This is a genomic window from Cronobacter universalis NCTC 9529 (assembly GCF_001277175.1).
Classification (GTDB): domain Bacteria; phylum Pseudomonadota; class Gammaproteobacteria; order Enterobacterales; family Enterobacteriaceae; genus Cronobacter; species Cronobacter universalis.
On record NZ_CP012257.1, the window covers coordinates 1,608,099 to 1,664,095 of the forward strand.

Annotated in this window: 55 protein-coding genes, 2 tRNA genes, 2 other RNA genes and 1 pseudogene (2 of these 60 cut by a window edge); 29 read left to right on the forward strand and 31 right to left on the reverse strand. The window is 58.0% G+C overall.

The window, feature by feature from the left end; all coding sequences use genetic code 11:
* Positions 1–24, forward strand: the end of a protein-coding gene (blaCSR, locus tag AFK65_RS07295; protein ID WP_236612734.1) for a CSR family subclass B3 metallo-beta-lactamase-like protein. It extends 864 nt beyond the left edge of the window; 24 of the gene's 888 nt are visible here — the last part of the coding sequence; the start codon falls outside the window, past its left edge; it ends in the stop codon at positions 22–24.
* 35 nt (positions 25–59) lie between these two features.
* Here the strand turns inward: blaCSR and AFK65_RS07300 are convergent, their stop codons facing one another.
* Both AFK65_RS07300 and wrbA read right to left on the reverse strand, forming a co-directional pair.
* Positions 60–287: a YccJ family protein gene (locus AFK65_RS07300; protein WP_038857510.1), complete on the reverse strand. Its 228-nt coding sequence runs from the start codon at positions 285–287 to the stop codon at positions 60–62.
* A 25-nt stretch (positions 288–312) separates the two neighbouring features.
* Positions 313–909 carry an NAD(P)H:quinone oxidoreductase gene (gene wrbA / locus AFK65_RS07305; RefSeq protein WP_007707658.1) on the reverse strand — a complete coding sequence of 199 codons (597 nt, stop codon included), beginning with the start codon at positions 907–909 and terminating at the stop codon, positions 313–315.
* A 399-nt stretch (positions 910–1,308) separates the two neighbouring features.
* Between wrbA and AFK65_RS07310 the strand changes: the two genes are divergently transcribed.
* Positions 1,309–1,482 carry a con-10 family general stress protein gene (locus tag AFK65_RS07310; RefSeq protein ID WP_032981312.1) on the forward strand — a complete coding sequence of 58 codons (174 nt, stop codon included), beginning with the start codon at positions 1,309–1,311 and terminating at the stop codon, positions 1,480–1,482.
* Positions 1,483–1,570: 88 nt separating this feature from the next.
* On the opposite strand, the gene rutG is transcribed toward AFK65_RS07310, so the two are convergent.
* The 7 genes from rutG to rutA are packed head-to-tail and all read right to left on the reverse strand — an operon-like array spanning position 1,571 to position 7,020.
* Positions 1,571–2,908, reverse strand: a complete 1,338-nt coding sequence (rutG, locus tag AFK65_RS07315; protein WP_007707661.1) for a pyrimidine utilization transport protein G — start codon at positions 2,906–2,908, stop codon at positions 1,571–1,573.
* 17 nt (positions 2,909–2,925) lie between these two features.
* Positions 2,926–3,426 carry an NADH-dependent FMN reductase RutF gene (rutF, locus tag AFK65_RS07320; RefSeq protein WP_038857509.1) on the reverse strand — a complete coding sequence of 167 codons (501 nt, stop codon included), beginning with the start codon at positions 3,424–3,426 and terminating at the stop codon, positions 2,926–2,928.
* Between the two features lie 9 nt (positions 3,427–3,435).
* Positions 3,436–4,026, reverse strand: coding sequence for a malonic semialdehyde reductase (locus AFK65_RS07325; RefSeq protein WP_038857508.1), 591 nt, complete (start codon positions 4,024–4,026; stop codon positions 3,436–3,438).
* A complete protein-coding gene (gene rutD / locus AFK65_RS07330; protein WP_007707664.1) occupies positions 4,023–4,826 on the reverse strand; it encodes a pyrimidine utilization protein D in 804 nt (267 codons plus the stop codon). The genes AFK65_RS07325 and rutD overlap by 4 nt, the downstream gene beginning before the upstream one ends.
* The gene (rutC, locus tag AFK65_RS07335) at positions 4,826–5,224 is read right to left on the reverse strand and encodes a pyrimidine utilization protein C (RefSeq protein WP_004385399.1); all 399 of its coding nucleotides are present in this window, start codon (positions 5,222–5,224) and stop codon (positions 4,826–4,828) included. Before rutC ends, rutD begins: the two co-directional genes overlap by 1 nt.
* Positions 5,225–5,233: 9 nt before the next feature.
* Positions 5,234–5,932 carry a pyrimidine utilization protein B gene (gene rutB, locus AFK65_RS07340; protein ID WP_038857505.1) on the reverse strand — a complete coding sequence of 233 codons (699 nt, stop codon included), beginning with the start codon at positions 5,930–5,932 and terminating at the stop codon, positions 5,234–5,236.
* A complete protein-coding gene (gene rutA / locus AFK65_RS07345) occupies positions 5,932–7,020 on the reverse strand; it encodes a pyrimidine utilization protein A (RefSeq protein WP_032804475.1) in 1,089 nt (362 codons plus the stop codon). Before rutA ends, rutB begins: the two co-directional genes overlap by 1 nt.
* 281 nt (positions 7,021–7,301) lie before the next feature.
* On the opposite strand from rutA, the gene rutR reads away from it, so the two are divergent.
* Entirely contained in the window at positions 7,302–7,943 is a 642-nt protein-coding gene (gene rutR, locus AFK65_RS07350; protein WP_038857504.1) for an HTH-type transcriptional regulator RutR, read from the forward strand.
* Between the two features lie 60 nt (positions 7,944–8,003).
* Here rutR and putA read toward each other — a convergent pair whose 3' ends face one another.
* On the reverse strand, positions 8,004–11,966 hold the full coding sequence (gene putA, locus AFK65_RS07355; protein ID WP_038857502.1) for a trifunctional transcriptional regulator/proline dehydrogenase/L-glutamate gamma-semialdehyde dehydrogenase: 3,963 nt from the start codon (positions 11,964–11,966) through the stop codon (positions 8,004–8,006).
* A 413-nt stretch (positions 11,967–12,379) separates the two neighbouring features.
* On the opposite strand from putA, the gene putP reads away from it, so the two are divergent.
* A complete protein-coding gene (putP, locus tag AFK65_RS07360) occupies positions 12,380–13,888 on the forward strand; it encodes a sodium/proline symporter PutP (protein ID WP_038857499.1) in 1,509 nt (502 codons plus the stop codon).
* Between the two features lie 117 nt (positions 13,889–14,005).
* Complete coding sequence (locus AFK65_RS07365; protein ID WP_007707696.1) at positions 14,006–14,431, forward strand: DUF3574 domain-containing protein; 426 nt, start codon at positions 14,006–14,008, stop codon at positions 14,429–14,431.
* A 29-nt stretch (positions 14,432–14,460) separates the two neighbouring features.
* On the opposite strand, the gene AFK65_RS07370 is transcribed toward AFK65_RS07365, so the two are convergent.
* On the reverse strand, positions 14,461–15,645 hold the full coding sequence (locus AFK65_RS07370; RefSeq protein WP_007707698.1) for a NupC/NupG family nucleoside CNT transporter: 1,185 nt from the start codon (positions 15,643–15,645) through the stop codon (positions 14,461–14,463).
* A gap of 357 nt (positions 15,646–16,002) precedes the next feature.
* Between AFK65_RS07370 and efeU the strand changes: the two genes are divergently transcribed.
* From efeU to phoH, 4 genes are all read left to right on the forward strand, one after another.
* Positions 16,003–16,833, forward strand: a complete 831-nt coding sequence (gene efeU / locus AFK65_RS07375; protein WP_038857498.1) for an iron uptake transporter permease EfeU — start codon at positions 16,003–16,005, stop codon at positions 16,831–16,833.
* A gap of 55 nt (positions 16,834–16,888) precedes the next feature.
* Complete coding sequence (gene efeO / locus AFK65_RS07380) at positions 16,889–18,016, forward strand: iron uptake system protein EfeO (RefSeq protein WP_007707702.1); 1,128 nt, start codon at positions 16,889–16,891, stop codon at positions 18,014–18,016.
* A gap of 5 nt (positions 18,017–18,021) precedes the next feature.
* A complete protein-coding gene (gene efeB, locus AFK65_RS07385; protein WP_038857496.1) occupies positions 18,022–19,305 on the forward strand; it encodes an iron uptake transporter deferrochelatase/peroxidase subunit in 1,284 nt (427 codons plus the stop codon).
* 540 nt (positions 19,306–19,845) lie between these two features.
* Complete coding sequence (gene phoH, locus AFK65_RS07390; RefSeq protein ID WP_004387572.1) at positions 19,846–20,634, forward strand: phosphate starvation-inducible protein PhoH; 789 nt, start codon at positions 19,846–19,848, stop codon at positions 20,632–20,634.
* 213 nt (positions 20,635–20,847) lie between these two features.
* Here phoH and AFK65_RS20840 read toward each other — a convergent pair.
* A non-coding RNA gene (locus AFK65_RS20840) (RtT sRNA) lies at positions 20,848–20,990 on the reverse strand.
* Between the two features lie 47 nt (positions 20,991–21,037).
* Positions 21,038–21,125 (reverse strand) — tRNA-Ser (locus tag AFK65_RS07395).
* A 246-nt stretch (positions 21,126–21,371) separates the two neighbouring features.
* On the opposite strand from AFK65_RS07395, the gene AFK65_RS07400 reads away from it, so the two are divergent.
* Positions 21,372–23,696, forward strand: a complete 2,325-nt coding sequence (locus AFK65_RS07400; protein ID WP_007707719.1) for an FdhF/YdeP family oxidoreductase — start codon at positions 21,372–21,374, stop codon at positions 23,694–23,696.
* Positions 23,697–23,840: 144 nt separating this feature from the next.
* Here AFK65_RS07400 and AFK65_RS20845 read toward each other — a convergent pair.
* Positions 23,841–23,983, reverse strand: a non-coding RNA gene (locus AFK65_RS20845) — RtT sRNA.
* Positions 23,984–24,030: 47 nt separating this feature from the next.
* Positions 24,031–24,118: transfer RNA gene (locus tag AFK65_RS07405), tRNA-Ser, on the reverse strand.
* Between the two features lie 562 nt (positions 24,119–24,680).
* On the opposite strand from AFK65_RS07405, the gene AFK65_RS07410 reads away from it, so the two are divergent.
* The 8 genes and pseudogenes from AFK65_RS07410 to AFK65_RS07445 all read left to right on the forward strand — a co-directional run bounded on the left by AFK65_RS07410 (position 24,681) and on the right by AFK65_RS07445 (position 32,620).
* Complete coding sequence (locus AFK65_RS07410) at positions 24,681–25,214, forward strand: fimbrial protein (RefSeq protein WP_007707723.1); 534 nt, start codon at positions 24,681–24,683, stop codon at positions 25,212–25,214.
* Between the two features lie 79 nt (positions 25,215–25,293).
* Positions 25,294–25,983: a fimbrial biogenesis chaperone gene (locus AFK65_RS07415; protein ID WP_007707726.1), complete on the forward strand. Its 690-nt coding sequence runs from the start codon at positions 25,294–25,296 to the stop codon at positions 25,981–25,983.
* A 68-nt stretch (positions 25,984–26,051) separates the two neighbouring features.
* Positions 26,052–28,549: pseudogene (locus AFK65_RS07420) on the forward strand (fimbria/pilus outer membrane usher protein).
* 15 nt (positions 28,550–28,564) lie between these two features.
* Positions 28,565–29,593, forward strand: a complete 1,029-nt coding sequence (locus tag AFK65_RS07425; protein WP_007707752.1) for a fimbrial protein — start codon at positions 28,565–28,567, stop codon at positions 29,591–29,593.
* An 85-nt stretch (positions 29,594–29,678) separates the two neighbouring features.
* Entirely contained in the window at positions 29,679–30,620 is a 942-nt protein-coding gene (gene ghrA, locus AFK65_RS07430; protein WP_038857493.1) for a glyoxylate/hydroxypyruvate reductase GhrA, read from the forward strand.
* A 76-nt stretch (positions 30,621–30,696) separates the two neighbouring features.
* A complete protein-coding gene (locus AFK65_RS07435) occupies positions 30,697–31,434 on the forward strand; it encodes a phosphatase (RefSeq protein WP_007707754.1) in 738 nt (245 codons plus the stop codon).
* 24 nt (positions 31,435–31,458) lie between these two features.
* On the forward strand, positions 31,459–32,043 hold the full coding sequence (locus AFK65_RS07440; protein WP_038857491.1) for a TorD/DmsD family molecular chaperone: 585 nt from the start codon (positions 31,459–31,461) through the stop codon (positions 32,041–32,043).
* Positions 32,044–32,140: 97 nt separating this feature from the next.
* Positions 32,141–32,620, forward strand: coding sequence for a DUF1097 domain-containing protein (locus AFK65_RS07445; protein WP_038857490.1), 480 nt, complete (start codon positions 32,141–32,143; stop codon positions 32,618–32,620).
* A 37-nt stretch (positions 32,621–32,657) separates the two neighbouring features.
* Here AFK65_RS07445 and csgG read toward each other — a convergent pair whose 3' ends face one another.
* From csgG to csgD, 4 genes are read right to left on the reverse strand one after another with little or no spacing between them, the layout of a single operon-like run.
* Positions 32,658–33,488 carry a curli production assembly/transport protein CsgG gene (gene csgG / locus AFK65_RS07450; protein ID WP_007707757.1) on the reverse strand — a complete coding sequence of 277 codons (831 nt, stop codon included), beginning with the start codon at positions 33,486–33,488 and terminating at the stop codon, positions 32,658–32,660.
* Positions 33,489–33,516: 28 nt separating this feature from the next.
* The gene (gene csgF, locus AFK65_RS07455; RefSeq protein ID WP_007707759.1) at positions 33,517–33,930 is read right to left on the reverse strand and encodes a curli production assembly/transport protein CsgF; all 414 of its coding nucleotides are present in this window, start codon (positions 33,928–33,930) and stop codon (positions 33,517–33,519) included.
* Positions 33,931–33,953: 23 nt separating this feature from the next.
* A complete protein-coding gene (csgE, locus tag AFK65_RS07460) occupies positions 33,954–34,343 on the reverse strand; it encodes a curli production assembly/transport protein CsgE (RefSeq protein ID WP_007707762.1) in 390 nt (129 codons plus the stop codon).
* A gap of 3 nt (positions 34,344–34,346) precedes the next feature.
* Positions 34,347–34,997, reverse strand: a complete 651-nt coding sequence (gene csgD, locus AFK65_RS07465; RefSeq protein ID WP_007707765.1) for a biofilm master transcriptional regulator CsgD — start codon at positions 34,995–34,997, stop codon at positions 34,347–34,349.
* Between the two features lie 703 nt (positions 34,998–35,700).
* On the opposite strand from csgD, the gene csgB reads away from it, so the two are divergent.
* From csgB to AFK65_RS07495, 6 genes are all read left to right on the forward strand, one after another.
* Entirely contained in the window at positions 35,701–36,156 is a 456-nt protein-coding gene (gene csgB, locus AFK65_RS07470) for a curli minor subunit CsgB (protein WP_007707766.1), read from the forward strand.
* Between the two features lie 43 nt (positions 36,157–36,199).
* Complete coding sequence (gene csgA, locus AFK65_RS07475; RefSeq protein WP_007782804.1) at positions 36,200–36,616, forward strand: curli major subunit CsgA; 417 nt, start codon at positions 36,200–36,202, stop codon at positions 36,614–36,616.
* A gap of 48 nt (positions 36,617–36,664) precedes the next feature.
* On the forward strand, positions 36,665–36,994 hold the full coding sequence (gene csgC, locus AFK65_RS07480) for a curli assembly chaperone CsgC (protein ID WP_007707770.1): 330 nt from the start codon (positions 36,665–36,667) through the stop codon (positions 36,992–36,994).
* A 140-nt stretch (positions 36,995–37,134) separates the two neighbouring features.
* Positions 37,135–37,437 (forward strand): type 1 fimbrial protein, encoded by a 303-nt coding sequence (locus AFK65_RS07485; RefSeq protein ID WP_007707773.1) that lies wholly within the window; start codon positions 37,135–37,137, stop codon positions 37,435–37,437.
* Between the two features lie 72 nt (positions 37,438–37,509).
* Positions 37,510–38,052, forward strand: a complete 543-nt coding sequence (gene ymdB, locus AFK65_RS07490; protein WP_038857487.1) for an O-acetyl-ADP-ribose deacetylase — start codon at positions 37,510–37,512, stop codon at positions 38,050–38,052.
* The gene (locus AFK65_RS07495; RefSeq protein WP_038857485.1) at positions 37,985–39,472 is read left to right on the forward strand and encodes a phospholipase D family protein; all 1,488 of its coding nucleotides are present in this window, start codon (positions 37,985–37,987) and stop codon (positions 39,470–39,472) included. Before ymdB ends, AFK65_RS07495 begins: the two co-directional genes overlap by 68 nt.
* Positions 39,473–39,501: 29 nt before the next feature.
* On the opposite strand, the gene mdoC is transcribed toward AFK65_RS07495, so the two are convergent.
* The gene (mdoC, locus tag AFK65_RS07500; protein ID WP_038857484.1) at positions 39,502–40,659 is read right to left on the reverse strand and encodes a glucans biosynthesis protein MdoC; all 1,158 of its coding nucleotides are present in this window, start codon (positions 40,657–40,659) and stop codon (positions 39,502–39,504) included.
* A 273-nt stretch (positions 40,660–40,932) separates the two neighbouring features.
* Here mdoC and mdoG point away from each other — a divergent pair, with 273 nt between their 5' ends.
* The 3 genes from mdoG (at position 40,933) to AFK65_RS07515 (ending at position 45,324) form a co-directional block, all read left to right on the forward strand.
* Entirely contained in the window at positions 40,933–42,468 is a 1,536-nt protein-coding gene (gene mdoG, locus AFK65_RS07505; protein WP_085959948.1) for a glucans biosynthesis protein MdoG, read from the forward strand.
* Positions 42,461–44,989, forward strand: coding sequence for a glucans biosynthesis glucosyltransferase MdoH (mdoH, locus tag AFK65_RS07510; RefSeq protein WP_038857482.1), 2,529 nt, complete (start codon positions 42,461–42,463; stop codon positions 44,987–44,989). The genes mdoG and mdoH overlap by 8 nt, the downstream gene beginning before the upstream one ends.
* Positions 44,990–45,129: 140 nt before the next feature.
* Positions 45,130–45,324 (forward strand): YceK/YidQ family lipoprotein, encoded by a 195-nt coding sequence (locus tag AFK65_RS07515; protein ID WP_369832612.1) that lies wholly within the window; start codon positions 45,130–45,132, stop codon positions 45,322–45,324.
* A 3-nt stretch (positions 45,325–45,327) separates the two neighbouring features.
* Here AFK65_RS07515 and AFK65_RS07520 read toward each other — a convergent pair whose 3' ends face one another.
* Both AFK65_RS07520 and AFK65_RS07525 read right to left on the reverse strand, forming a co-directional pair.
* Positions 45,328–45,705: a MysB family protein gene (locus AFK65_RS07520; RefSeq protein ID WP_032804487.1), complete on the reverse strand. Its 378-nt coding sequence runs from the start codon at positions 45,703–45,705 to the stop codon at positions 45,328–45,330.
* A 128-nt stretch (positions 45,706–45,833) separates the two neighbouring features.
* Positions 45,834–46,754: a Kdo(2)-lipid IV(A) acyltransferase gene (locus AFK65_RS07525; RefSeq protein WP_007707804.1), complete on the reverse strand. Its 921-nt coding sequence runs from the start codon at positions 46,752–46,754 to the stop codon at positions 45,834–45,836.
* Positions 46,755–46,979: 225 nt separating this feature from the next.
* On the opposite strand from AFK65_RS07525, the gene trhO reads away from it, so the two are divergent.
* Entirely contained in the window at positions 46,980–48,029 is a 1,050-nt protein-coding gene (gene trhO, locus AFK65_RS07530; RefSeq protein ID WP_038857480.1) for an oxygen-dependent tRNA uridine(34) hydroxylase TrhO, read from the forward strand.
* A 58-nt stretch (positions 48,030–48,087) separates the two neighbouring features.
* Here the strand turns inward: trhO and AFK65_RS07535 are convergent, their stop codons facing one another.
* From AFK65_RS07535 to mdtH, 9 genes are all read right to left on the reverse strand, one after another.
* Positions 48,088–48,663, reverse strand: coding sequence for a YceI family protein (locus AFK65_RS07535; RefSeq protein WP_007707809.1), 576 nt, complete (start codon positions 48,661–48,663; stop codon positions 48,088–48,090).
* Between the two features lie 14 nt (positions 48,664–48,677).
* Positions 48,678–49,232, reverse strand: coding sequence for a cytochrome b (locus AFK65_RS07540; protein ID WP_007707811.1), 555 nt, complete (start codon positions 49,230–49,232; stop codon positions 48,678–48,680).
* 324 nt (positions 49,233–49,556) lie between these two features.
* Positions 49,557–50,681 (reverse strand): N-methyl-L-tryptophan oxidase, encoded by a 1,125-nt coding sequence (gene solA / locus AFK65_RS07545; protein WP_007707812.1) that lies wholly within the window; start codon positions 50,679–50,681, stop codon positions 49,557–49,559.
* A 117-nt stretch (positions 50,682–50,798) separates the two neighbouring features.
* Positions 50,799–51,053, reverse strand: a complete 255-nt coding sequence (gene bssS / locus AFK65_RS07550) for a biofilm formation regulator BssS (protein ID WP_007707814.1) — start codon at positions 51,051–51,053, stop codon at positions 50,799–50,801.
* Between the two features lie 325 nt (positions 51,054–51,378).
* Positions 51,379–51,624, reverse strand: coding sequence for a DNA damage-inducible protein I (dinI, locus tag AFK65_RS07555; protein ID WP_007664331.1), 246 nt, complete (start codon positions 51,622–51,624; stop codon positions 51,379–51,381).
* A gap of 86 nt (positions 51,625–51,710) precedes the next feature.
* Positions 51,711–52,757: a dihydroorotase gene (gene pyrC, locus AFK65_RS07560; protein ID WP_007707817.1), complete on the reverse strand. Its 1,047-nt coding sequence runs from the start codon at positions 52,755–52,757 to the stop codon at positions 51,711–51,713.
* A 128-nt stretch (positions 52,758–52,885) separates the two neighbouring features.
* Positions 52,886–53,446: a lipoprotein gene (locus tag AFK65_RS07565; RefSeq protein ID WP_038857478.1), complete on the reverse strand. Its 561-nt coding sequence runs from the start codon at positions 53,444–53,446 to the stop codon at positions 52,886–52,888.
* 118 nt (positions 53,447–53,564) lie between these two features.
* A complete protein-coding gene (grxB, locus tag AFK65_RS07570) occupies positions 53,565–54,212 on the reverse strand; it encodes a glutaredoxin 2 (RefSeq protein ID WP_007707822.1) in 648 nt (215 codons plus the stop codon).
* A gap of 76 nt (positions 54,213–54,288) precedes the next feature.
* On the reverse strand, positions 54,289–55,497 hold the full coding sequence (mdtH, locus tag AFK65_RS07575) for a multidrug efflux MFS transporter MdtH (RefSeq protein ID WP_038857476.1): 1,209 nt from the start codon (positions 55,495–55,497) through the stop codon (positions 54,289–54,291).
* 265 nt (positions 55,498–55,762) lie between these two features.
* Here mdtH and rimJ point away from each other — a divergent pair, with 265 nt between their 5' ends.
* Positions 55,763–55,997, forward strand: partial view of a ribosomal protein S5-alanine N-acetyltransferase gene (gene rimJ, locus AFK65_RS07580; RefSeq protein ID WP_032804492.1) — the 5' portion only. It continues 350 nt past the right edge of the window; only the first 235 of its 585 coding nucleotides appear in the window; it begins with the start codon at positions 55,763–55,765; its stop codon lies off the right edge, out of view.

Sequence of the window (55,997 nt, forward strand, 5' to 3'; positions counted from 1 at the left end):
GCCGCGCAGCGCGCGCAGCCCTGAAACGAAGCCCTCTGCGTAAGCAGAGGGCCGAAGGGTCAGACGTTTTTACGTTCGATCGTCTGTTCGCCCCAGAAGAGCGAATCTTTGTCGGTTTTCTTGAAGGCGCGGATCAGCACTTCATCGCTGCCTTCTTCCCAGATTTTCTCAGCCATTACCTCATCGTAATCGGCCACTTCGAAAATCGCTTCGGCGATTTCAGGGGACGTATTACGCAGGCTGGCCCATTCCCCCACGCGATGGGTTTTCGATTCTTGTGTTGGCATGCTTTCCTCCAGTGAAGTGAGTGAGTTAGCCTTTCATTTTGACGGCGAGGCCCGCCACGTATTCGCCCTGATAGCGGGCGATCGCCAGTTCTTCCTGGCTTGGCTGGCGTGAACCGTCGCCGCCTGCGATGGTCGTCGCGCCGTAAGGCGTTCCGCCGCGAACCGTGGAAATATCAAACAGCTCCTGCGCCCCGTAACCGATAGGCACAATGATCATTCCATGATGAGCAAGGGTAGTCCATGTGGAGGAGATCGTGTGTTCCTGACCGCCGCCGGTGCCGGTAGAGCTAAAGACGCTCCCCAGTTTGCCGTACAGCGCGCCGGAGGCCCACAGGCCGCCCGTCTGGTCAAAGAAGGTGCGCATCTGGCCGGACATATTGCCAAAACGGGTCGGGGTGCCGACGATGATCGCGTCGTAATCCGCGAGCTCTTGCGGCGTGGCCACCGGGGCATTCTGCGTTTTGCCGCCCGCTTTCGCGAAGGCTTCCGCCTGCATGGTTTCCGGCACGCGCTTAACCGTGACTTCCGCGCCCTGAACCTTTTCAACGCCTTCCGCCACCGCGTGCGCCAGCGTTTCGACATGCCCGTACATGGAATAATAAAGCACCAGAACTTTCGCCATCAGCCTTGCTCCTGTATCAGTGGTTGCCACAGCCGTTATCGCTGCGCTCATCCATAAAGCATATGCCTCCACGGGCAGAGTGCAACTTCAGGCCGGAAAAAGCTTTAGAAATAAGGATTTATCTGTAGGCTGCCGGTTTGTAGCATCAGGTCACATTTTCAGGACATCAAAATTTATTAATCATAAGAATGGCTTATTAATCGTTTCGTCAGATTCTTCACCGAAACGCCAGATTGATGTTGCTAAATGTTTCCTGAAAGTGGCAAAGCCATGCGCCCTGGCTAAGCTTTTAATCACGCGGCAACGATAACGGCTCAGGCCAGTGCCGTGAGGTGAAAGAATCCTCTTTTACTGAATGCAGTATGATGTCTAATGATTCGCACAATCTGGAGGTCAGAAATGGCAAACCATCGTGGTGGTTCAGGTAATTTCGCAGAAGATCGTGACAGAGCATCAGAAGCAGGTCGTAAAGGTGGCCAGCAGAGCGGCGGGAACTTCAAAAATGACCCGCAACGCGCTTCCGAAGCTGGGAAAAAAGGGGGTAAAAACAGTCATGGCGGCGGCCGCAGCTAGCGTCTCGCATGACCGTTATTAACCGCCTTATGTGAAGTGTAAAGGTTAATAGCCACCCCCTGACCGCCGGGCATTCCCGGCGGTTTTTTTATGCCTGCGAGGGTGGGTCCTGGGGCGTAAGCACTGGCTCAGGCGTCTGCGCCTGTTTGCGGCTCAACAGCGCGTTAAGCGCAATCGCCCCGAAGGTCGCGGTGCCGATGCCGCCAAGCGTAAAGCCGCCTACCGTGAGCGCGAAATCGCCCGCGCCCAGCACCAGCGTCACCGCCACCATAATCAAGTTGCCATTCTGGCTGAGATCGACATGGTTCTGCACCCAGATGCGGGCGCCTGCGACCGCAATCAGCCCGAAGACCACAATCGACGCGCCGCCGATAACCGGCGCCGGAATGGTGTGGATCAGCGCGCCGAATTTCGGCGAGAAGCCCAGCAGCAGGGCAATGACCGCCGCCGCCACAAACACCAGCGTCGAGTAGACTTTGGTTACCGCCATCACGCCGATATTCTCCGCATAGGTCGTCACGCCGCTGCCGCCCACCGCGCCGGAGATCATCGTCGCCAGCCCGTCGCCGACAAACGCGCGCCCCATATACGGGTCCATATTGCGCCCGGTCATGCCTGCGACCGCTTTCAGATGTCCGAGGTTTTCCGCCACCAGAATCACCGCCACCGGCGCGATCAGCATGATGGCCTGCACGTTAAACGCTGGCGCGGCGAAGTGCGGCAGGCCGAACCACGCGGCCTGCGCCACTGGCGTGAAATCCACCGGCTTGCCGAAGCCCAGCACATTGGTGAACAGCGCATACAGCGCCCAGGCGGCGATAAGCCCCATCAGAATCAGCAGCCGCTGCACCATGCCGCGTGTAAATACCGACACGAGGCCAATACAGAGCACGGTCATCACCGCCATCCAGCCGTCAAAGCCGCTGGCGGAGACGCTTTTAACGGCAATCGGCGCGAGGTTAAGCCCGATCGCCATCACCACGGCGCCGGTAACGACCGGCGGCATCAGCCGCTCTATCCAGCGCGTGCCCGATTTCATCACCACCACGCCGATAAGCGTATACAACAAGCCGCAGGCGATAATACCGCCCAGCGCCACGCTCATATTCGGGTTCAGCCCCTGGCCGTTAAAGCCGGTCGCGGCGATCACCACGCCCACAAAAGCGGCGCTGGAGCCGAGATAGCTCGGCACCCGCCCGCCGGTAATTACAAAAAACAGCAGCGTGCCGATGCCGGACATCAGGATCGACAAATTCGGATCGAGGCCCATCAAGAGCGGCATCAGCACCGTCGCGCCGAACATCGCCACCGCGTGCTGCACGCCCATGATCAGCGTCTGACCGGCGGAGAGCGTTTCGTCCGGGGCCACCACGCCGCCCGCGGGGCCGGCAGGTTTACGCCAGCGAGGAAACCAGGAATTGGCCATAGTTATCTCCTGTGGAGCTAAGAGGCGAGCCCGCAGGCGGGGCGCGCGAGGGCGTGATAGCGCCGGTCAAACCAGACCAGCCCGTGCGTATCGTCGTTACGTGAGATCTCAAGCACCCGGCACAGCAGCACGTCGTGGGTGGAGACCGGCACCACCTGTTCCACCCGGCAGTCGAAAGAGACCACCGCGCCGTCGAGCCGCGGAGAGCCGGTGACGCCGCGATGCCAGCGGGCGGCGGCGAAGCGCTCTTCCATCGGGGTTTTGCCGCCGAAGAGGCCAGAGAGCGCCTCGTGCCCGGCGGCGAGCGTGTTGACGCACAGCTGCCCGTTGGCCTGAAACACCGGCCAGACGGAGGCGTTGCGGTTCAGACACACCAGCAGCGTCGGCGGGCTGTCCGTCACGCTGCACACCGCCGAGGCGGTAAAGCCCGCCATGCCCGCCGGGCCATCGGTCGTTACAATATTCACCGCCGCGCCGAGGCGGGACATCGCATCGCGAAAAGCCTGTTGTTCACTCATAACCCCTCCTTAAACGATCGCGCAGGCGTCTTCAAAGGAAAGACGCGGCAGGCGCGGATGCAGTTTATCCGCATCGCCATAGCCGATATTGATAAGCAGATTGCTCTTCCAGGTGGTGCCGCTGAAGAATTCGGCGTCCACCGCCGCGCGGTCAAAGCCGGACATCGGGCCGGTATCGAGCCCCAGCGCCCGGCAGGCCATGATGAGATAGCCGGCCTGTAGCGAGCTGTTGCGAAACGCGGTCTCCTCAGCCACCGCCGGGCTGGAGGTGAACCAGGCGCGGGCGTCGGCATAGGGAAACAGCGTCGGCAGCGCCTCGTAGAACTCGCTGTCCCAGGCGACGATGGCGGTCACCGGGGCCTGCATGGTTTTCTCAACGTTGCCGCTGGAGAGCGCGGGCTTCAGACGTGCTTTGGCCTCAGGCGTTGTAACAAACAGCAGCCGCCCCGGCGAGCAGTTGGCGGAGGTCGGGCCGAGGCGCACCATTTCATAGAGATCGCGCAGCTGCGCGTCGCTGACGGGCGTCTCCCGCCAGGCGCTGTGGGTGCGGGCGTCGGTAAATAAGGTGGCGAGCGCGCTGGCGCTCAGGGCTTCGCTCATACGGTCTCCTTGTGGGGCGCGGGCGCAAGTGATGCCAGCCCGGCATAAAGCAGGGAATGAAACAGCTGCGGCGCGGTGACGTTGCAGGCGTGGCCGCCGGCGTCCATCACATCAAGACGGCTGTGGGGCAGCGCCTCGTGCAACGCCTGCGAACAGGTCCACGGCACCAGCACGTCATCACGGGCGCAGATCAGCTGTACCGGCGTGGTGACGCGCGCGGCGCGTTCGCGATAATCGGCGTTTTTCAGCGCCCACAGCCTGCGCAGCAGGTTTTCGGTCCCCTGAAAATGGGCGTTATGCAGCGCTTCTTCGGCTTCGAGGCGCGGCTGGTTCTCCTGCGCCCACTGCGGCGGGTAGAGAAACAGCGGTTGCGCGGCGATATAGGCCGCTGGCCCGCTGTCGAGCAGCAGCCGCTCGCGGGCTTCAAAGCAGCGGCGCGTCCAGGCGCTCAGCGACAGCCAGCCGTTAATAATCACCAGCGCGCTTATCGCCTCCGGGAACGCCAGCGCCAGTTCAAGACCGACCAGTCCGCCAAGCGCATGGCCAACCACCGCATAACGGCGCACACCGTGGATTAACAGCGCGCGGTGCAGCTCCTGCGCCATGTCGGCGAGCGTATAGCCCTCCGGCAGCGTATCGGCGTTATCGCCGGTGCCGCGCTGGTCATACACCACTATCTGATAATCGCGACTCAGCGCGCTCTGCTGCGCCAGCCAGTAGCCGCCAAGCCCGCCGAGGCCCGCAATCATCACCATCGCCGGCGCGCCGGGGAAGGGCGCCTCGCTTACACGCAGTTTCATCATGCGCCTCCCGGCTGTCCGATATGGGCGACCGTCGCTATCTCCACCAGCGCCTCCGGCTTTACCAGCCCGCACTGAATACAAAAGCGCGCTGGTTTATCGCCGGGGAAAAACTCCGCGTAAATCTCGTTAATCGCGGCGTAATTTTTCCAGTCGGTAATAAAGATCGAGTTGAACGTCACGTCCTCCATCGTCCCGCCCGCCGTTTCGATAACGCGCCGAATCGTCTCCAGCACATGGCGGGTTTGCGCCTTTGGGTCGCCGGGGTACACCACATTATTGGCGCTATCAAAAGGCAGCGTGCCGGAGACATAGACCACGCCATCGGCGAGCGTGCCCGGCACAAAGGGCGCGATGGGCGTGCTGGTGCCGGGCGGAATAATGACCTGTTTTGGCATAACGACTCCTTAGGCGATGCGGGCGAGGGCTTCCGGGGAGAGCGCGTCGCAGAAACTCTGCACGTCGCTCACCCAGCCGAAAAAGGTTTCGATATTAAAAAGCGCCGCCTGCTGGGCGAACGGCGGCCCGGCCTGGTGCGTGGCGTCTTCCAGCACCACGCCGAAATACTCCAGGAAAAAGCCGTCGCGCAGCGTCGATTCCACGCAGACGTTAGTGGCGATGCCGGTCAAGACCAGATGGCGGATATTGCGCGCGCGCAGCATGCTGTCGAGCGGCGTGTTGAAAAAGCCGCTGTAGCGCGGTTTCGGCAGCACGATATCGCCGGGAAGCGGCGTCAGTTCATCCACCAGCTGATAGTCCCAGCCGCCTTTCGCCAGCAGTTTGCCGTGCAGCTCCGGGCGGCGGCGCATGGTTTTCAGCGCGTTCGATTTATGGAAGTTTGGCGAGCCGGGGCCGCCCGCTTCGAGATAGTCGCTGTCCCAGCCGTTCTGGAACCAGACGATGGTCATGCCCGCCTCGCGCGCGGCCGCCACGGCGGTTTTGATGTTCTCAATCACCGGCGCGGTGGCCGAGACGTCAAACCCCGCCAGATCCAGATAGCCGCCCTGGCTTGCGTAGGCGTTTTGCATATCCACCACAATCAGCGCGCTCTGTTCCGGCGCGAAGGTGAGCGCCTCGGGGCGCGCCGTCAGCGTTATCGTATTCATCAGGCCACCTCCTGCGTTACGCGCAGATGATCGCGGCAGCGCATCAGCGGCTGAATGTGTTCGCCAAAGGCGTCGATGCCGGTCAGGAAATCGTCGAACGTCAGCAGCACGCCTTCGGTGCCCGGCACGGCGGCGACTTCATCCAGCATCCGGGCGACGCTCGCGTAAGAGCCGACCAGCGTGCCCATATTGATATTGACCGCCGAAGTCGGGTCCGCCATCTGACGCACGTTGGTATCCGCGCCGGAGCGGGTATCTTTCTGACTCTGCTCGGTGAGCCATGACAGCGCTTCTTCATCGGCACCCGCTTTGTAGTGCTCCCATTTGGCGCGCGCCGCTTCGTCGGTTTCGTCGGCGATCACCATAAAGAGCACGTAGGAGCCCACGTCGCGCCCGGCTTTTTCGGCGGCGGCTTTCATGCGCGCGGCGGTCGGGGCGAACGCGGCGGGCGTGTTCACGCCTTTACCGAAGCAGAAGTTGTAGTCGGCATGCTGTGCGGAAAACGCCATGCCCGCGTCGCTCTGGCCGGCGCAGATCACTTTCATCGGCTGCTGCGGGCGCGGGCTGACACGGCAGTCGTTCATCGTAAAGTAGTCGCCTTTGAAATCGCTCTGGCCGGTGTCCCAGAGGTCGCGCAGCACATGGACATATTCGGTGAGGTAGTCGTAGCGGCGCGAGAAGTAGTCATCGCCCGGCCACAGGCCCATCTGTTCATACTCTGGCTTCTGCCAGCCGGTCACGAGATTCACGCCAAACCGTCCGCCGGAGATGGAGTCGATGGTTGACGCCATGCGCGCCACAATCGCGGGCGGCAGGGTGAGCGTGGCGGCGGTAGCGTAAATCTGTATACGCGAGGTCACGGCGGCGAGGCCCGCCATTAAGGTGAACGACTCCAGATTGTGATCCCAGAATTCGGTCTTCCCGCCGAAGCCGCGCAGTTTGATCATCGAGAGCGCAAAATCAAACTGCTGCTGCTCGGCTTTCTGCACGATGGCTTTATTCAGCTCGAACGTCGGCATGTATTGCGGGGCATGGGTGGAGATCAGCCAGCCATTATTTCCGATAGGCACAAAGACACCAATTTTCATCACGAACCTCTCTTTTTCGGGTGAAAGAACCGTCGCGTGGCGTTGCATCCTGCACGTCCTGTGCCGCGCTCAGAGAGGGTTTTGCAAAGCGAATGCCAGTTTTGAAAAGGTCTTTGTTATCATTATGTTGATGAAGTGTGGCTTTTTTGCGCTCAAAAAACGGACTGAATGGTCAAAAACGTTGCACAGAAAACAGGCAGCGTTGCGCAATCAAAGTGCAGCGAGGTCGAGCCTGGAGCGCGCTTTTGCTATGCTTGGACAAAACAAAAAGGAGAGGGCGCATGGCACAAGGCGCGCAAAAAGAAGAGACGGGCAAACGTTCCAGGGCGGTGGCGGCGAAGAAACAGGCCATTCTGGACGCTGGTCTGACGCTGTTTTCCCAGTTCGGCCTGCACGGCACCAGTCTGGAACAGGTCGCGGAGCGCTCCGGCGTGTCCAAAACCAATCTGCTCTACTATTTTCCGTCCAAAGAGGCGCTGTATGTCGCGGTGCTGAAGCACATTCTGGATATCTGGCTGGCGCCGCTGCGGGCCTTTCGCGCGGATCTGCAGCCGCTCGCGGCCATCAGCGAATATATTCGCTTAAAGCTTGAGGTTTCGCGCGATTTCCCCGAAGCCTCTCGGCTGTTCTGCCTGGAGATGCTGCAGGGCGCGCCGCTCCTGATGGCTGAATTGCAGGGAGATTTAAAAGCGCTGGTGGAGACCAAATCGGCCATCATCAGCGGCTGGGTGGCAAGCGGCAAGCTCGCGCCCGTCGATCCGCACCATTTGATTTTTATGATCTGGGCCACGACCCAGCACTATGCTGATTTCGCCACTCAGGTGGAAGCCGTCACCGGCGCGACGCTCGCCGATGAAGCGTTTTTTAACCGCACCGTCGAGAATGTCCAGCGGATGATTATTGAAGGTATTCGGGTACGGTGAGGCATTCGTGTATTACCAAAGAAAAAGGCGCCCGCGGGCGCCTTTCGTGTTTATTAACCGTCAGCCGATGGTCATCAGGCTGGCGTTGCCGCCTGCGGCGGCGGTGTTGACGCTAAGCGAACGCTCAAGCCACAGGCGCTCCAGCAGCAGGTTGGTTTCCCCGCGTGCGAAGCCCTGCACCGAAACAATCGCGCCCTCGCGTGCGGCCACTTTTTCGCATAGCGCGCGCAGCTGGTCGGAATCGCCGTGATAAATCACCGCGTCGAAGAACTGGCTGAACAGCACGTCCGGTATGGCGAAGTCGATAATCGCGTTCACCGCGGCCGGAAGCTGTTTGGCCAGCGTGCGTTGCAGCGGCTCGTCAACCCACAGTACGCGGCTGCCCGCGCTGGTGGCCGCGGCGAGCTGCACCAGCAGGTCCTGCTCGTTATCCGCCAGGCACAGCACGCGCTCGCGCGGCAGCAGGGTATAGGTGTTGCGCTCGCCGGTCGGGCCCGGCAGCGTACGCTGCACGCCGCTTTGCGACAGCGCGAGGTAGTGTTCGCACAGCGCTTTGAGTTCCGGGCGGCCTGCGGCCCATTCGGTGAGCGCCTGGTGCGGACGCGTAATCAGCGTTTTAACCTGCGCGTCCTGGGCGTAGCGGGCGTCGTGACGCTCAAGCGTCGTCTGCACCGCCGCGTCCGGGCGGCTCGCCAGCAGGCGGTAGAGATAGAGCGGCCCGCCCGCTTTCGGCCCGGTGCCGGAAAGCCCTTCGCCGCCGAACGGCTGCACGCCGACCACGGCGCCGACCATATTGCGGTTCACATACAGGTTGCCGACGTGCGCGCTGCCGGTTACCTGCGCGATGGTTTCATCGATACGCGTGTGCACGCCGAGCGTCAGGCCGTAGCCCGCTTTGTTGATCTGCTCAATCAGCTCCGCCAGGTTGTTGCGGTTGTAGCGCACCACGTGCAACACCGGGCCGAAGACCTCTTTTTTCATCTCATCAAAGCTTTCCAGCTCAATCAGCGTCGGCGTGACAAACGTGCCGGTCTGCCATTCACGCGCATCGACGCTGTTGTCGCGCGCGGCCTGGAAGACTTTGCGGCCTTTGGCGCGCATCGCCTGGATATGGCGTTCGATACCGGCTTTGGCCTCGGCGTCGATAACCGGCCCGATATCGGTCGTCAGGCGGCCAGGATTGCCCATCCGGCACTCGGCCATCGCGCCTTTCAGCATGGTCAGGGTGTGATCGGCGATCTCTTCCTGGAGGCAGAGCACGCGCAGCGCCGAACAGCGCTGGCCGGCGCTGTCGAAAGCTGAGGCGACGACGTCCACAACCACCTGCTCAGTCAGCGCGGAGGAGTCGACAATCATGGCGTTCAGCCCGCCGGTTTCCGCGATAAGCGGCGTCGGGCGGCCCTGCGGATCGAGACGGTCGGCGATGTTGCGCTGCAACAGCGTCGCCACTTCCGTTGAGCCCGTGAACATCACACCGCGCACGCGCGGATCGCCCGTGAGCTGCGCGCCCACGGTTTCGCCGCGGCCTGGCAGCAACTGTACCACGCCCTGCGGCACGCCCGCCTCCAGCAGGATCTGAATGCCCTGGGCGGCGATAAGCGGCGTCTGCTCCGCCGGTTTCGCCAGCACGCTGTTGCCTGCGGCAAGCGCGGCGGCCACCTGGCCGGTAAAGATAGCCAGCGGGAAGTTCCACGGGCTGATACAGACCACCGGGCCGAGCGGGCGATGGGTTTCGTTATCGAAATCATCACGCACCTGGCCTGCGTAATAGCGCAGGAAGTCGACCGCCTCGCGCACTTCGGCGATAGCGTTAGCAAAGGTTTTACCCGCTTCGCGCACCAGAATGCCAATCAGCGTCTGGGTCTGGTCTTCCATCAGCACGGCGGCGCGCTCAAGAATGGCGGCGCGCTCCTGCGGCGGCGTGGCGAACCAGATAGGCGCGTTGTTCACCGCGCTTTCCAGCGCCTGCGCCACTTCCGCTTCGGTGGCTTCACGCGCGTAACCGACAATATCGCGCGGCTCGGCGGGGTTAATCACCGGTGCCAGCTCGCCGTCGTCCACGGCGTTTTCCAGCATCGGCAGCGCGCGCCATTTTTGCAGCGCGCTGTTCAGCAGCGACGAGGAGAGCGACGCCAGGCGGTGTTCGTTCGCCAGATCAAGCCCGGCGGAGTTAACGCGGCCTTCGCCGTAGAGATCCTGCGGCAGCGGAATTTTCGGATGCGGCAGACCGACGCGGCCTTCCTGCGCCGCCAGCTGTTCGACCGCGCTGACCGGGTCGGCCACCAGATCGTCCAGCGACAGCGTGTTATCGGCGATGCGGTTCACAAACGAGGTGTTGGCGCCGTTTTCCAGCAGGCGACGCACCAGGTAGGCCAGCAGCGTCTCATGAGTGCCGACCGGCGCGTAGATGCGGCACGGACGGTTGAGTTTGCCGTCGCTGATTTTACCGACCACCTGCTCGTAGAGCGGCTCGCCCATGCCGTGCAGGCACTGGAATTCATACTGCCCGGGGTAATAGTTCTGGCCCGCCAGGCTGTAGATGGCCGCCAGCGTGTGGGCGTTGTGGGTGGCGAACTGCGGGTAAATCAGGTTCGGTACCGCCAGCAGTTTCTTCGCGCAGGCGAGGTAGGAGATATCGGTGTAAACCTTGCGGGTGTAAACCGGGTAGCCCTCAAGCCCTTCCATCTGGGCGCGCTTGATTTCGCTGTCCCAGTAAGCGCCTTTCACCAGACGGATCATCAGGCGACGGCGGCTGCGGGTGGCGAGATCGATCAGGTAATCGATAACGAACGGGCAGCGCTTCTGGTACGCCTGAATCACAAACCCGATGCCGTTCCAGCCCGCCAGCTCCGGTTCAAAGCAGAGTTTTTCCAGCAGATCGAGAGAGATCTCCAGGCGGTCGGCCTCTTCGGCGTCGATGTTGATGCCGATGTCATACTGGCGCGCCAGCAGGGTCAGGGATTTCAGGCGCGGGTAGAGCTCTTCCATCACGCGGTCGTACTGCGCGCGGCTGTAGCGCGGGTGCAGGGCGGAGAGCTTAATCGAAATGCCCGGCCCTTCATAAATGCCGCGCCCGTTGGAGGCTTTGCCGATGGCGTGAATAGCCTGCTGGTAAGAGACCATATATGCCTGCGCGTCGGCGGCGGTGAGCGCCGCTTCGCCCAGCATATCGTAGGAGTAACGGAAGCCTTTTTCTTCAAGCTTGCGCGCGTTGGCCAGCGCCTCGGCGATGGTTTCGCCGGTGACAAACTGCTCGCCCATCAGACGCATCGCCATGTCCACGCCTTTGCGGATCAGCGGCTCGCCGCTCTTGCCGATGATGCGGTTGAGCGAGCGCGACAGGCTGGCTTCGTTGTGCGTCGAGACCAGACGGCCGGTAAACAGCAGGCCCCAGGTAGCGGCGTTCACGAACAGCGACGGGCTGCGGCCAATGTGCGACTGCCAGTTGCCGTTGCTGATTTTGTCGCGGATCAGCGCGTCGCGGGTGGCTTTATCGGGGATACGCAGCAGCGCTTCGGCAAGGCACATCAGCGCCACGCCTTCCTGCGAGGAGAGCGAAAATTCCTGCAACAGGCTCTGCACCATACCGGCGCGGCCCGAGGCGGTTTTCTGGTTGCGCAGCTTTTCGGCGAGGCTCCAGGCGAGCTGGTGGGTTTTCTCGGCGACCGGCTGCGGCAGGCGGGCCTGCTCCAGCAGCATCGGCACCGCGTCGGTTTCCGCGCGACGCCAGGCGGCAGTGATGGCCGCGCGGCTGACGGACTGCGGCTGGATCTGCTCGGCGAATTCGAGGAACGGCTGGTGGCTCTCTTCCACCGGCGCGGGCGCTTCATCGCTTTCGTTCGCCGCGCCCGCCAGCAGCGCAGGCAGCTCCGGCAGGCCGTCGCTGTTCTCCAGCTGTTCCAGATAATTAAAGATGGCCTGTTTAATCAGCCAGTGCGGCGTGCGGTCGATTTTCGTCGCGGCGGATTTAATGCGCTCGCGGGTGGCGTCGTCCAGCTTGACCCCCATCGTGGTGGTGCCCATGCCCTTACTCCTGTGTCTCGGTCTGTATAAAAAAGGCGAATGATCGGCAATATCCATCATGTTGCAACTTTGTGCAACCTTGTTAATTGTGACCTCGCCAGCAAGCTTAAAAATGAATGAAATGTTAAATATGAAATTGCTATGACGCACCGAAGAAAGGGCGGTTATAAGCTCAGAATTCGGGGCTGGTTAACATTTTTAACAGGTGCAACCGGGAAAAGCGTGAGCGAGTGCAACCTCTCAAAAAATGTACAGGTTTCACAGATGCAAAACATGTAAATGGTGTGTTAAATCGATTGTGAATAAAAAACGCTTCCGGCAGGATACTGCCGCCACACGACATGACAATAACGCCACCGCTACGTTCCGGCGGTGATAAACGGGGCGACCCGGCCATAACGCGGAGAAGTGAGATGACGACGAGTACACCGATGCTGGTGACTTTCATTATTTATATTTTGGGGATGATACTGATTGGGTTTATTGCGTGGCGCTCCACCAAAAACTTTGATGATTACATTCTCGGCGGGCGCAGTCTCGGGAGCGTGGTGACCGCGCTCTCTGCGGGCGCGTCGGATATGTCGGGCTGGCTGCTGATGGGCCTGCCGGGCGCGGTGTTTCTCTCCGGGATCTCCGAAAGCTGGATCGCCATCGGTCTGACGCTGGGCGCCTGGATCAACTGGAAGCTGGTGGCGGGGCGCCTGCGCGTTCACACTGAGCACAACAATAACGCCCTGACGTTACCGGATTATTTCACCGGCCGTTTTGAAGATAAGAGCCGTCTGCTGCGGATCATTTCGGCGCTGGTGATTTTGCTGTTCTTCACTATCTACTGCGCTTCGGGCATCGTGGCGGGGGCGCGCCTGTTCGAAAGCACCTTCGGCATGAGCTATGAAACCGCGCTCTGGGCGGGTGCCGCGGCGACGATTCTTTACACCTTTATCGGCGGGTTCCTGGCGGTGAGCTGGACCGATACCGTGCAGGCGAGCCTGATGATTTTCGCGCTGATCCTGACGCCGGTGATTGTTATCTTCGCGGTTGGCGGCCTGGACGATTCCCTGGCGGTCATTAAGCAGAAGAGCATCGAAAATATCGATATGCTCAAGGGCCTGAATCTGGTGGCGATTATTTCGCTGATGGGCTGGGGACTGGGCTACTTCGGCCAGCCGCACATTCTGGCGCGCTTCATGGCGGCGGATTCCCACCACACCATCGTGAACGCGCGTCGTATCTCCATGACCTGGATGATCCTGTGCCTTGCGGGCGCCGTGGCCGTTGGATTCTTCGGCATCGCCTACTTTACTAACCACCCGGATCAGGCGGCGGCGGTGAACCAGAACGGCGAGCGCGTGTTTATTGAACTCGCGCAGATCCTCTTTAACCCGTGGATTGCCGGTATTCTGCTGTCGGCGATCCTGGCGGCGGTGATGTCAACGTTAAGCTGCCAGCTGCTGGTCTGCTCCAGCGCGATTACCGAAGACCTCTACAAAGCGTTCCTGCGTAAAGGCGCGAGCCAGAAAGAGCTGGTGTGGGTCGGGCGTATGATGGTGCTGGTGGTGGCGCTGGTCGCCATTGCGCTGGCGGCGAACCCGGAAAACCGCGTGCTGGGCCTGGTGAGCTACGCGTGGGCGGGCTTTGGCGCGGCCTTCGGCCCGGTGGTGCTGCTCTCGGTAATGTGGTCGCGCATGACGCGCAACGGCGCGCTGGCGGGCATGATCATCGGCGCGGTGACGGTGATCGTCTGGAAACAGTTCGCGTGGTTTAACCTCTACGAAATCATTCCGGGCTTTATCTTCGCAAGCCTCGGTATCGTGGTGGTGAGCCTGATGGGCAAAGCGCCGTCGGCCTCGATGCAGGCGCGCTTTGAAAAAGCGGACGAGGAGTACCACACGCCCGCGCCGTCTAAGCTTCGCGCCAGCTAAGCGTCTTAACAAACCCGCCGCCCGGCGGGTTTTTTCTTTCTCATCAATCCGGTAGCTTGCCAGACGCCGCGATTTACGCTGTTATCTTCGCGTTAACCCATAACAAAAAAGGACAGGATGATGGCGATTCGCAAGATTATTGTTTCACTCGCGCTGGCGGCGACGCTCGCCGGTTGCGCGCCGCACGGGGCAGATCAGCAGGCGCCGCGCTGCGCCGCGCAAAACCGCATGACGCAAACCACGCTGTACTTCGGCCTCAACCGGCCCTCCGGCCCCGTCATTACGGGCGAAGAGTGGCAGCGCTTTGTGGATAACGACGTTACGCCGCGCTTTCGCGACGGGCTGACGGTGTTTGACGCGCGGGGGCAGTGGCTCGGTAACGATGGCAAGGTGGCGCGTGAGCCGAGCAAGGCGCTGATGCTAATCCATGCTAATGACAGCGCGAGCGAGAAGGGGATTGAAGCCCTGCGTGGAATTTACAAATCGCGCTTCGCGCAGGAGTCGGTTATGCGCGTCGATGAGAGTGTCTGCGTACAGTTCTGAAAAAGGCGGGGGAGACCCCGCCTTTTCGTTTACAGCACCAGACCGGCGAAGGCCGCGGAGAGCAAACTCACCAGCGTCGCGCCATAGACCAGACGCAGGCCAAAGCGCGAGACCGCGTTGCCCTGCGGCTCGTTCAGCCCCTTAATCGCGCCCGCCACAATGCCGATAGACGCGAAGTTGGCAAACGACACCAGGAAGACCGACAGGATACCGAGACCGCGCGGGGAGAGCGTCGCGGCGATTTTTTGCAGCTCGATCATCGCCACGAACTCATTGGCGACCAGCTTGGTGGCCATAATGCCGCCCGCCGTCAGGGCATCCTGCGCCGGGATCCCGATAAGCCAGGCGAGCGGGTAAAACACGTAGCCCAGCAGTTGCTGGAAGCTCTGACCGAACAGCGTCAGGAACAGCGCATTCACCGCGCTGATAATAGCGATAAAGCCAATCAGCATCGCCAGAATAATCATCGCCACCTTAAAGCCCGCCAGGATGTACTCGCCGAGCATCTCGAAAAAGCTTTGTGATTCGTGCAGTTTTTCAAGCTTCACGTCCGGCTCATCCTGCGGGCGCGTCGGGTTAATAACCGAGAGGATAATGAACGTGCTGAAGAGGTTAAGCACCAGCGCCGCCACCACATATTTCGCCTCAATCATCGACATATACGCGCCGACTATCGAGAGCGAAACGGTGGACATCGCGGTCGCCGCCATCGTAAACAGCCGACGCGAGGAGAGATCCGCCAGCACGCCTTTATAGGCGATGAAGTTTTCCGACTGGCCGAGGATCAGCGAGCTGATAGCGTTAAAAGATTCCAGCTTGCCCATGCCGTTGACTTTCGACAGCAGCGTGCCGATGACGCGAATAAAAACCGGCAGAATGCGCCAGTGTTGCAGAATGCCGATCAGCGCGGAGATAAACACGATAGGGCAGAGCACGCCGAGAAAGACAAACGCGAGGCCTTTCTGGCTCATGCCGCCGAAGACGAAATCGGTGCCCTGGGCGGCGAAGTGCAGCAGCGAAGAGAACGCGCCGGCAATCGACTGGATAACCAGCAACCCGGCCTGCGCATGCAGAAAGAACCAGGCGAGCGCCGCTTCAATCACAATCAGCTGAAGAATATAACGCAGGCGGATCTTTTTACGGTCAAAGCTTGCAAGCCACGCGAGCAGGAGGATCGCCACGACGGCGAAAATAAAGTGCAGTATGGTTGTCATAGTTACGCAGGTGTCTGAAAGAAAAATAGTTAGCCACACAAAAACCGGCCGGTAAACAGCGCGCTAAGCATAATTTCCCGCATCGTTATCTGGCAAATGGAATAAGAAAAAACGATGACAGCTTATTTTCCCGGTGAATGATTTCGGGCGGCCCGGAAGGCATAACGCGGCGCGCCGGACGGGCTGATTTCGCTTATGGTTTCATAGAGTGACTACTCAACTTCGCAACTTTTACACTTCGTCATAATTATCCCCACATTTCGCTTGTTTTTCTTTTTGCGGTAATGATAATCACTTTCACTCCCATTTACTTTTCTTTGCATCAGTTGACCTGATTTCACATTCACAGGTGCCCGAATGTTTGTTCCTTTTCTGATTATGCTGCGCGAAGGTCTCGAAGCGGCGCTCATCGTCAGCCTTATCGCCAGCTATCTCAAGCGCACTCAGCGCGGCAACATGCTTGGCGTGATGTGGGCGGGCGTGTTTCTCGCCGCCGCCCTCTGCTTAGGCCTCGGTATTTTTATCAATGAAACCACCGGCGAGTTCCCGCAAAAAGAGCAGGAGCTGTTTGAAGGGCTCGTGGCGACGGTGGCCGTCGTGATCCTCACCTGGATGGTGTTCTGGATGCGTAAAGTCTCCCGCAATGTGAAAGGCGAGCTGGAACAGGCCGTGGATCGCGCGCTGAAACGCCCCGGCGGACACGGCTGGGCGCTGGTGATGATGGTGTTTTTCGCGGTCGCGCGCGAGGGCCTCGAATCGGTCTTCTTCCTGCTGGCCGCGTTTGGCCAGGATGTCGGCGTCTGGCCGCCGCTCGGCGCGATGCTTGGGCTTGCGACCGCCGTGGTGCTCGGTTTTCTGCTCTACTGGGGCGGCATTCGTCTTAACCTCGGCGCGTTTTTCCGCTGGACCAGTCTCTTTATTCTGCTCGTCGCCGCAGGGCTCGCGGCGGGCGCTATTCGCGCGTTTCATGAAGCCGGTCTGTGGAATCACTTCCAGGCGGTGGCGTTTGATTTCAGCAATGTGCTCTCCACGCACTCGCTCGCCGGCACGCTGCTGGAAGGCATTTTCGGCTACCAGGAAGCGCCGACCGTCAGCGAAGTGGCGGTATGGTTTATCTATCTGATCCCGGCGCTGGCGTTCTATGCGCTGCCAGCGCGCGCCGGTGCGCGCGTCTCCGGGAACGCCTGATTTTTTGCCGCGCCCGTGCGCGTCTTAGTTACAACATACTTTTAGAGGGATGGTCATGACGAAACAACTTCGCCGTAGCGCGCTTTCCGTGACGCTGCTGGCGCTTATCAGTTCCGCGTTTGCCGCACAGGCCGCGGATATTCCGCAGGTGAAAGTCACCGTAAACGACAAACAGTGCGAGCCGATGACGCTCACGGTGAACGCCGGTAAAACCCAGTTCATCATCCTGAACCACAGCCAGAAAGCGCTGGAGTGGGAAATCCTTAAAGGCGTAATGGTCGTCGAAGAGCGCGAAAACATCGCGCCGGGCTTTAGTCAGAAAATGACTGCTAACCTGGAGCCAGGCGAATATGACATGACCTGCGGCCTGCTGAGCAACCCGAAAGGCAAGCTTATCGTCAAGGCCGCCGGTGGTGAAAAAGCCGCGGCGAAGAGCGAGCTGATGTCGCTGGAAGGCGCCGTGACCGAGTATAAGACCTGGGTGAGCGCGGAAACCGCCGCGCTGGTCTCCGGCACCAAAGCCTTTACCGATGCCGTAAAAGCAGGCGACATCGCCAAAGCGAAATCCCTCTACGCGCCGACTCGCCAGCACTACGAGCGTATCGAGCCTATCGCCGAGCTGTTCTCCGATCTCGACGGCAGCATCGACGCCCGCGAAGACGATTACGAGCAGAAAGCGGCCGACCCGAAATTCACCGGCTTCCACCGTCTCGAAAAAGCGCTATTTGGCGATAACAGCGTCAAAGGCATGGCGCAGTATGCCGACAAGCTCAACAGCGACGTGCTGGATCTGCAAAAACGCATCAGCGAACTCGCGTTCCCGCCGGGTAAAGTCGTGGGCGGCGCGGCGGGCCTTATCGAAGAAGTCGCGGCCAGCAAAATCAGCGGCGAAGAAGATCGCTACAGCCACACCGACCTGTGGGATTTCCAGGCCAATATCGACGGCGCGCAGAAAATCGTGAATCTGCTGCGTCCGCAACTGCAAAAAGAGAACGCGCCGCTGCTGGCGAAAGTGGACGCGAACTTCAAAAAAGTGGATGCCATCCTTGCGAAATATCGCACCAAAGATGGCTTTGAGACTTACGACAAGCTGACGGACGCTGACCGCAACGCGCTGAAAGGGCCAATCACGTCGCTTGCTGAAGATCTCTCGTTACTGCGTGGCGTGCTCGGACTGGACTAAGCGTGATGCAAGAACATGATACTCACGGCGTGCCGCAACCGGCGCGCCGCCGTCTGCTGAAAGGGCTGGGCGCGCTGACCGGCGCGCTCGCGGTCACCGGCGGTTGTCCGGTGGCGCATGGCGCGCAGCCGCAAAGCGCGCCTGGCACGCTTCCTCCGGACGCGCGTCAGGAGACGCAGCCGTTTTACGGCGCGCATCAGGCGGGCGTGCTGACCCCGCAACAGGCATCAATGATGCTGGTGGCCTTTGATGTGCTGGCAGGCAACAAAGCGGATCTCGAACGGCTGTTTCGTTTGCTCACCGACCGCATCGCGTTTTTAACCGCGGGCGGCCCGGCGCCGCAGACGCCGAACCCGCGTCTGCCGCCGATGGATTCCGGTATTCTGGGGCCGGTGATTGCGCCGGATAACCTGACGATCACCGTGTCGCTGGGGCGCTCGCTCTTTGACGACCGCTACGGCCTTGCGCCGCAGATGCCGAAAAAGCTGCAAAAGATGGAGCGGTTTCCGAACGATTCGCTGGACGCGGCGCTGTGCCACGGCGATCTGCTGCTGCAAATCTGCGCCAATACCCAGGATACGGTGATCCACGCGCTGCGCGACATCATTAAGCACACGCCGGATCTGCTGAGCGTGCGCTGGAAGCGGGAAGGATTTATCTCCGATCACGCGGCGCGCAGCCGCGGCAAAGAGACGCCGGTCAACCTGCTGGGCTTTAAAGACGGCACCGCGAACCCGGATACCCGTAACGCGACGTTAATGGACAATGTGGTGTGGGTGACGCCGGAGCAGGGCGAGCCCGCGTGGGCGGTCGGCGGCAGCTATCAGGCCGTGCGCATTATCCAGTTCCACGTTGAGTTCTGGGACCGCACGCCGCTCAAAGAGCAGCAGACGATTTTCGGGCGCGACAAGCAGACCGGCGCGCCGCTCGGCATGCAGCATGAGCACGACGTGCCGGACTACAGCAAAGATCCCGAAGGCAACGTGATTGCGCTCGACAGCCACATCCGGCTCGCGAACCCGCGCACGCCGCAGACGCAGTCCAGCCTGATGGTGCGACGCGGCTACAGCTATTCGCTCGGCGTGACCAATTCCGGCCAGCTCGACATGGGCCTGCTGTTTGTCTGCTACCAGCACGATCTCGAAAAGGGATTTTTAACGGTGCAGAAGCGGCTTAACGGCGAGGCGCTGGAGGAGTATGTGAAGCCCATCGGCGGCGGCTATTTCTTTGTGCTGCCGGGTGTTGCGGACAAATCCCGCTTCCTGGCAGACGGCCTGCTGAAAGCCTGACAAAACCCCGCCACGACGGCGGGGTTTTTTATGTTTCATTTGCTAACAATTTTCGCGCCGCCGTGGCGGAGCGTTTCCGCTGCGGCTATTCTGTTGATACATTTCTGTAATATTGTTCTGTCATAAAGAGGCATCAGAAGTCAGAAAACAAAAGTTATCTTTTAGTAAATATTATGTTGCAAATATGATAATTTTTGTTGTACTTAACGTGTCAGCGGTAGTTTCCCCACTGTGGCAGCAGTAGCACGACGGAGAACGCGAATGGTAGCGTCCAGAACTGGACTTAGAAGGAAAGCAACCCGCACCACCCGGCGCGGAGGAGACTCCTCCGGCAGCGTTATCTCCACCCCCTCAAACTTGTTCCAGGCTTCTCCCCCTGTTCCAGACGATGCGGTAAGCGGTGCGCGTAGCCGTACTACCGCGTCTTTTCGACCGGCAATTCATGGCTTAAAAGGAAGCCAAACCTCAAATGTTTGTGCGCATAATCGCGTCCATCAGCAGGACGCGGCTCATGTAAACCAACTTAACAAGGTGCCATCCATGGGAAGACAGAAAGCAGTGATCAAAGCTCGTCGTGAAGCCAGACGCGTTCTCAGACGAGATTCACGCAGCCACCGGCAGCGTGAAGAGGAATCGGTCACCACGCTTGTGCAAATGAGTGGCGTTGAAGCAATCGGCATGGCGCGGGACAGCCGCGATAACGCGCCGATTGTCGCTCGTACCGACGCTCAGGCGCATTATCTTGAGGCTATTGAGAGCAAACAGCTGATATTCGCCACCGGCGAAGCCGGATGCGGCAAAACGTTTATCAGCGCGGCGAAAGCCGCTGAGGCCCTGATTCATAAGGATGTCGACAGGATAATTGTCACCCGCCCGGTGCTGCAGGCCGATGAAGATCTCGGCTTCCTGCCCGGCGATATCTCTGAGAAGTTCGCTCCGTATTTCCGCCCGGTATATGACGTGCTGGTGCGCCGCCTCGGCGCCTCCTTCATGCAATATTGCCTGCGGCCGGAAATCGGCAAAGTTGAGATTGCGCCGTTCGCCTACATGCGCGGACGTACCTTTGAAAACGCCGTCGTGATTCTGGACGAGGCCCAGAACGTGACAGCCGCGCAGATGAAAATGTTTTTAACCCGCCTCGGGGAGAACGTGACCGTGATCGTCAACGGCGACATCACCCAGTGCGATTTGCCGGCGGGCGTACAGTCCGGCCTGAGCGATGCGCTGGCGCGTTTTGAGGAAGATGAGATGATTGGCATCGTGCGGTTCGGCAAAGCCGATTGCGTGCGTTCCGCGCTGTGCCAGCGGACGCTTAACGCCTACGATTAAGCCCGCCTGATATCACCATGTCAAAGCCCAACGCATGTTGGGCTTTTTTTGTTTTTGATGTGCAGGTGAAAGGTGGGTGCGCTGCGCTTACTCACCCTAGGGGATATGTCTGCAGGTGTTGTAGGGCAGGTAAGCGGAGCGCGCCTGCCGTTTTCCTGGCGCGATATAAAAGCAAAAAAGCCCGTACTTACGTACAGGCTCTTTCTTTGAATATGGCGGTGAGGGAGGGATTGATTCGGCCCGCTGGGCCTCACCCTTCGGGCAGTCAGCTCGCGTGGCTCGCAGACTGTCCCCCTGGCTGCGCCAGTGGTCGAACCCTGGTCGAGGCTTCTCATCCCTCCCGGGCTGGCGCGATATAAAAGCAAAAAAGCCCGTACTTGCGTACAGGCTCTTTCTTTAAATATGGCGGTGAGGGAGGGATTCGAACCCTCGATACGTTGCCGTATACACACTTTCCAGGCGTGCTCCTTCAGCCACTCGGACACCTCACCATATTGTCTTGCTGCCTCGCGTAGCGGGGCAACGGGGCGCTACTATAGGGATCTGCATGAAAACGGTCAAGCACATTTTTTTCTTTCTTTATCGTTCGGTTAAGGGTTAAACGAAATGACGTTTTCTCCCGCAAAACCCGCTATCAGCGCCTGTCGCGCCGACAGATAACCCCGCTGTCGCTTCGCTTATCGCATTTTCTGTACCAGGCTTAAACCACAACTATGAGACAGAGAATGTGGAGCACTATGAAAGAGCGAAATCGTACTATCGGCATCGCGCCTTATGGCGGATCGGCGGGCGGTTGGGGCGCACTCAAGGCCGTTGCTGACGCTATCCGCGGCCAGATGTCGGTGAAGCAGGACGTGATTGCCCTGTTCAAAGTCAATCAGCCGCAGGGGTTTGACTGCCCCGGCTGCGCGTGGCCCGACCCGCAGCACGCCTCGTCGTTTGAGTTTTGCGAAAACGGCGCGAAAGCCGTCTCCTGGGAGGCCACCAGCAAACGCACCACGGCGGAATTCTTCGCGGCGCATACCGTCAGCGAACTGTGGGAGCGCAATGCGTTCGAGCTGGAAGGCGAGGGGCGGCTGACGCACCCGATGAAATATGATCCCGCGAGCGATACGTATCAGCCCATCGAATGGGAAACGGCTTTTCAGGAGATTGGCGAGCGCCTGCGCAGCTACGACAATCCTGACAGCGTCGAGTTTTACACCTCGGGGCGCGCCTCCAATGAAGCGGCATTCCTCTGGCAGCTGTTCGCCCGTGAATATGGCACCAACAACTTCCCGGACTGCTCCAACATGTGCCACGAGCCTACCAGCGTCGGGTTGCCGGAATCTATCGGCGTCGGCAAAGGCACGGTGGAGCTTGAAGATTTCGACCACTGCGACCTGGTGCTGTGCATCGGCCATAATCCCGGCACCAACCACCCGCGTATGCTCGGCACGCTGCGCGAAGTCTCGAAGCGCGGCGCGACTATCGTCGCCATCAACCCGCTGCGCGAGCGCGGGCTGGAGCGCTTTACCTCGCCGCAAAGCCCGATTGAGATGCTGTCGTTAAGCTCTACGGAACTTGCCTCGACCTACTATAAGGTGCGGGTCGGCGGCGATGCCGCGATGCTTAAAGGCGTGATGAAAATATTGCTTTCTATGCATGACGAGGCGCTGGCGAACGGTGAGCCGGGCATCCTCGACGAGGCGTTTATTCGCGAGCATACCGAAGGGTTTAAGGCGCTGAAGGCGGATCTTGACGCGACCGAGTGGGATCACATCCTGAAAGTTTCCGGTATGGAGCGCAAAGAGATCCAGAATGTCGCGCGTCTGTATGCGAAGGCGGAGCGAACCATTATCTGTTACGGCATGGGGATAACCCAGCACCAGTACGGCACGCAGAATGTACAGCAGATCGCCAATCTGCTGCTGCTGCGCGGCAATATCGGCAAAAAAGGCGCAGGCATCTGCCCGCTGCGTGGGCATTCCAACGTGCAGGGCGACCGCACGGTGGGCATCACGGAAATCCCTCCGCAGTCGCTGCTTGACGGTATTGAGCGCGTTTTTGGTTTTAAACCGCCGCAGAAGCACGGTCATGGCGCCGTCGCCGCGATTCAGGCGATGCGCGACGGCAAAGCCAAAGCGCTGCTGTGCCTGGGCGGCAATCTGGCGGAGGCGATTTCCGACCCGCAGGTCACATTCCCGGCGATGCGCAATCTCGATTTAGTCGTGCATATGGCGACCAAACTCAACCGCTCGCATCTTCTGCTCGGCAAGCACAACTATATTCTGCCGGTGCTGGGCCGCACGGAAACGGACGTGCAGGCGTCGGGCGAACAGAGTATTACCGTTGAGGATTCGATGTCGATGGTGCATGCCTCGCGCGGCATGTTGCAACCGGCGTCGCCGCATCTGCGCTCAGAGCCCGCTATCGTGGCGGGGCTTGCCAAAGCGACGCTGCCGGATACGGTGGTGAACTGGGACAAAATGATCGGCGACTACAGCTTTATCCGCGACGCCATCGAGGCGGTGTTCCCGGCGTTCGCTAACTTCAATGAGCGCGTGAAGCAGCCAGGCGGTTTTCGTCTGCGTAACGCGGCCTCGGAGCGCGTCTGGAATACGCCATCCGGCAAGGCGCAGTTTAAGGTGATGCAGGGGATCAATGAGGATCCGCGGTCGCTCAAATGTCACGATCTGGTGCTGACCACGCTTCGCAGTCATGACCAGTACAACACGACGCTGTATGGCCTGAACGACCGCTACCGCGGCGTGACCGGGCGGCGCGACGTGTTGTTTATCAATCCGGATGAGGCAGAAAAACGCGAGCTGCGCGTGGGCGATCAGGTGAATGTGACCGCGCTTGATGCCGACGGCAAGCCGACCTCCCGGCGGCTCAATAACCTGACCGTGGTGGTAATTGATATGGCGCCTGGCTCGGTGGGTGCCTATTACCCCGAGGCCAACGTGTTGGTGCCGCTGGACAGCCACGATACGCAAAGCGGGATCCCGGCTTATAAAAGTATCCCGATCGCGATGGAACGTGTCGCCGAGCCGGTGACGACAGCGGGCGCACGGCGGTAGTCGGGGAGAGCGGTGGGTGCGCTGGCGCTTACCCACCCTACAGACGGTTTTGTAGGGCAGGTAAGCGAAGCGCACCTGTCGTTTTCCTGGCGCGATATAAAAGCAAAAAAGCCCGTACTTGCGTACAGGCTCTTTCTTTGAATATGGCGGTGAGGGAGGGATTGATTCGGCCCGCTGGGCCTCACCCTTCGGGCAGTCAGCTCGCGTGGCTCGCAGACTGTCCCCCTGGCTGCGCCAGTGGTCGAATCCTGGTCGAGGCTTCTCATCCCTCCCGGGCTGGCGCGATATAAAAGCAAAAAAGCCCGTACTTGCGTACAGGCTCTTTCTTTGAATATGGCGGTGAGGGAGGGATTCGAACCCTCGATACGTTGCCGTATACACACTTTCCAGGCGTGCTCCTTCAGCCACTCGGACACCTCACCATATTGTCTTCCCGACGCTGTCGGGACGGGCGCTAATGTAGGGGAAAGGCCCATAGCCGTCAACGGAAATTTAGCGCTTTTCGGCGCGTTTAAACAAACTTCATACAAAATGCGTTTAAAACAACCATGAATAGCCTGCCCGCGAGGTCCGTAACAGGAATCAGCCAATGTCAGTCTATGCATCGAAGACATTTACGTGTCTTTCATTATATGCAGCGTAATAAAAAGCCGCTAAATCACTTGTCAGCCTGATAATGCAACCCCGATTAATTAAAGTTCCATAATTACAAAAAGATAAATATTAATACCTGTCTACAGCTCTATATATCTGCGCTGAAAATGTTCATCCTTAAGGTGGTATTGAGTCAATCTATACGTTCATTGAATGAATTAATGTAATGCGCACCGATTAATTTTTGCTATTTATCTGGCGGAATTAAATAAAAATTCAGTTCGGGAATTGTCAGCCTTTTTGCCAGGGGATAATATGCGCTAGCTTCAACCTGTGGCAGGAATTTATTTATTAAACATATGGCTTGGGATAAACAATCATGGAGAAGATATGAAAAGAAATCTCTGTTTGATAATGCTCGCTGGCGCTCTGGCGATGCATGCGGCTTCAGCGCTGGCAGCCGATGGAAAAATCAATTTTACTGGCAAAATTACCGATCAGGCATGTGAAATTGATGATGACGATAAAGTGCTGGATGTCGATATGGGTGTCTATTCAGTGAAGCAGTTCAACGCGACCGTGGGCGTAAAAACGCCGCCGATTCCGGTGAATATAAAACTGAAAAACTGTCCGGTTGTTGAAGCGGGCGAAAATCCGCACTTTAGCATCTATCTCACTGGCGATGCCGACCCGGTGAATAAGGATTACCTGAAAGTGGCGGATGGCGGCGCGACGGGCGTAGCGATTGTGATTACGGATGATGAAGGCACGGTCATTCCGATGAACCAGTTCTCGGCGCGTAAATTCGAAATCCCCGATGCGACGATGGATCTTAATCTCATCGCTTATTATGAGTCGACCAGCACCACGGTTGGCGCCGGTGCAGCTAACGGGACGACAGATATTACTTTTGATTACCGTTAATTACTGATTCGTTTAACGTGTTATTAAGCCGTTAACGCAGGTTAACGGCTTATTGTTCCTCTTTCTACATGAGCTGACTATGCGCGCGACGGGAAGAATTATTCTCAGGGCCAATCTTTTTTTGCTCCTGATCTTAATGGTGAATAACGCAACCGCAGGCGGGATTGTGGTGGGCGGCACCCGCGTTATTTATGAAGGCAATAAACAAGAAGCGGCGCTGAGCGTAAAAAATAACAGCAGCGCCAGCCCGTTTTTATTGCAATCCTGGGTCGATAACGGCGATGGTAAAACTCGTGGTCCTTTTATGGTAACGCCGCCGCTGTTTCGTATTGATCCTGAAGAAGACCATGATTTACGCATCGCGAAAACCGGCAGTCTGCCGGGAGATCGCGAATCGCTGTTCTATCTGAATATCCGCGCCATTCCGCCGTCATCGGCGGAGGCGGTCAATACCCTTAAGCTGGTGGTCAAAACCCGCATCAAACTGTTTTACCGCCCGCAGGCGCTGGTGGCCGGGGCCCAAACGGCCTACCAGCAGCTTACCTTTCATCTTGTCGATGGCCATCTGGTGGCCGAAAACCCGACGCCTTTCTATGTGGTCTTCGACAGTCTGAAGGTGGGCGCAACGCGTATCCAAAGCGCCGACATGCTGGCGCCTTTCGCCAGCCAGCGCTTTGCGCTGCCAGCAAAGGAAACCGGGCGAGAGGTGAGCTGGCGCGTGATTAACGACTATGGCGGCGTGACGAAGCCTGAGACTCGTCCTCTGTGAGCCTTACTGCAAGGAATGCGCCCGTGAAGAAAACGACTGACCTCTTTAATCATGGCCTGGAAAGCGGTATGCGCCGTCTCGCCGCACCCACGGCCGCGCTGGCGTTTGCCCTCGGCGGCTGTGCTGGCGTTTACGCGCAGGAGAAAGTCTGGTTTGACCCGATATTAATGGAACAGGGCGATCCGGGGCAGCGGGGCGTTGATCTGTCGATTTTCAGTACCAAAGATCGGCTGCCGGCGGGCAACTACCCGCTGCGCATCCGGCTAACGGCGGTGAAATGTTTACCCGAACGATCACGCTCACGGTGGATGCGCAAGGGGAGACCCACCCGGTCATTACGCCCGCGCTGCTGGAGGAGCTCAACGTAAAAACCGACGCGTATCCGGCGCTCGCCGCACTCGCTCCGCTTGCGTCGATTGAGGATATCGGCGCGCTGATCCCGGCGGCGTCAGTGCGGCTCAACACGCATAAAATGGCGCTGGACGTCAGCATCCCGCAGGCGGCGCTGCGCCGCGCCGCTCGGGGCTATGTTGACCCGCAGTACTGGGATGACGGGCTTACGGCGCTGTTCAGCAACTACACGTTTAACGGTTCGGATACGCAAAGCGATGCGGACACAGGGGATTCCTCGCAGTATCTTAACCTGCAAAACGGGCTGAACGTCGGTCCGTGGCGGGTGCGCAACTATTCCACCTGGAGTAAAAGTGACGACGAATCGCACTGGGATTCGATCTACACCTTTTTGCAGCGCGATATTAAACCCTGGCGCTCGCAGCTGACGCTTGGCGAGAGCTATTCCCCGTCGATGATTTTTGACAGCGTGAAATTTAAAGGCGCGCAGCTCGCCACCGACGACAATATGCTGCCTGACAGCCTGCGCGGATTCGCGCCGGTTATCCGCGGTATTGCCAGTTCAAACGCGGAAGTGACGGTGCGCCAGAACGGCTACATTATTTTCCAGGATACCGTCGCGCCAGGGGCGTTTGAGATCAGCGATCTCTACCCCACCTCGCATAGCGGCGATCTGGAGGTGACCATCAAAGAGGCCGACGGCAAAGAGCGGCGTTTTATCCAGCCGTTTTCCGCCGTACCGATTATGCAGCGGCCAGGGCAGATAAAATACAGCCTGACGGCGGGGAAGTACGATCCAAACAGTTCTGAAGATGCCACGCCCGCGTTTGCGCAGGGTACGCTGATTTACGGCCTGAATAATCAGCTGACGCTCTACGGCGGTGCGATGGGGGCAGACGCTTATCAGGCCGCGGCGCTCGGCGTTGGCGTCGGCCTGGACGAGTGGGGATCGGTCTCGCTTGACGTCACGCATGCGCGCAGCCAGTTGCAAAACGACACCACGTCATCAGGCCAGTCGTATCGTTTTCAGTATTCCAAAAATATTGCGCTTACCGATACCGCCATTACGCTTGCGGGTTACCGCTACTCCACCAGCGGCTACTTCGATTTTGACGAAGCGAACCACGATGCGTCCTGGTATGACGATCGCTACGGCGGTTATTACCAGCAGCGCAGCCAGTTGCAAATCAGTATTAACCAGACGCTTAGCGGCCTGGGGTCGTTTTATCTGAATGGCTATCAGCGCGATTTCTGGAACCGCACGGACAAAGAGCAAAACCTCTCGGCGGGCTTCGCGTTTTCAACCGCGGGCGTCACCTGGACGCTCTCTTCGGCATGGAATAAAACGGACGCTCAGACCGACCGGCAGATAGCGCTCGGCGTCAGCGTGCCGCTCAGCCGCTGGCTGGCTAACAGCTGGGCGACGTTTAACGTCAGCCAGAATCAGGATGGCGATACGCGCTATCAGAGCGGCCTCAGCGGCACGCTGATGGATGATGGCAGGCTCAGCTATTCGCTCCAGCAGAGCTATAACCACGCGGGGCAGAGCGGCGATGACACCGCCGACAGCAGCGCCGATCTTAACTATAAATCGCGCTTCGCCAACCTGAGCCTCGGCTATTACCACGCTGATGATTCGCAGCAGTGGAACTACGGCGCGTCCGGCGCGCTGGTGATTCACCCGCATGGCGTCACGCTGTCACAGCCGCTCGGCGATGCTTTCGCGCTGGTGGATGCCAATGGCGCCAGCGACATCCGGTTTAAAAACCAGTCCGGCGTTTCAACCGACTGGCTGGGCTATGCGGTTATACCCTGGCTCTCCCCTTATGAAAGAAACGAGCTGGCCCTGGATACCACAACGATGCCCGCTGGCGTCGATGCGGGAAATACGCACCTGACGCTTATTCCCAATAAAGGCGCGCTGGTTTATGCGCGTGTCGATGCCCGTGAAGGGCATCGCGTTCTGCTAACGTTGCGCCTGGCGAATGGCGAACCGGCGCCGTTTGGCGCGCTGGTGACGCTGGACGGTATCGACGGTTATGAAAGCATTGTCGATGAAGGCGGCGTGGCGTATCTCTCCGGCGTCAAAGAGAACGGCGTGGCGCAGGTAAAGTGGGGACACCATGCCGATCAGCGCTGCCAGGCGTCCTTCGTTCTACCCGAAGCGGGGCCAGAGGAGGGCGATCTGCTCTCTCTGGCCGCCGTCTGTCGATAATAAGAGAATACAAATATGTTTAGAGTCATGTTATGCGGGCTGCTGGTCTGCCTTGCCGTTATTCCGTCTTATTCACAGGCGGCAACGGGGTTCTGCAATACTACCGGCGGGCCAAAAATATTTAATGTCGATGCGAGTACGACGGTCACCAATCCTGACGATAATCAGGCCGGGAAAACTTTTACTGAACGGTTTGGCTCCTCGGAGAGCTACAGCGCGCATTGCGACTGCGATGACAGCGATCTCAATAAAGATCCGCGTCCTGGGGTGAATTATAAAGGCGAATATCTGGCCCCGGCGACGCAGTATGGCAGCGGATATTTTATCCGGGTGAATGACAATATCGATCTGGCTGCGGCCATTAATATCGCCAATGTCGGCGATGTGACGGTGCCGTTTACTGATATCTGGAATAAAAAAAATAATGGCTGTTCGCTGAACAGCTTTACGACAGGGCAAAGCGGCTCGCTGACATTTCGCATCAGTAAGCCTTTTCTGGGGCAAATCGTCATCCCGCAAATGGCCGTGGCGGCAATCTATGGCACCGTCAGGCCGGGACAGTATTCCAGCGAACCGATGGCGAAGATCTTTCTGCAGGGCACTATCACCGTGCCGCAAAGCTGTGAAATCAACGCGGGCGAGGTCATCTCCGTCGATTTCGGCAACATTTTTGCCAGCAATTTTATGACCCGCGGCCATAAGCCTGACGGGTTTGTGGATAAAAAAACAGCCATTACCTATGTCTGCAAAAATATCAGCGACGGGGTTGCGTTAACCATGACGTTTTCCGGCGCGCCAGCGAACGGTATGCCGGAAGCGCTCGCGACCAGTAACCCTGATGTCGGCGTGCTGCTGAAAAACGACGGCGAGCAGGTGATCCCCATCAATACCGGCGAGGTGCCGATGCCGCTCGATCCTTCAGTTGATATCTCCCGGCGGACGGGGGCGGTGGATATCCTCACGGCCCCGGTCAACCTCAGCGGCAAAACGCCGCAGAACGGCGAATTTTCCGGCTCGGCCTCAATAACCGTGAATATTCGTTGACATCATCCGCTTTTCCGCGCGCCGCCGCCCCAAAGACGGCTGATTTTGTTATGGTTAATGCCTGTCATCTGTCTGGAGAAGCGCCGTGGAGATCCTCTTTTACCATCCCACCTTTGATGTTGACGAGTGGGCGGCTTTACTGCAACGCCATCTGCCGCAGGCGCGCCTTCGCGCCTGGCAGCCCGGCGATAACGCCGCGGCGGATTACGCGCTGGTCTGGCATCCGCCGTATGAAATGCTGCGCGGGCGCATGAACCTGAAAGCGATTTTCGCGCTCGGCGCCGGGGTGGACTCGCTCCTAAGCCGCTTGAACGAACATCCTGATCTGCTGCCGCCCGGCGTGCCGCTGTATCGCATGGAAGATACCGGCATGGCCGCGCAGATGCAGGAGTACGCCATAAGTCAGGTGCTGCACTGGTTCCGCCGTTTCGATGATTACGCCGCGCTACAGCGTGAAGCGCGCTGGGAGCCGCTGGAAGCGTATCGCCACGGTGATTTCACCGTCGGCGTGCTGGGCGCGGGCGTGCTCGGCGGCCAGGTGGCGCAGAGTCTCAGCCGCTTCGGATTTCCGGTGCGCAGCTGGAGCCGCAGCCGCAAAACGCGGGCTGGCGTGGAGAGTTTTGCCGGCGCGGACGAACTGTCCGCTTTTCTGCACGGTACGCGCGTGCTGGTCAATCTTCTGCCCAACACGCCGGAAACGGCGGGCATTATTAACGCGCAGTTGCTGGCGGCGCTTGACGACAACGCGTATGTCCTGAACCTGGCGCGCGGCGTTCATCTGGTGGAAGAGGATCTGCTGGCCGCGCTGGAGCGCGGGAAAGTGAAGGGCGCGATGCTGGATGTTTTTCAGCAGGAGCCGTTGCCGCATGAGAGCCCGCTCTGGCGCCATCCGCGCGTGCGCATTACGCCGCACGTAGCGGCCGTCACCCTCCCTGAAGAGGCGGCGGCGTTTATCGCACAGACTATTACGCGAATCGAGCGCGGCGATATGCCGCCGAATCAGGTGGACGTGGCGCGCGGCTACTAGCGCGCGCCCCGGCGATTCGGCTAAAAATCGCCGGGGATACCTGTTATCCTTGCACAAAATCACAGAGGAGAGCGCCATGTATCCCGTTGACCTGCATATGCACACCGTCGCCAGCACCCATGCTTACAGCAACCTGCATGATTACATCGCCGCGGCGAAGCAAAAAGGCGTCCGGCTTCTGGCTATCACCGATCACGGTCCGGACATGGGGGATGCGCCGCATCACTGGCACTTTATTAATATGCGCATCTGGCCGCGTGTGGTAGACGGCGTCGGCATCCTGCGCGGTATTGAAGCGAATATTAAAAACCGTGAGGGCGAGATCGACTGCACCGGCCCGATGCTCGATTCACTCGATCTGATCGTCGCGGGTTTCCACGAGCCGGTATTCGCGCCGCAGGATAAAGACGCGAATACCGAAGCGATGATCGCGGCGATGGCCGGCGGTACGGTGCATATCATCAGCCATCCCGGCAACCCAAAATATCCTGTCGACATTCCGGCTATCGCCGCTGCGGCCGCCAAATATCAGGTCGCGCTTGAGATCAACAACTCATCGTTCACCCACTCCCGCAAGGGCAGCGGGCCAAACTGCAAAGCCATCGCCGCCGCGGTGCGCGATGCGGGCGGCTGGGTGGCGCTGGGGTCTGATTCTCACACCGCCTTTACGCTCGGCGATTTCCATGAGTGCCGCAAGGTGCTGGATGAAGTGGATTTCCCGGAAGATCGCATCCTGAACGTCACGCCGCGGCGACTGCTCGATTTCCTTGAAACCCGCGGCATGACGCCGATTGCTGAATTCGCCGCCCTTTAATTTTGCCTGAAATGGAATCTTTTAATGAATGAGTTTTCAATAATTTGCCGCCTGCTGGGCTCTCTCTGGTACCGCGCGCCGCAGGATCCGGTCATGGCGCCGATCTACGGCCTGATCCGTGAGGGCAAACTCGCGCAAAACTGGCCGCTGGAGCAGGATGAACTGCTGGCGCGGCTGCAAAAAAGCGCGCAGCCTGACGACGTCCAGGCCGATTACCAGGCGCTCTTCGGCCTGGAGGACGCCCGGGTGGCGCCCCTGCGCTCCGCCTGGGTGGCAGAGAGCAGCGAGCAGGAAGTCCGTAGTTTTTTAACCGCGCGCGGCATGCCGCTCGGCGAGGCGCCGGCGGATCATTTCGGCCTGCTGCTGCTGGCGGCCTCATGGCTTGAAGATCAGTCTGCGGAAGATGAAATTGAGGCGCAGGAGACTTTATTCGGCGAGTTCCTGATCCCATGGTATGAAACGTTCCTCGGCAAAGTGGAAGCCCACGCCGCCACGCCGTTCTGGCGCACGCTGGCGCAGGTCACCCGTGAGGCCATTCAGGCGATGTGGGAAGAGTTGCAGGAAGAAGACGACCAGGGTGAGGACGAAGACGCTCCCTCTGTAGAGTGATGCTTGTCACATTTAAAATGTAACTCACTGTGCGTTATTTCATGTGACGTGCGTCAGATCGCATTTCTCGGGCGGCGTTTTGCTAAGATACGCCGCCATGAACAGACACTTTTCTCTCGCATTAACGACCGGCCTGCTTTCCGCCCTCTGGGCGTGGGCCGCCGTCTCGCTGGGTCTGCCTTCCTGGGCAGGCTTTCTCGGCTGCACCGCCTGGTTCGCCAGCCCAAAAGGGGGTCTCACCGGTTTTCTGACTATCCTGTTTACGCTGTGCAGCGGCGTGCTGTGGGCGCAGGTCATCATCGCCGGTAGCGCCGTGGCGCCCGGTCTTGCCTGGTTAAGCTACGCCATGACCGGCGTGGTGGCGTTTCTGATGTGCATCCAGTCGCGCCATACGCTGCTCGGTTTCGTCCCGGGGACATTTATCGGCGCCTGTGCGACGTTCGCGGGGCAGGGCGACTGGAAAAGCGTACTGCCCGCGCTGCTGCTGGGGTTACTGTTCGGCGTGGCGATGAAGTTCACCGGGCAGTGGCTTGCCGGGCGCAGCGAGCCAAAGAAAACCACTGCGACGGAGCAATAAAAGAAAACCCGCGTGAGCGGGTTTTTTTATCTGCCAGTCAGGCGGCGGGGGCGGAGAGATCGCGATATTTTTTCAGGACAGGATTATTCACCGCGCCTGGATCGTTAAGCTCCCATAATCCGCGCGTGATCCCATCGTTAATTAAATAGATAACGCCCGTTTCAATGGCCGACATGAGACACTGCATAACGGGTTCGTTAGCGGTATACCCGACCTCGCCCTCAAGCAGCCGCTGATATTCGATAAAGCGAAAGACGCCCGCCTGCACCTCATAAGAGAGAATAGTTTTACTGGTATTTACCGAGGAGAGAACCTCACCGGTGCTGACATTCACGACGCGCAAATTAACGGCGACCTGATCGAGCTGATATTGCGTATCCGCACCGATACCGAAATATTTCGCGCCCGCGCCGCCTGACTTCACATTACTTTCATAACCGATAATCGAGCCTTCGATCATGACATTGGCAGACATTAACGACTGCAGCGGCATCCGGTTATTATCGCCCACGGTGCCATTTTCCTGCGAGGCGCGAATAATCTTTCGCTCATTGAGCAGATTCTGAAGACCCTGACGCTCCAGCGGAATGAACCAGCGGGAATCTTTTAATGCCGTCACCAGCATGGCGGTGGCGCTTTGGGGAACTGCGGTGGAGAAGTTACTGGCCGGGTAGGGTTTAAACTGCCCGGTTTCATCCTGAATATTATATACCGAGACGTAAAGCTTCCCTTTCGGCTCCGGCAGGTGAATCAGATCCTGATAGCTCTGTCCGCGTGGCATCAGGGTAGGGCTTGCGGCCTCTTTCGGTGGCGCGGTCAGGCACCCGCTTAACAGTATTGTGGCGATAAGAACGATCAGGCGCTGCATTGTCATTATCCTTCTGTTATCACAGCGGTTAAAAATTGGTCGAGCCTGACTGCAGGCCGGAGACCTGGATCGTGGAGGTTTTGCCGGTTTTACGATCGGTCACGTTGAGATAAAGCTGACCGTCGCGATTGGAGATATCAACGATAAAATCGTTGGTGATCATACGACCCGGCTTACCTTTATTGATGTTGGTTAACAGGCCTCCCAGCAGCTGTGACTGGATCGCCTGCGTAAAATTATCAAGCGCGGAAGGCGTGTCGATTTTATAATCGTCATAAGACGGGTCTTTATATGAGTTTTGCGCTTGCGCGCTGTTCAGCAGAAAAGGGCCATTATTCGGGTTTCCGCCGAAACTGGGATTACGAAACTGGAAGGTCATATTTCCGGCCAGACCAGGGTGTGACAGCAACAGTAACGTCATGACAGCAAATGTCCGCCGCATAGCAGCCTCCGTCGTTCAGTGAATTAAAATTCATCGCCGGTTAAATCACCGGTACTGAGTAATGCCTTATCTATCTGGCGCTGTTTCAGCGCCTCGTTGGCCTGGGCTATCGCAAGCTCAACCGCGTTATCCGCCCCTTTGCGGGAGGGGAATAAAAAGGTCTGGTAAATAACGTCCTGATCGAGCGTGAGGGTTATCCAGCTCCCCCAGCGTGCGCTCGGCTTTTCATTTACCGAGAGCGTGCCGTCAAAGGGGGTATCCCATTTTTCGGCGAAACCGCGATAAAAATCGTGGCCGACCGAAGAGACCGTATGATCAGTCACCAGGCCCGGAATCTCCGGTTCGACAGCACGCCCGCACAATGCCGCGCTCCAGAGCGTGACAGCCAGTCCACAGAGGAGCCAGCGCTTCATGGGTCAGCCCCTCATGTGATGGTTTGCCCAGGTCACTGCCTGCGTACGGTTCTTTACCGCCAGTTTTTTAAACAGGTTATAAAGATGGGTTTTGACAGTGTTCTCACTGATAAACAGCGAGCGTGCGATTTCCATATTGGAGGCGCCGAAGCGCAATTTATTGAGGATCTCTTTTTCGCGATGCGTCAGCAGCACGGCGTCGCAGTTCAGAAAATGATAAAATCCGGAGCGGGTAATCAGGTAGCTCGCCAGACGCTGGTTGAAAAAGCACTCGCCCCGCAGGATGCATCGCATCCCTTCAATGACGCGCTTTTCGTCATCTGTCGCGTAAAATACGCCGCTAATATGCGGCCATTTTTCTATTTCCTGAAAAGGGTATTCATCCTGCACATTAAGCAGAATGACTTTTGCTGTCTGTGGACGTCGTCCGAGATTATCTTTCCAGTAGGCCATGCTTTTTTTATCGGCTTCGGCCATATCTAAAAGAATAAGCGTTCCTGTTGTTATCTCTTCCAGAGAGCGCTGGATATTATGGATTTTCCCCTCCAGACTGAGCGCGCTTTTGAAATTTTGCAATAAAGCACTGGCCTGTAGAGACGGTTTGGTGATCAACAATAATGACTGACCATGTAACGAATGGAATTCATTAATCATGATGAAACCCCGTTTTATTTACACACGGCTGAGGAAACAAAGACATCAGCCTTCCGTATCGGTAAGCATTGTTATGTGGTAGTCCAAAAAATAAATGTTACACACCGCCAGGGATGGCGAGGGAAATAAAGCAAGAAAATTCTTATTAGTCCAATCTAACTACTGCGCTGTTTAAAGCAAGTGTTAAAAAAGTAACCAAATGTAACTAAAAATTGTTAAATATTACTTATGCTTTAGGGGGAGTTAACTGTCGATGTAGCAATACAAATGATTTCATGCGGGTTTAGCAAGGTGATGAATTGATTATATAACTGATTTATAATGATTTTATTTGGGTTTTTTTATCATCCCGCGCAGAGCTAACGGTGCCCGGACAGCGAGAGCGCTCTCTGACGGTCTGAATAAGAAACCAGGCCTAGATCTCAGTAATAAGAAAGCTGTGAGGGAGTGGTAATAATGAAGAAAATAAAAAAATAGCATGACAATACTATTAATAATGCCAGAGCGCCTTAGCCAGATTGTGCATAAATGAATCATGCCTGCATCGCAGTCCAGTTTTTAAAATACGAAAAACAGGTGAGGTCTTTTATAAATGGCGCGAGACATACTGCTTGTCGTGGCGTGATGAATAGCCAATGTCTGATATTCATCTGCGCTTATGGCGTGAGGTTTAATCAGCTAAGCCTTAAGGGCCAGGAGTAATATGAATAAATTATTGCTGAGCTGTTGTTTGGGTTGTTTATTCGCGTCATCAGCGGCGTTTGCAGTCAACGCCGATATGGCTGGCGCTGAATATAACTTCGCCGTAAATGAATTAAGCCGCTCGTCGCTGAATCAGGCGGCAATCATAGGCCAGGAAGGGACGCGCAATAACGCGCTGGTACGCCAGGAAGGAGCAAAGTTACAGGCCACGATTGTCCAGAACGGTATCGCCAATCAGGCCGCTATCGATCAGCAAGGGTATGCCAACGTGGCTACTGTCATGCAAACAGGCGCCGCGAATCAGGCAACGATTAGTCAGGAAGGCTACGGGAATCTCGCCTCGGTGACGCAACAGGGAGTGGGGAACCGCGCGAGTATTATTCAGGCAGGGACGCAAAAAACCGCAGTTGTTGTGCAAAGGCAGTCAATGATGGCCGTTCGCATCATTCAGCGTTAACGCCATTTCGTGTTTTTAACATCTTTCCAATGGGGGTTGTCTCATGAAATTGATTAAAATCGCTGTTATCGCCGCACTGGTTGTTTCCGGTAGCGCAATGGCATTTCCTTTCCATCAGTCCGCTGAAAACTCCACGCTGAAAATCTATCAGCAAGGCGTTAATAACAATACGACCGCGCTGCAGTCGGATGCTAAAAACTCAACCACTGAAATTAACCAGCTTGGCACCGCGAATGGCGCGGATGTCGGGCAGGGTTCTGACGACAGCAAAATTCTGCTTAATCAGAACGGTTTCGCCAACAACTCCACCATCGATCAATGGAACGGTCACGACTCCGGCGTGACGGTAAACCAGAACGGCGTACAGAACGGCGCGCTGGTCAACCAGACCGCGTCCGGTTCACAGGTCTATGTGACTCAGACCGGCTACGGCAACCACGCCAGCGCCTCTCAGTATTGATTATCCTGGGCAGGGCCGCGGCCCTGCTTTATCAGGAGGGCATCCACTATGCTCGATTTACTCATGATCGCCGCGTTAAGCGGAGAGGTGGCGTTCAAGGCGCAGCCTCAGGATGCGGGGTGGCAAGTGACGCCTGTCGTGACCGTGGCCCACGCTTGTCTGTGTCGTATTGAGATGGAGCTGCGCCGGCAGGGCAGATCCGGTAGCGTCGTCACTCAGCAGCGAAAAGTGTTAACCCTCTCGCCTGACGCTCCGCTCGCGCTGTCTACGTTCTTTTTAAGCGTCGCGGCTGACGACACCGTCACGCTGCGGATCACCGTCAGCGACAGCGGCACGGCGAGTTTTACCGGGCAGTGGTCGCCCCCCGCGCGCACCTGAACACCGTCTTCTGATTTAAGACCCTTTTTATGCGCTGACCGGGCGATGGATTTCTTCGGTATCGGCTTTAATTATGTCAATTTGTAATTTATATGTTAATTGCAAGTTAAAATAATAACGCCTCTGCAGGAGTCATCGCTATGCACAAGCCGCTTTTCGTTACGCTCATTACCGCAGCACTCGTCGGTTTCTCTGGTCCTGGCCTTGCGCAGGCGGGCGGAACGATTGCCTTTCATGGCGCGATTGTTGAAGAAAGCTGTTCGGTCGCGCAGCAGACGGCGCGCATTGAGGTGTCCTGCCCGCGCGGCAATCAGGTTCACCGTCAGTCGATTGCACTGCGTTCGTCCGGCGTACGCGAACGCGATTCTCAATGGGTGCACAGCCGCCTCGATTATCTTAATCCTTCGCATACGCTCGCTATTCTGACGCTGACCTATCGTTGAGCAGGTTTTGGCAGTAATCTCCCGACGGGCTGTTCTACACTTTAGGGAACACAAAATTGTCAGGAGAGAAGTATGTCCGGACGTATAAATGTGGTGCAGGGTGATATCACCCGCATCGATGTCGACGTCATCGTCAACGCCGCCAACCCGTCGCTGATGGGCGGCGGCGGTGTGGATGGCGCTATTCATCGTGCCGCCGGGCCGGCGCTGCTGGCCGCCTGCAAAGTGGTGCGCCAGCAGCAGGGCGAGTGTCAGCCAGGCCACGCCGTGATCACCGACGCGGGCGATCTTGCGGCAAAAGCCGTCATCCATACCGTGGGGCCTGTCTGGCGCGGCGGGCACGACAACGAACCGCAACTGCTGGCGGACGCCTATCGCAACAGCCTTGAGCTGGTGACGGCCAATGGCTACAGCAGCGTGGCGTTTCCGGCGATCAGCACAGGGATTTACGGTTATCCGAAAGCGGCCGCGGCGCAAATCGCCTTCGAGACCGTTTCAGACTATCTCACCAGGCGCCCTCAACCGAAGCAGGTATACTTTGTCTGCTATGACGAAGAAAACTTCCTGCTTTACCAGCGGTTACTGGGACAATACGACGAACAGCCGGGCGCATAATACCCGGCTCGGACGGGCTATTGCGCCGACCACGGCCCAGCACCCTCACCACAGCGGCTTACATCCGCTCGATGACAGTCTCGACGCCTTCGCCGCCCGCTACCTGCTGGCGGAGATGGCGGAGCAGACTATCGACGTCCAGTACTATATCTGGGAAGACGATATGTCCGGGCGCTTGTTGTTCGGCGCGCTGCTGGCGGCGGCGCGGCGCGGCGTGCGGGTGCGTATTCTGCTGGATGATAACAACACCGTGGGCATGGACAGCACGCTGCGGCTGCTGAACGCCCACCCGAATATCGAAATCCGCCTTTTTAATCCCTTCTCTTTCCGCACGCTGCGCGCGCTGGGGTATCTCACCGATTTCGCCCGGCTCAACCGCCGGATGCATAACAAAAGCTTCACGGTCGATGGCGAAGTGACGATTATCGGCGGGCGTAACGTCGGCGACGCCTATTTCGGCGCGGGCGAACAGCCGCTGTTTTCCGATCTCGATGTGCTGGCGATTGGCCCGGTGGTGGAGGAAGTCACGCAGGATTTCGAGCGCTACTGGCGCAGCCGTTCGGTCTCGACGCTGGATAACGTGCTGGATGTCGAGGCGGAAGAAATCGACGCCCGCGTCCAGCTGCCGCCGCACTGGAAGGACGATCCGGTGGCGCAGCGCTATCTGGAGCGTCTGGAAAGCACGCCGTTCGCGAGCTATATCGAAACCCGCACGCTACCGCTGGTGTGGGCCAAAACCCGCCTGTTAAGCGACGATCCGCGTAAAGGGCAGGGCAGAGCGCGCCAGCATACGCTCCTGCCGCAGCGCATGATGACGCTTATCGGCGAACCGAAATCGCAGTTCGATATCATCTCATCCTATTTTGTGCCGACCCGCGGCGGCGTGGCGATGCTGCTGGCGCTGCGCCGTAAAGGCGTGAAAATCGCTATCCTCACCAATTCGCTGGCGGCGAATGATGTCGCGGTCGTTCACGCCGGTTACGCGCGCTGGCGTAAGAAATTGCTGCGTCACGGCGTGGAGCTGTATGAGCTTAAACCGACGCGTGACGCCGGGCGCGTGCCGCACGATCGCGGCCTGACCGGGAACTCCGGCTCCAGCCTGCATGCCAAAACGTTCAGCGTGGATAACAATCAGGTATTTATCGGCTCGTTTAATTTCGATCCGCGCTCGGCGATGCTCAATACCGAAATGGGTTTTGTGATCGAAAGCGAAACGCTGGCGGGCGCGATTCATAAACGCTTTACGCGCACGCGCCGCGAGGCGGCCTGGGCGCTGCGGCTCGACCGCTGGGGACGCATCAACTGGATTGAAGAGAAAGACGGCGAGGAGATTGTCTGGAAAAAGGAGCCGAAAACGCGCTTCTGGCAGCGCCTGCTGGTGCGCCTGGTGTACCGTCTGCCGGTAGAGTGGATGCTCTGAAGCCACGCGCCTTTCGGCGCGCGTCAGGATCACCCCGTCGCGGTGCCCGGCGACGGGGTTTTATTTTGCGGCTTGCCTGAGAAGAGAAACCGCAGCAGCGGAATGCGCAGATGCGCTTCATACAACACCACCGCAATCCCAATCACAAACACCAGTCCGGCGATAAAGCCCAGCGCGTTCGAGTGAATGTGCGGCGTGATATAGGCCCCGAAGAACAGCGTCAGCGGGTGGTGCACCAGATAGATGAACAGCGAAGCGTTAACGAAATAGGTGACGCGCGCCGATTTGAAATTCAGCAGGCGGTGGCCCAGCGAGAACACCACATTCACCATCCACAGCCCCATCAGCATGCTGATAACGTTGTCGGTTTCATACATCCAGGCGTCGCCGCTGCCGTAACGCTGGTTCAGCAGATAGGCGACAAAGGCCGCCGCCGCGCCCAGCGCGCAGCCTGGCGAGAAGGTGGTAAAGCGGTTTTTCAGCGAGGCGTGTTTAAACGCCAGCGCCCCGAGAATAAAGAACGGCGAATAAAACAGGGTTTGCATCACCACAAAATTGAACAGCCCGTCGCTTAATATCGGCGCGTAAACGATAAAAATAAGCCGCCGCAGCGCGGCGAACGCGACCCCGAAAAGTAAAAACAGCGCTGAGAGTTTTCCTAATGTCAGGCGCTCCGCCAGCGCCGCGCTTTTTTCTTCCGGGACGTTTTTTATCCACTGAAACATCAGCAGGCCGAGCGTGGTGAAAACCACCAGCACTAACAAAAACCATAAATGCGAGGTGAGTTCCCACACCAGGGTGTTGTATTTGTCGTAACCGGAAAGCGTATGCCAGGTATCGGCGCGGCCTTTAACATATTGCAGCATCAAAAATTGCGGCAGCGTCAGCAGCGGAATGGCGGTCAGCATCGGAATGCCGACGCGCTCCACGCGCACTTTCCACCAGCGCTTGCGCGGGTAGCGCAGGAACAGCATGTAGGAAAAATATCCTGAAATAACAAAGAAGACCTGCATGCGGAAGGCGTGGATGAAATCGTTGAACACCGTCAGACCCACAGACGGGGTCAGGCTGTTGACATGCCACTGGTGCGTGGAATAAATCAGCGAAATATGAAACGGGATGCCAAGGAGCATCAGCCATGCGCGTATGGAATCGAGAAAAAATTCTCTCTGTGTCGATGTCGTCATATCACTCCATAAAATCTCGGACTATTCGCCTTATCCCTCAGGCTGATTCTGTTTTAGATTCGGCCCCCACCCTACAGGAAGGCCGACATACAGTCTCCAGGACAAATTCGCAAAGCGAAAATAGCGCGCATTCATTTGCTTAATCACTGAGCCGACGTGCTGAACAAAGCGGGGATTGTGTTGTCGGAAACCGCAAGTTTCCATTAAAATGGATCGGATTGATTTAAGCACACAAAGGGGGAAGTGCTTAGTTATATGAAACATAAAACACAGATGATGAAAATGGGTTGGCTGGGTGCAGCAGTAATGTTGTCACTTTATACCACTTCGGGTTGGGCCTTCACTATCGACGACGTCGCAAAACAGGCGAAATCCTTAGCGGGCAAAAGCTATGAAGCGCCGAAAAGCAACCTGCCCTCCGTTTTCCGCGATATGAAATACGCGGACTACCAACAGATCCAGTTCAATCATGACAAAGCCTACTGGAGCAAAATCAAAACCCCGTTCAAGCTTGAATTCTACCATCAGGGTATGTACTTCGACACGCCGGTTGCCCTTAACGAGGTGACGGCCAATACCGTTCGCAAAATTAAGTACAGCCCGGATTATTTTAATTTCGGCAACGTGCAGCACGACAAAGACACCGTCAAAGACCTGGGCTTCGCCGGTTTCAAAGTGCTTTATCCGATCAACAATAAAGATAAAAACGACGAAATCGTCAGCATGCTGGGCGCGAGCTACTTCCGCGTGATTGGTCAGGGCCAGGTGTACGGGCTTTCCGCGCGCGGTCTGGCTATCGACACCGCGCTGCCGTCCGGCGAAGAGTTCCCGCGCTTTCGCGAGTTCTGGATTGAGCGTCCGAAACCGACCGACAAACGTCTGACGATTTACGCGCTGCTGGATTCTCCACGCGCGACAGGCGCCTATCGCTTCATCATCACCCCCGGTCGCGATACGGTCGTGGACGTGCAGTCGAAAGTCTATCTGCGCGATAAAGTGGGCAAACTGGGCGTCGCGCCGCTGACCAGTATGTTCCTGTTCGGGCCGAACCAGCCGTCGCCGGCCACCAACTACCGCCCGGAACTGCACGACTCCAATGGGCTCTCCCTGCACGCCGGCAACGGCGAGTGGATCTGGCGTCCGCTGAATAACCCGAAACACCTCGCGGTCAGCGCGTTCACCACCGAAAACCCGCAGGGCTTCGGTCTGCTGCAGCGCGGCCGCCAGTTCTCCCGCTTTGAGGATATCGACGACCGCTACGATCTGCGTCCAAGCGCGTGGGTTACCCCGCAAGGGCAGTGGGGCAAAGGGAAAATCGAGCTGGTGGAAATTCCGACCAACGACGAAACCAACGATAACATCGTGGCTTACTGGACGCCTGATCAGCTGCCGGAGCCAGGCAAGGAGATGAATTTCAAATACACCATCACCTTTAGCCGCGACGAAGACAAACTGCACGCCCCGGAAAATGCGTGGGTACTGCAGACGCGCCGCTCCACCGGCGACGTGAAACAGTCCAACCTCATCCGTCAGCCGGACGGCACCATCGCGTTTGTGGTGGATTACACCGGCGCCGAGATGCAGAAGCTGCCGGATAACACGCCGGTGACCGCTCAGGCGAGCATTGGCGATAACGGCGAGATCGTGGAAAACAGCGTGCGCTACAACCCGGTCACCAAAGGCTGGCGTATGACGCTGCGCGTGAAAATCAAAGACGCCAAGAAAACCACTGAAATGCGCGCTGCCCTGATGAATGGCGATCAGCCGCTGAGTGAAACCTGGAGCTATCAGCTACCTGCCAATGAATAAGTCTACTGAGTATATCGACCTGCTGCCGCTTTCCGATGCTGAGAAAGCGGCGCTGCCGACATCGGACATGCAGGCCCTTCATCAGGCGCTGGACGCTGAAGGGCGCGTCTGGGCCCGCGAGGATGACTCCCCGCTGGGCTCGGTGAAAACGCGTCTGGAAAAGCGCTGGTCAGACTCGCTCAAGGGCGATCAACTGATCAAAGATGATGAAGGCCGCACCCAGATCCAGGCCATGCCCAAGGCTACGCGTTCCTCCATGTTTCCGGACCCGTGGCGCACCAACCCGATTGGGCGCTTCTGGGACCGTCTGCGCGGTCGCGAAGTGCTGCCGCGCTACATGGCGGGGCTGACGAAAGAAGAGCGCGCCGCGGAGCAGAAATGGCGTACGGTCGGCACCATCCGCCGTTACATCCTGCTGCTGCTGACGCTGTCTCAGACCGTCGTCGCCACCTGGTATATGAAAACCATTCTGCCGTATCAGGGCTGGGCGCTGATCAACCCGGCGGACATGATGGGCCAGGACTGGCTGGTGTCGCTGATGCAGCTGCTGCCGTATGTGCTGCAAAGCGGCATCCTGATCCTGTTCGCCATCCTGTTCTGCTGGGTAAGCGCCGGGTTCTGGACGGCGCTGATGGGCTTTTTGCAGCTGCTTATCGGTAAAGATAAGTACAGCATCTCCGCCTCGACGGTGGGGGATGAGCCGATAAATCCCGAGCATCGCACCGCGCTTATCATGCCTATCTGTAACGAAGACGTGGATCGCGTCTTCGCGGGCCTGCGCGCGACCTGGGAGTCGGTGAAAGCCACCGGTCAGCAGGCGCACTTCGACGTCTATATCCTGAGCGACAGTTACAATCCGGATATCTGCGTCGCCGAGCAGAAAGCCTGGATGGAACTGATTGCCGAAGTGCAGGGCGAAGGGCAGATTTTCTATCGCCGCCGTCGTCGTCGCGTGAAGCGTAAAAGCGGCAACATCGACGATTTCTGCCGCCGCTGGGGCAACCAGTACAGCTACATGGTGGTGCTGGACGCCGACTCCGTGATGACGGGCGACTGTCTGACCGGCCTGGTGCGTCTGATGGAAGCGAACCCGAACGCCGGGATCATCCAGTCGTCGCCGAAAGCCTCCGGCATGGACACGCTCTATGCGCGCTGCCAGCAATTCGCGACACGCGTCTATGGACCGCTGTTTACCGCCGGTCTGCACTTCTGGCAGCTGGGCGAATCGCACTACTGGGGCCATAACGCGATTATCCGCGTGAAGCCGTTTATCGAGCACTGTGCGCTGGCGCCGCTGCCGGGCGAAGGCTCTTTCGCAGGCTCTATCCTCTCCCACGACTTCGTGGAAGCGGCGCTGATGCGCCGCGCGGGCTGGGGCGTGTGGATTGCCTACGATCTGCCAGGCTCGTATGAAGAGCTTCCGCCGAACCTGCTGGATGAGCTCAAGCGCGACCGCCGCTGGTGTCACGGCAACCTGATGAACTTCCGTCTGTTCCTGGTGAAAGGGATGCACCCGGTTCACCGCGCGGTGTTCCTGACCGGCGTCATGTCTTATCTGTCGGCGCCGCTCTGGTTCCTGTTCCTGGCGCTCTCGACGGCGTTGCAGGTGGTTCACGCGCTCACCGAGCCGCAATACTTCCTGCAACCGCGCCAGCTGTTTCCGGTATGGCCGCAGTGGCGTCCTGAGCTCGCGATAGCGCTATTCGCCTCGACCATGGTGCTGCTGTTCCTGCCGAAACTGCTGAGCGTCATTCTCATCTGGTGTAAAGGCCCGAAAGAGTACGGCGGCTTTTTCCGCGTCACGCTCTCTCTGCTGCTGGAAGTGCTGTTTTCGGTACTGCTGGCGCCGGTGCGTATGCTGTTCCATACGGTGTTTGTGGTGAGCGCGTTCCTCGGCTGGGAAGTGGTCTGGAACTCGCCGCAGCGCGACGACGACTCCACCCCGTGGAGCGAAGCGTTCCTGCGTCACGGCTCTCAGCTGCTGCTGGGTCTGGTGTGGGCGGTCGGCATGGCGTGGCTCGATTTGCGCTTCCTGTTCTGGCTGGCGCCTATCGTGTTCTCGCTGATCCTGTCGCCGTTCGTGTCGGTGATTTCGAGCCGCGCGACCGTAGGCCTGCGCACCAAACGCTGGAAGCTGTTCCTGATCCCGGAAGAGTATTCGCCGCCGCAGGTGCTGGTGGATACCGACCGCTATCTGGAGCTCAACCGCAGCCGTTCGCTGGAAGATGGCTTTATGCACGCGGTGTTCCATCCGTCGTTTAACGCGCTGGCGACCGCTATGGCGACCGCGCGTCACCGCGCAAGCCATGTGCTGGAAATCGCCCGCGATCGTCACGTCGAACAGGCGCTGAACGATACGCCGGAGAAACTCAACCGCGACCGCCGTCTGGTGCTGCTGAGCGACCCGGTCACCATGGCGCGTATGCACTACCGCGTCTGGGCGAATCCGCAGAGATACTCGTCCTGGGTGAGCCACTACGAGACGCTGAAGCTTAATCCGCAGGCGTTAAGTACGCCGTAAGAGCATCAGCGCAATGAAATGAAAATGCTGGCCACGAAGGCCGGCATTTTTTTGCCCGTCTGACGGGCTGTTATACTGAAGATATTACGTTAAAAGCGAGGTCGCACTTGAGAATTATCGCCGTTCTGCTTGCCGTCTGGATGCTCTGCGGATGTGGCAGCATTATCAGTCGCGCCGTGCCGGGGCAGGGGCATGGCAACCAGTATTACCCCGGCGTGCAGTGGGACGTGCGGGACAGGCCGTGGCGTTTCATCCTGATGCTCGACCTGCCGTTTTCGCTTATCTTCGATACGCTGCTGCTGCCGGTCGATATGCATCACGGCCCGTATGAGTGACGCTTAGCGGGTGGTGTCCCACTCATCCGCCGCGGTGCGTCCTTCTTCGGTATCCAGCGGGGGCTCCAGCTGAAACTCGCCCTCATCCCATTCGTGCAGGGTATTTTCTTCCTGCCACTCCTGGCGCAGTTCGATCTCATCGAAGTCGCCGTCAAACACGCTCTGTGCGGCGTCGCCGGTTAACACGGTCAGGCACTCGCCTTCGTCGGTTTCATCGGCGAAGAACTCCACCTGCCACATGATTTCCCCATCCTGCAGCACATACTTTTGCATGTTGAACAGCCCGACAACCGCGTCCTCTTCCTCAATCCCCGGATTCGCGGCGAGGAACTCTTCGCGTGCTGCGTCAATGGCTTCTTCAAGCGTGGCGTACATAGTCATAGCTTTCTCCCTGAACGGACATGGTTGTTTCAGGAAAGAATAGTCGAAGTTTGCGATTTGCAAGAATGAATGGAAAAAAATGGCGCAAGAAGCGGTGCCCGCGCGCGACACGCGGCGGGCGAAAAGGATCAGTAGCGCGACGGCACGCCTTCCGGGCGGGTTTTAAAGCGGCGGTGCAGCCACATGTACTGATCGGGCGCCATCAGGATGCACTTCTCGACGACTTTATTCATCCAGGCGGCGGTCTCTTCGGCGCTGTCGATGGGCGGCGAACATTCCGGCTCAAGGGCAATCAGTTCGTAACCGCTGCCATCCGCTTTGCGGCGCGGCACAAACGGCACGATACAGGCTTTCGACATCTTCTCCAGCATCCAGGTGCCGGATGTCGTGGCGGCCTGGTCGACCGCGAAAAACGGCACGAACACGCTGTTGCGCGGGCCGTAGTCGTGGTCAGGGGCGTACCAGATGATCTCGCCGCCTTTCAGCGCTTTGATCATGCCTTTGAGATCTTTTCGGTCGAGCATGGTTTTATTGGAGCGCAGGCGTCCCCAGGTTTGCAGCCAGTCGAGCAGCGGGTTGTCGTTCGGGCGATAAACCCCGATGCCCGGCGTATGCATCCCGAAGATGCGCGCCCCAAGTTCCAGCGTCAGGAAATGCACGCCGATCAGCAAAATGCCTTTCTTTTCCGCCAGCAGCGCTTTAACCGGCTCCAGGCCGGAAACTTCCGTCCAGCGCGCGACGCGCCAGTCGGGCCAGAACCAGGCCATGCCGGTTTCCATCAGCCCCATGCCGACCGATTCGAAGTTCTTTACCACCAGCGCCTCTCGCTCGGTCTCGCTCATTTCCGGAAAGCAGAGCTCAAGGTTGCGGTGGGCAATGCGCGCGCGACGTCTCATCAGCCGCAGCGCGAGGCGGCCCATCCCGCGGCCAAGCCGCCAGATAACCGGGTAGGGCAGCAGCACGACGAGATACAGCAGGCCAATACCAAGCCAGGTCAGCCAGTAGCGGGGGTGCAGCAGTGCGCGAGAAAATTGCGGTAAATGCGTCATGAAAATTCCATTAATTGCAGGCGAAGCCCTTTCACGGCCCGTATTGTGACATTTTTTTGCGAACGACCAAAATTCTCTGCCCTTCGCGCCGCGACGCCTGTCTGAAGATGAATCATCGATAAGGTGTGGAAAATGTAGCGCAAAATGTAGGGATGTAAATTAACGGTAATTGCTATATGATGCCGGCCGTTATTTATTCCCCCACCGATAGCAGGAACGTACACCATGCCAGTGTTACACAACCGCATATCGAATGAGGAACTGAGGGCGCGCATGCTCGCCGAAACCGAGCCGCGCACCACCATCTCATTCTATAAGTATTTCACCATCGACGATCCGAAAGCCACGCGCGACGCGCTCTGGCAGGCGTTCACCGCGCTGAATGTCTTTGGCCGTATCTATCTTGCCCACGAAGGCATCAACGCGCAGATAAGCGTTCCTGAAAGCAACGTCGAGGCGTTTCGCACCGCGCTATATAATTTTCATCCGGCGCTCGACGGCGTGCGTCTGAACATCGCGCTGGATGATGACGGCAAATCCTTCTGGGTGTTGCGCATGAAAGTGCGCGATCGCATCGTGGCGGACGGCATCGACGATCCGACGTTCGACGCCAGCGACGTGGGCGACTATCTCAAGGCGGCGGAAGTGAACGCCATGCTTGACGATCCGGACGCGGTGTTTATCGATATGCGTAACCACTATGAGTATGAAGTGGGTCATTTCGAGAACGCGCTGGAGATCCCGGCGGACACGTTCCGTGAACAGCTGCCGAAAGCCGTTGAGATGATGCAGGAGTACAAAGACAAGAAAATCGTCATGTACTGCACCGGCGGCATCCGCTGTGAAAAAGCGAGCGCGTTCATGCGCCATAACGGTTTTCAGAAAGTCTGGCATATCGAAGGCGGCATTATCGAATACGCCCGCAAAGCGCGCGAGCAGGGGCTGCCGGTACGTTTCGTCGGTAAAAACTTCGTCTTTGACGAGCGTATGGGCGAGCGCATCTCTGACGACGTGATCGCGCACTGCCACCAGTGCGGCGCGCCGTGCGACAGCCACACCAACTGTAAAAACGACGGCTGCCACCTGCTGTTTATCCAGTGCCCGGCGTGCGCCGAGAAGTTTTCCGGCTGCTGCAGCGAGCTGTGCCAGGAAGAGATGTCGCTGCCGGAAGAGGAGCAGCGCCGTCGTCGCGCAGGGCGTGAGAACGGCAATAAAATCTTTAATAAATCCCGCGGTCGCCTTAACACCACGCTTGGCATTCCGGACCCGGAATAACCCGCAGGCATAAAAAAACCGGTCAGTTGACCGGTTTTTTTTCGTGCCTGAAGGGCGATTACTTCTGCTTCACGCCTTCTACCGAGATAATCAGATCCACGTCCTGAGACGCCGGGCCGAGATCGGTCGTGATGTTGAAGTCTTTGAGTTTGATTTTGCCTTCCGCTTCAAAGCCCGCGCGCTCGCCGCCCCACGGATCTTTACCCTGGCCCAGCAGTTTGGCTTCCAGCGTTACCGGTTTGGTCACGCCGTTCAGGGTCAGATCGCCGGTGATATCCAGTTCATCGCCCTCTTTCTTCACGCTGGTGGAGGTGAAGGTCGCTTTCGGGAATTTGGCCACGTTCAGGAATTCCGCGCTGCGCAGGTGTTTGTCGCGCTCGGCGTGGTTGGTGTCAACGCTGTTGGTATTGATGGTGACGCTGACTTTATCCGCCGCCGGGTTTTTCTCATCGAAGGTGAACGAGCCGTCGAAATCGCGGAACGTACCGTACAGCCAGCTGTAACCCAGGTGCTGGATACGGAAGTTAACGAAGGCGTGCTGGCCTTCTTTATCGATCTTATAGTCGGCAGCAACGGCTGAGCCGGTGGTGAACAGCAGGGCACCCAGAGTGACCCCCAGCAGGCTTTTCTTCATATTTCGCTCCATGGTTAGTGTGACGCTTTCCCGAGCATCCGCTTCAGGGTGACGTCTTTGTCGACAAAATGGTGTTTCAGCGCGGCGGCGGCGTGCGCGACCGAGAGCAGCACGACAATCCAGGCGAGCCACAGGTGGATATCGCCGGCGAGATCCGCCTGTTCGCCCGCGCCGCTCACCAGCGCTGGCACGTCAAACAACCCGAAGACGGAAATCGGTTTGCCTTCGGCGGTGGAAATCAGATAGCCGCTGATAAGAATCGTGAACAGGATCAGGTACAGCATGACATGCACCGCGACGGCGCTGTAATGCGTAAGCCGGGAATAGCTGGCCAGCGGCGGAGGCGGTGGCGAGATAAAACGCCAGACCACGCGCACCAGCAGGAAGACAAACAGGATAATGCCAATGCTTTTGTGAATTTCCGGCGCCTGGTGATACCAGACATCGTAATACCCGAGCGACACCATCCACAGTCCGAGCGCAAACATCCCATAAACCGTCAGCGCCATCAGCCAGTGAAGCAGTACCGAGAAATGTCCATATCGTGTTGGGGAGTTACGCCACTGCATGGTTATGCATCCGTCAGTAAGAATGACTCAAACAGTGGCGTTTAGGGGCACGAAAAGCAAACCAAAAAAACAAAACAAATTAGTCAAATAATTTGAATGAGAGGATATATCGCATAAAAACCGGTAATTGATTGGTGAAATCGCTATGCCGCAGGCGAATAAGGCCATACAGCCGAGTTATAACAGGCGGCCAGCGCGGCCTGGCGATTATTTAGCAGTAAAATAGTTCAGGGGTTTATCAGGTTTTGTCAGGCTGTTATCAATAATTTTGACAATCAGATAACGGTAAGCGGGGCCGGTACGCTTACCCGGCCCGCTGAGAAATCACGCAGAGGCGGCGAAACGCGCGAGCGAAAAGGGGCTCAGATCGAAATCATAAGGTTTATCGGCTGCGAACTGCGTGGCGATTTCACCGAGCGCCGGGGCGAATTTAAAGCCGTGGCCGCTCAGCCCCGTCACCAGCAACACGTTGGGCGCGTCCGGCAGGGTGTCGATAATAAAATCTTCATCCGGCGTGTTGTCATAGGTGCACGACGCGCCATACAGGCAGCCGCCGATGCCTGGCAGGAAATGACGCAGGAACGGGAAGGCTTCTGAACCGTCGGTCGCCACCGCGCCAAACGGGACGCGCTCTTCCGGGCGCGAAATGACCTTACCGCCGTTGTGTTTGCCGATTTTCAGCTCGTTATTTTCCGCCGGGAACCCGTAAAACTGGTCGCCGTTCGGCATTTCGCCGGTAAAGGCCGGGAAGCGGTTATTGGCGCTGTAGCGCCCGTCGGCCTGATACCAGGCGAAGATTTTACGCACCGGCGTCACGGGAAGGCCTGGCACCAGGCGCGACACCCACGTACCGGCGCTGACAAGCGCCTTGCGGGCGCGATAGACGCCATCGGCGGTCGTCACGCTTACGCCGTCCTCGGTGGCCTCAAAACCGCTCACGGGGCAGTTAAAGAGCTGCGCGCAGCCCGCTTCTTCGGCAAGACGGATATAAGTGGCGATGGCTTTTTCGCTGCGCAGCACGCCGGAGTCCGGCTCAAACAGGCCGAGGTAGTTTTCCGGCAGCCGGATTTCAGGCCAGCGCGTCATTACTTCTTCGCCGGTCATTTTCTCCAGCGGCAACTGCCAGCGTGCGGCGCTGTCAGCGACATTCGCCAGAAATTCAGAATCAGCCGGGCCGAGATTGACAACGCCAGTACGCTCGAAAATACGCTCGCCGCCGAGCTCGTTCAGCTCATCCCACAGCGCCTGCGCGCGCAGCACCAGCGGCACATAACGCTCGCCTTCACCATAGGCGTGACGGATAAGACGCGTGTCGCCGTGATGGCTGCCTTCCTGATGGGGCGGGTGGGCGCTGTCTGTCATTAATACGTTAAGCCCGGCGCGGGTCGCGTAATAACCGGCCGCTGCGCCTGTTGATCCGCTGCCGATGATAATCAGATCGTATTCCATGAAATTACTCCGTGAAAACCATTGGTTAGCAGAGTAATTAAGAGCAGGACAATTCACAAGCAGGAAAAAATAAAGGCACCCCGGAGGATGCCTTTGAGTTATAAGAAAAGCACGCTATCAGTGCTTGCGATAATCGCTTTCCTGGTACTCACCGGATTCAATTTTTGCAATGCCGGCTTCTAAGATAGAAATAAATTGTCTTGCTACATCGGTCGTCAGCCATAATGTCTGGCCAACTTCGGTCGCTTCGCGATCCACCTGCGGAGAGGATTGATAGTGCAACCGCAGCATCAGTGCGTCATAGCTGTCGACGGTGCTGATGTCCCATCCAACAAGGGGATGCGTCTGTATTACTTCATTTTTTTCCATCATAACCCCCTTTATACGTGTTTATAGACAACGACTCATGAGGTTCAATGCGGCTTTTCTTATCTCTGAAGCAAATAAAGTATATCAACCAATAAAGGAAAATGGGGCAGAAATAAATACCCTGACACACATTTTTTTGCGATTTTGAATTAACTGAACAATAAAACGGCAGATTATTCGCAAATTTTTGTTAAGAATCGGGATCAATGAGATAAAAGCTGAAAAGGAAAAAAATAGGCTATCGCAGAAAAAGGCGGCATAAATATTAAAAAAAACCGGGCGGCGAAGCCCGGAAAAACTGACACCATAGAGAAGACAGTAATGAGGGTTAATCAGCGGTAAACCAGTCGTCAGCGCTCTCCCAGGTTTCCTGGAGAATTTCGCTGATGCGATCTTTATCTTCTTTCGCGCCACCCAGAACCGACAGTTGGTTAGCGGCGGCATAACGCACGCTCACATGATTCGGCATTTCCGGATAATGGCTTTCAATACGGCGGGATAGCTCGCAGGCCAGTGCGTCGATAGCGCCCGGCGGCAGCGGCGTGGTTTTGGCGATAGTCACTTCAATACGCATAACAACCCCCTGTTAATCATACTGTATATATATACAGTTTTGCCGTGCGGCATGCAACAGGGGGCCGTGATTTTTTTAGCGCAAGCTTAGCGTTTTACCGTCCAGCGTACCGCTTCGCCCGCCAGGAACGGCACCAGCGTGTCGTCGGCGATAGCGATAGTTTCCGGCATAACGCTCTCCTCGCGCACCAGCGTCACGGTGCCTTCATTCACCGGCAGGCCGTAAAACCGCGGGCCGTTCAGCGAGGCGAACGCCTCAAAGTGCGCCAGCGCGTTCATCTCTTCAAACACGGTGGCGTACGCGCCGAGCGCGGAAGGCGCGTTAAAGCAGCCCGCGCAGCCGCAGCTGGTCTCTTTGCGATGACGCGCGTGGGGCGCGGAGTCGGTGCCGAGGAAGACGCGATCGCAGCCGCTCGCCACCAGCTCGCGCAGCGCCTGCTGGTGCACGTTACGCTTGAGGATCGGCAGGCAGTAGAGATGCGGGCGAATGCCGCCTGCGAGCATATGGTTGCGGTTAAACATCAGGTGCTGCGGCGTGATGGTCGCGCCGAGCAGCGAATTCCCGTCGCGTACGTAGTCGGCGGCGTCTTTGGTCGTAATGTGTTCAAACACCACTTTCAGGCCCGGCAAGCGCTGTCTGAGCGGCTCCATGACCGTCTCGATAAACCGCGCTTCGCGATCGAAGATATCGACCTCGCTGTGCGTCACTTCGCCATGCACCAGCAGCGGCATGCCGAGTTTTTCCATTCGCTCCAGCACCGTCATGATGTTATCGACGCTGGTGACGCCGTGGCTGGAGTTGGTCGTGGCGTTTGCCGGGTAGAGCTTGGCGGCGGTAAAGACGCCCTGCTGAAAACCGCGCTCCAGTTCGTCCGCGTCCAGCGTATCGGTCAGGTAGCAGGTCATCAGGGGTTCAAACGAGTGGTGTTCCGGCACCGCGTCGAGAATGCGCTGGCGGTAGGCGATAGCGGCTTCCACGGTCGTGACCGGCGGTGCCAGGTTTGGCATGACGATAGCGCGCCCGTAAGTTTCGCTGGTGTAAGGCACGACGGTTTGCAGCATGTCGCCATCACGCAGATGTACATGCCAGTCGTCAGGGCGGCGGATAGTTAAAACCTGGGGTTGTGCAGTCATGGAAGGCTCCGGCTTGAGGAAACAGTCAGTAATGGCTGGTTTTATGCCGGGCACTAAGGATAAGCGTAAACGTTTTCGTTTGCATCCTTTTCCTGAAAATTCGGGGGCGTCGCGCCCCCGGTATGATGTTAATCGGTCAGCGGGATGACGATTTCGCCAGGCTTCACCTCAAGCCCCTTGGCGAATTTCTTCGCCAGCGCTTCGCCCTGGGTGCGATCTTCGCTCAGCACGTAAGCCGGGCGCTGTTCAAAGTAACTGCGCAGCGATTTATTCAGATACGGCATCAGGGTTTCGAGCACCGGGGCCATTTTGTTCGGCGTGATGCTGCTGTCGACGACTTCCATCTCGCGCAGATAGATAGCGCCTTTTTCTTTATCAAACGTCGGCAGCGCTTTCAGTTTGAGTTTCACCAGCGCTTTCTGGTTACCGAAAAGCGACGTCATATCGAGACTCGCGTCGCCGTTGAGCGTGATTTTATTCGGCTCTTCGCGGCCAATCGCGCTGTTGAGGTTGGTTAAGACGATATGCGCGTCGGCAAGGCCCGGCACGCCGATATCTTTGGCGTAGTTATTGCGCTTTTGCAGCGCCTGGTTAATGTCCTGTTCGGTGACGGTGTATTGCGTGAGCTGGTTACATCCCACCAGCAAGCCACTGACGATAAGCGCCGCGGCGACTAACATTTTTTTCATGAGCTTCCCTCGTTCTGGTGCTGTCGGGCGATCCTGACACAAAGCAGGATGCCCCGCCAGTGGAAGCGGCAAAAGCGGATTCGGCTTAAAACGCCGGTGGAGGCCACCGGCGGGATCGTCAGATAGCCATTTTTGAGAGCAGATTTATTTGCGTCTGCTTGGCCATGTTGTCGCGGTAATCGGCGACGCGGGTAGGGTAGTTGACGCCAGCGACCAGCGTCAGGTTACGCAGCAGCGGGAAGAGATGAATATCATCTTCAGAGAGTTCGCCGTTCACGGCGTTCGGCTGGACGATAAGCTTGTCGAGCGCGCGCAGGTCGTCGCTGATGTTTTTAATCAGCCCGGCGGAGTGGGCCATATGCTCCTCGAAGGAGCCGATCGCCGCCTCTTTTTTCTCGGTAAAGTAACGACGCGCTTCAGGCGTGGCGAACTCATCGAACGCGGCTTTGGCGAAGCGCGGCAGCAGCAGGCAGTTAACGTAGCCGTTAACGCGGCGCAGCCACTCTTCTATGGCCGGGTTGCGCTTGCCGGTGAGCAGCGGTTTGCCGTCGAGTTTATCGACGTAGTGAACGATATCCATGCTTTCAGGCAGGTAACGGCTGTCGTCTTTTTGCAGAATCGGGGCCATTTTCTGGCCAATCATGCGGGTGGGGGTGGCCTCGTCATCACTGGACATCACGATAAGCTCCACCGGAAGGTTTTTGAGCCCGAAAATCATGCGCGCTTTCACACAGAACGGACAGTGATCGTAAATATATAACTTCACGTTTCTCCTCCTGCTCAGGTTACTGATTTTTCAGTATGGTGGAGAATGCGCAGGGGAGCAAATCGCTCCCCGGATCTTAGCTTTCCTGCTCCACCAGCCCCGGCGCGAGCCGTTTCTGGCTGAACTGCCACCAGAGCATCAGGAACGTCGCGACGCCTATCACGCCAAGCATCGCCCAGGGCAGCTCGGGCGTATTCAGCGCGCGGCCGACGTCAAACAGCCAGCCGCCGCCCGCGTAGCCAAGCGCGCCGCCAAAGGCGAGGCCGAGACGGCTGAAGCCCATATAGCTGCCGCGCGCGCGGGCGTCCGCCAGCGACGCGCTCAGAGTTTCACGCGCCGGCTCGGCGATAATCGAGCCGATATAAAAGAGACAAATTAACGTAAACAGCTGTTGCAGGTTGCTCGCAAGACCGATCGGCACCAGGCTGAACGTCATCACCAGCAGCCCGGCCATCAGACGCTGTTCAAGGCGAAAGCGCTTTTCGCTCCAGCGCGCCAGCGGATAGAGCAGCGTCAGCGACAGCACGGCTTCAATGGCGTACATCCATTTCACGGCCGTCGGTTCCCCCGCGATATCGTTCACCATGACCGGCAGCATCAGCATCACCTGCACCGCCAGCATGTAGTAGCCGGTCAGCGTCAGCACATAGGTGACGAAGCGCTTATCGCGCAGCACACGGCCCATGCCTTCGCGCAGCGGCGTGCGCACCGTGGAGAGCTTCCAGTCCGGCAGCAGCCAGGCGTTAAAGCCCGCGCAAAGCACGAACAGCAGCGCGCCGACGCCGCACACCAGCCGGAAATCATATTGCAGCAGCCAGCTGCCGATAAGCGCGCCCGTTACGGCGCCGGCGCTGTCCTGCATCATCAGCAGTGAGAAAAAGCGGCCGCGTTCCTGGGGGCGCACCAGCTTCACCACCAGGGCCGAGCGCGGCGGGTCGAAAAGCGTGCCGCCAAGCCCGGAGAGCACGCAGGAGAGCCACAGCACCCACGGCTCGTGGGCCACCGCCATCGTCGCAAAACCCGCCGCGCGCAGCAGCATGCCGGTCACGATCATCGGCCGCGCGCCGAGGCGGTCGGCGATGGCGCCGCCGAAAATCCCCAGCCCTTGTTGAACGAGCTGGCGCAGACCGAGCGCGATCCCCACCATCAGCGCGGCCCAGCCGAGGCTGTCGACGAAGCGAATTGAAATGAGCGGAAAGACGACGAAAAAGCCCAGAACCACGAGCATGTTATCAATTAGCAGGAAATATTTACCCAGGCTCCTTGCCTGCGAGACGCGGGACATTTCCCCTCCCGGGAAAAAGCGAAGTGACCGCACTATCTTACGGCCTGACGGGCGCGGTGGTGATGTTTTGCGCGACAATATTTTTTTATCGATCGCTATGATTGATAGATGAAATTCATCGTCAGGCCGCGCGGCGCGTCAAAGAATGGCATGTTGCTGTTTTCACTGTTTTGTTCGGCGCGGTTATAGTAAAACGTAATGCCCGCGGCGGCGCGCTGTCCGGGGCAGGAATGAGGAATAACGCCGGGAAAGGAGCAGGGTATCGATGTTTGGCTACCGAAGTAACGTGCCGAAAGTGAGATTAACGACAGATCGCCTGGTGGTGCGCCTGGTGCACGATCGCGACGCATGGCGGCTGGCGGATTACTACGCCGAGAATCGCCAGTTTCTGAAGCCCTGGGAGCCTGTTCGCGATGAAAGCCATTGCTACCCGTCGGGCTGGCAGGCGCGGCTTGGCATGATTAACGAACTTCACAAGCAGGGCAACGCCTTCTACTTTG

Coding starts and splice junctions, on each gene's coding strand:
- AFK65_RS07300 (WP_038857510.1), bottom strand. CDS start 287: ATGCCAACACAAGAATCGAAAACCCATCGCGTGGGGGAATGGGCCAGC.
- wrbA (WP_007707658.1), bottom strand. CDS start 909: ATGGCGAAAGTTCTGGTGCTTTATTATTCCATGTACGGGCATGTCGAA.
- AFK65_RS07310 (WP_032981312.1), top strand. CDS start 1,309: ATGGCAAACCATCGTGGTGGTTCAGGTAATTTCGCAGAAGATCGTGAC.
- rutG (WP_007707661.1), bottom strand. CDS start 2,908: ATGGCCAATTCCTGGTTTCCTCGCTGGCGTAAACCTGCCGGCCCCGCG.
- rutF (WP_038857509.1), bottom strand. CDS start 3,426: ATGAGTGAACAACAGGCTTTTCGCGATGCGATGTCCCGCCTCGGCGCG.
- AFK65_RS07325 (WP_038857508.1), bottom strand. CDS start 4,026: ATGAGCGAAGCCCTGAGCGCCAGCGCGCTCGCCACCTTATTTACCGAC.
- rutD (WP_007707664.1), bottom strand. CDS start 4,826: ATGAAACTGCGTGTAAGCGAGGCGCCCTTCCCCGGCGCGCCGGCGATG.
- rutC (WP_004385399.1), bottom strand. CDS start 5,224: ATGCCAAAACAGGTCATTATTCCGCCCGGCACCAGCACGCCCATCGCG.
- rutB (WP_038857505.1), bottom strand. CDS start 5,932: ATGAATACGATAACGCTGACGGCGCGCCCCGAGGCGCTCACCTTCGCG.
- rutA (WP_032804475.1), bottom strand. CDS start 7,020: ATGAAAATTGGTGTCTTTGTGCCTATCGGAAATAATGGCTGGCTGATC.
- rutR (WP_038857504.1), top strand. CDS start 7,302: ATGGCACAAGGCGCGCAAAAAGAAGAGACGGGCAAACGTTCCAGGGCG.
- putA (WP_038857502.1), bottom strand. CDS start 11,966: ATGGGCACCACCACGATGGGGGTCAAGCTGGACGACGCCACCCGCGAG.
- putP (WP_038857499.1), top strand. CDS start 12,380: ATGACGACGAGTACACCGATGCTGGTGACTTTCATTATTTATATTTTG.
- AFK65_RS07365 (WP_007707696.1), top strand. CDS start 14,006: ATGATGGCGATTCGCAAGATTATTGTTTCACTCGCGCTGGCGGCGACG.
- AFK65_RS07370 (WP_007707698.1), bottom strand. CDS start 15,645: ATGACAACCATACTGCACTTTATTTTCGCCGTCGTGGCGATCCTCCTG.
- efeU (WP_038857498.1), top strand. CDS start 16,003: ATGTTTGTTCCTTTTCTGATTATGCTGCGCGAAGGTCTCGAAGCGGCG.
- efeO (WP_007707702.1), top strand. CDS start 16,889: ATGACGAAACAACTTCGCCGTAGCGCGCTTTCCGTGACGCTGCTGGCG.
- efeB (WP_038857496.1), top strand. CDS start 18,022: ATGCAAGAACATGATACTCACGGCGTGCCGCAACCGGCGCGCCGCCGT.
- phoH (WP_004387572.1), top strand. CDS start 19,846: ATGGGAAGACAGAAAGCAGTGATCAAAGCTCGTCGTGAAGCCAGACGC.
- AFK65_RS07400 (WP_007707719.1), top strand. CDS start 21,372: ATGAAAGAGCGAAATCGTACTATCGGCATCGCGCCTTATGGCGGATCG.
- AFK65_RS07410 (WP_007707723.1), top strand. CDS start 24,681: ATGAAAAGAAATCTCTGTTTGATAATGCTCGCTGGCGCTCTGGCGATG.
- AFK65_RS07415 (WP_007707726.1), top strand. CDS start 25,294: ATGCGCGCGACGGGAAGAATTATTCTCAGGGCCAATCTTTTTTTGCTC.
- AFK65_RS07425 (WP_007707752.1), top strand. CDS start 28,565: ATGTTTAGAGTCATGTTATGCGGGCTGCTGGTCTGCCTTGCCGTTATT.
- AFK65_RS07435 (WP_007707754.1), top strand. CDS start 30,697: ATGTATCCCGTTGACCTGCATATGCACACCGTCGCCAGCACCCATGCT.
- AFK65_RS07440 (WP_038857491.1), top strand. CDS start 31,459: ATGAATGAGTTTTCAATAATTTGCCGCCTGCTGGGCTCTCTCTGGTAC.
- AFK65_RS07445 (WP_038857490.1), top strand. CDS start 32,141: ATGAACAGACACTTTTCTCTCGCATTAACGACCGGCCTGCTTTCCGCC.
- csgG (WP_007707757.1), bottom strand. CDS start 33,488: ATGCAGCGCCTGATCGTTCTTATCGCCACAATACTGTTAAGCGGGTGC.
- csgF (WP_007707759.1), bottom strand. CDS start 33,930: ATGCGGCGGACATTTGCTGTCATGACGTTACTGTTGCTGTCACACCCT.
- csgE (WP_007707762.1), bottom strand. CDS start 34,343: ATGAAGCGCTGGCTCCTCTGTGGACTGGCTGTCACGCTCTGGAGCGCG.
- csgD (WP_007707765.1), bottom strand. CDS start 34,997: ATGATTAATGAATTCCATTCGTTACATGGTCAGTCATTATTGTTGATC.
- csgB (WP_007707766.1), top strand. CDS start 35,701: ATGAATAAATTATTGCTGAGCTGTTGTTTGGGTTGTTTATTCGCGTCA.
- csgA (WP_007782804.1), top strand. CDS start 36,200: ATGAAATTGATTAAAATCGCTGTTATCGCCGCACTGGTTGTTTCCGGT.
- csgC (WP_007707770.1), top strand. CDS start 36,665: ATGCTCGATTTACTCATGATCGCCGCGTTAAGCGGAGAGGTGGCGTTC.
- AFK65_RS07485 (WP_007707773.1), top strand. CDS start 37,135: ATGCACAAGCCGCTTTTCGTTACGCTCATTACCGCAGCACTCGTCGGT.
- ymdB (WP_038857487.1), top strand. CDS start 37,510: ATGTCCGGACGTATAAATGTGGTGCAGGGTGATATCACCCGCATCGAT.
- AFK65_RS07495 (WP_038857485.1), top strand. CDS start 37,985: ATGACGAAGAAAACTTCCTGCTTTACCAGCGGTTACTGGGACAATACG.
- mdoC (WP_038857484.1), bottom strand. CDS start 40,659: ATGACGACATCGACACAGAGAGAATTTTTTCTCGATTCCATACGCGCA.
- mdoG (WP_085959948.1), top strand. CDS start 40,933: ATGATGAAAATGGGTTGGCTGGGTGCAGCAGTAATGTTGTCACTTTAT.
- mdoH (WP_038857482.1), top strand. CDS start 42,461: ATGAATAAGTCTACTGAGTATATCGACCTGCTGCCGCTTTCCGATGCT.
- AFK65_RS07515 (WP_369832612.1), top strand. CDS start 45,130: ATGCTCTGCGGATGTGGCAGCATTATCAGTCGCGCCGTGCCGGGGCAG.
- AFK65_RS07520 (WP_032804487.1), bottom strand. CDS start 45,705: ATGACTATGTACGCCACGCTTGAAGAAGCCATTGACGCAGCACGCGAA.
- AFK65_RS07525 (WP_007707804.1), bottom strand. CDS start 46,754: ATGACGCATTTACCGCAATTTTCTCGCGCACTGCTGCACCCCCGCTAC.
- trhO (WP_038857480.1), top strand. CDS start 46,980: ATGCCAGTGTTACACAACCGCATATCGAATGAGGAACTGAGGGCGCGC.
- AFK65_RS07535 (WP_007707809.1), bottom strand. CDS start 48,663: ATGAAGAAAAGCCTGCTGGGGGTCACTCTGGGTGCCCTGCTGTTCACC.
- AFK65_RS07540 (WP_007707811.1), bottom strand. CDS start 49,232: ATGCAGTGGCGTAACTCCCCAACACGATATGGACATTTCTCGGTACTG.
- solA (WP_007707812.1), bottom strand. CDS start 50,681: ATGGAATACGATCTGATTATCATCGGCAGCGGATCAACAGGCGCAGCG.
- bssS (WP_007707814.1), bottom strand. CDS start 51,053: ATGATGGAAAAAAATGAAGTAATACAGACGCATCCCCTTGTTGGATGG.
- dinI (WP_007664331.1), bottom strand. CDS start 51,624: ATGCGTATTGAAGTGACTATCGCCAAAACCACGCCGCTGCCGCCGGGC.
- pyrC (WP_007707817.1), bottom strand. CDS start 52,757: ATGACTGCACAACCCCAGGTTTTAACTATCCGCCGCCCTGACGACTGG.
- AFK65_RS07565 (WP_038857478.1), bottom strand. CDS start 53,446: ATGAAAAAAATGTTAGTCGCCGCGGCGCTTATCGTCAGTGGCTTGCTG.
- mdtH (WP_038857476.1), bottom strand. CDS start 55,497: ATGTCCCGCGTCTCGCAGGCAAGGAGCCTGGGTAAATATTTCCTGCTA.